Here is a 52,537-nt window from a genome sequence, read left to right on the forward strand (position 1 = left end):
TTGTGTGTAAATGCGACTTGTTGTCAAAGCGATAACTAAACTTGGCGAACTTGAGAAGCGAAGGCGGGGCGAGCGAAGCGAGCGGCCACCTGAGCCTTTTGGCGAATTGGCCGGTACCCCGCCGGAGCCCGAAAAGTGAGCCTTAGTTTAGTCGCTTTGCAACTCCGGAGCATTAACACAAAATGCCACTTAAATTTAATATAGGTTTTGTTAACAAACTGAATCCGCCAATTAGTGGCGGATATCCTGTCTCATGAAAAGTGTAAAAGAAATTGCAAAAAGGAAAACACTAAGGGCAACAAGCCCGACAATCTGAGGCCAGATTAAAAGGAGACTTTGGTCAAAAGAAAGAGGAGTAGGTATTGCTCCAACTACCTGAGCAACTGTGAGTGGTCCTAAAGACCTTACATTTGGCGATAAGAGAGTAGTAACAACTTCTTGATACAGAGTAGTTGGCGAAATTCTTAAAAGGTATTGGTGAATCTGCATCTGACGGAACACCATCTGAGCCGGTCCTTCCGTATCTATCGGGACCAGAATATTTACTATCATGTCATAAAATAGCGCAAAGAAGAGCCACACAGCTATGCTGGCAAGAAGTGAAGTTGCCGGCTGTCTAAAGTATATAGAAAACAAAATACCTAAACTCAGCCATACTCCCACGTACAGGGCTGTAGCCAGCAAAAACACGATTATTCGCATTACTTCTTCAAACGTAGGAGGTATGCCAAAAAATAGTATGGCAAGCCCCATCACAAAAAAACCAAGGGCTAAAAAGAAAACTGTTATTATGAGAAGTGCTGCAATCCATTTCGACAAAATCACGTCATCTCTGTAAATAGGCTGAGCTATAAGCCTCATCAAGGTCCTTCGATTTATCTCCCCGTTTATAGCATCAAAAGCCATACCTATTCCCAAGAGAGGAGCTAAAAATCCTACGAACGTTATAAAAGAAGGCAATCTCCCATCAGACACAGTAAATACCTTTAAAAAAAGATACAAATCTCCCAGCGGAGTATCAGCTTTTGATACCGCATCTCTTATGGCCATTCCAGCAGTGTAGATAGAAGCAAGTGCTGTTAAAAATATTAAAGTCAAAAGTATATTAAATCTCCAGCTGTGAATGTGATCGGCAATTTCTTTTTTAATGAGAACTCTAAGTGAGTGGCGCATTTCATTGCACCCCCTCAAAATAGCGATGGTAAATATCGTCTAACCCATAGCTTTTAGGCACAAGCTTTCCAAGATTATAACCTTCTTTTACCACAACTTTAGCAATTTCACCAGAGACATTCTTTTCAGCATGGATAATTAAAGATTTCCCCTCTTTCTCTACTTTTTTCACGCCTTCTACCTCCATAAGTTTGGAAATAAGCTTATCCTCTATAGGATCAACAGCAACTTCAAAGGCATAAAGTTCTGCAGAAAACAACTCTTTCGCCAGTTCTGATACAGTGCCCTTTGCTATTAGCCTTCCTTTTACAAATATCCCTACTCTATCGCATATCTCCTGAACCTGATGGAGGTGGTGAGAAGACAAAAGGACAGTCATTCCACCTTCTTTGCTTAAATTCTTTATGAGCTCCAAAAATTCCTTCATTCCCTCCGGGTCAAGTCCTAAAGTCGGCTCATCCAAAATCACTATTTGTGGCCTTTTTATAAGAGCATCTGCAAGCCCCAGTCTCTGCCTCATCCCCCTTGAATATGCTCCCACTTTCTTGTCTTTAGCTTCAATAAGCCCCACCTTTTCAAGCAGTTCTTCTGCAGCTTTTATTGCTTCCTTTTCTCCCATACCGTTTAAAGCAGCAGTAAGCTTCAGATTCTCAAGTCCTGTCATGTCTTCATAAAACCCGACATCCTCGGGCAAATAGCCAACCCATTTTTTTACTTTAAGGGGCTCGCGCGTTGAATTGATTCCCAAAACTTTTACCTCTCCCTCGGTGGGCTCAACAAGACCCAGTATCATTAAAATAGTAGTGGTTTTGCCTGCGCCATTAGGCCCCAAAAGTCCAAACACTTCCCCCCTTTTTATCTCTAAATCCAGATGGTCGACGGCTGGCTGAGTACCATAGATTTTAGTAAGTCCTTTTAGCTCTATCACAGTTTCAGCCAATTTTACCGCCTCCCGTATTTCTCAATCAAATAATACAGAACACCTAAGGTTGCAGCAATAACAAGTACTGCTACAATTCCCCAACCCCAACTGGTTTTTACAGTAACTCTAAAAACGGCTTCATCGCTAGCTTCTGGAGTACTTGCCCTTATTGTAACCACGTAATCACCTGCTATAGCCTTCTTATCAGCGTGTATGGTAGCAGTAACCTCTTTTGTCTCGCCAGGTGCAAGTGTATCTATAGTATCAGGTTCAAAAGTTACCTGCCAATCCACAGGAGTATCAGCATAAAACTTTATCCTTGCTAGCTGTGCTGAACCTGTATTTTTCACCTGTAAAGTCACTTTTTTATCTCCACCCGCAACTATATCAGTTGAAAGGACTCCCGTAGGAGTAGTAAGCTTCAACCCATACGTTCCTCTTATAACAACTTCTAATGTAATAGAAGCGCTTGTATTTTTTGTTTCGGCTTTAATCGGTATCTTGTAAGTACCAGCTTTAACCTGAGATGGAGGTGTTATAGAAACGCGAATTAACTTTTGACTATTTGGCTCCACTGACACAGACGTTACTTCTTTACCTTCTACAGTAAACTGCACATTCCAACCGGGCTGCACATCAGCAATAAGAGCATAATTTTGTGTGTCCGGAGTCCGGTTTTTTAATTTAAGCTCATAACTAAAAGTAGACTTATTTGTTCCCTCCATATTGGGCTGATCTGTAGTCAACTCTGTCTGATAAGTACCCTGTTCCGTCACATTCACCGTAAGAGTTAAGACAGGGACTCCAGAACCTAAAAGTACTACTTTATAGCTTCCTTTATCAACTTTTAAAGGTACTTCCACAGTAAGGGTTATTGTTTGACTGTCGTTAGGCTTTACAGAAATCTCTTCAATTTTCCATCCACCAGCTGTCAAAGTAGTCTGCCATCCCTCAGGGGCTTTTACACTCAAAGGAATATTTTTAATTTGACCAGATTTATTTTGAATGTCTATACTATAGGAAATAGTTTCTCCAGGTGTAACAGCTATGTTTACATAAGGTGTAAAGAAGGTAACTCCGGAGACATCAGCATAAGCAATATTATTCCAACTAGCAAATACCATAAGAAAGGTTAAAAGCAATGTCAATACTTTAACAACTTTCATTTCTTTAACCCCTCCTGTATCAAATTTTAATAATGGCCGTAAACGTTTTATAAAAGTAAATACTCCCTGTCCTTTATTATAAATACATTTAAAAAAACCTGTCAACTTTTATAAAAAAAAGAAAAAGCGCTTCTCCTGCACTTTTTCACTCTCCAAAACAATCTATACATACTTTTTTACCATCTTTTAATCTTATTCTATGCTCTCCCGCATACTCTCCACATATTTCGCATTTAATAGATGGATATATCCGCGCTTTTGAAGGTATTTCATAAGGGGGCACTTTAAAATCAAAAATTTCCTCTAATGGAGCATTAAGTAAGTATTCCATCCACTTCTTTCTGTCATTAGTGTGATTGAAAGCCTTTAATACTATCCTAACACCTTCTCCAGTATCTCTTCTAAAAAATGTAAATGCCTGCTTGCCTTTATCTTTAAAAATCAGATTCCCTTTCCCAAAAGTACACCCTGTTATATACTGAATAGCATCTACACCACAAGCATTGTTCTCTGTAATACAAACAATTTCTTCGTCTTTAGAAAAAGAAAGATTTAATAGTTTAACTGCCGCTTCACTGGCTCTAAAACCTATTGCAAGTCCTGGGCATTCGTGTCCGTGAAAGGAAACACACTCCTCCCAAAGCTTTTTGTCCATAAAACTCCTCCTCTGCTTTTACAAACTATCTTCTGGGGTTACACTGTCTAATTCATACACGTAAGGTTTTATATCCAAAATAGGACTATTATCAAGGGCATCAACTCCTTTGACGTACAGCTTATTACCCTCCACCTTTACAAGGTCTGCCACACAAAAGGCTATAGGATTGGGTCTATTAGGCGAACGCGTAGCAAAAACTCCCTTTATCTCCGGTCCCCACGGAGTAGCTGTTTTTATCACATCTCTTCTCCCTAAATGGCACCAGTAAAGAACTATTATGTGCTTCTTCTCTTCTATATTTTGAATTCCTTCCTGAAACTCAGGATATATTTCCAGTATAGCTTCCTCATTCCTAACCCTTCCTTGATGAGGAGCTTCCCCTTTCCTTTTATAAGGACTATGTATAATACCTATAGGCACTAGCTCCACAGCAATTCTCCCTTCCTTCCCTCTAAACTATAATAAAAATTCAGACGGGAGGGACGGTTCCTCCTGTCTGAAACTCAGACGGAAGGAACCGTCCCCCTTGTCTTAAGCTGTTAAAGTGGAATGACAACGGGTATTCCTCGGCAGGTTTCTACTGCAACAGGGATCCCATATACAGCCTCTATGTTTTCTTCAGTCATAACTTCCATTCCACCATAGGCAAAAATGGTATTGTCTTTTAAAAGCAAAAATTTATCTGAAAACCTCAAAGCCAAATTCAAATCGTGAATTATTACAATTGCGGCGATATTCTGCTCTTTTACAGTATCTTTTATAATTTTTAAAACCTCAATCTGATTTTTTAAATCCAAATTATTCGTAGGCTCATCTAATAGCATGACAACTGGTTGCTGCGCCAAAGCCCGCGCTATAACCACTTTTTGCAATTCTCCACCGCTTAATTCATTTAGGTATCTTAAAGCAAGTTTTTCTAAGTCAAACTTTTTTAAAACCTCATTTACAATTTTTATGTCCTTTTCAGCAACATCCCACTTTATATAGGGCTTTCTCCCCAAAAGAACAGCATCAAATACTGTAAACCGGCCATTTTCATTTCTTTGAGCGACATACCCAATTTTCTTTGCAATTTCCACCCTTCTGAGCTTTGAAATTTCGTGTTTTTCAATGTATATAGTACCTTTGTGAGGCTTCAGAATCCTGTTTATACACTTTAAAAGAGTAGACTTCCCGGCTCCATTGTTCCCTAAAATGGACAGAACTTCTCCTTTTTCGAGATGAAATTTCACATTTCTTAACACAGGAACGCTGGTGTAACTGAATTCTATACCATCTATGTTTAAAATCACCTTCTATACCCCCTAGAAAGCACATATAGGAAAACCGGGGCACCTAGAAAGGAAGTGATAGCTCCAACAGGCAAAACCACCGGAGAAATTATCGTCCTGCCCAGAGTATCTGAAGCAAGAAGTATCAGTGCACCTATTGCCGAAGACGCGGGAATTAGAAACCTGTGGTCTCCTCCAATCAATCTTCTCATAATGTGTGGCCCTACAAGCCCTACAAACCCTATTATACCTACAAAAGAAGTAATTACTGCAGCCACAAGAGAAGACATAAACATCCCGTAAAGCCTTGTTTTCTCGACTTCTACCCCTAATCCTTTTGCCGTCTCCTCTCCGCTATCTAAAGCATTGTAATTCCAGCGATTTAACATAAAATATACAAGTGAAATCCCTACTACAACAGACATTATGGTCAAATCTCTCCAAGAAGCTCTCCCTAAGTCTCCAAATGTCCAAAAAACTATTGAGGCTACTTTTACATCATCCGCAAAGTACTGTAAAATCATTGTTATAGCAGAAAATAAGGAACCTAATGCTACTCCTGCAAGCACCATCGCTTCAGGGGTTACCCTGAAATTTTTTGCCAGAATAAGCACAACTAGAGTAGAACCCATAGACCCCAAAAAAGCAAAGATGACCACAAGATAGGGATTGTTTATTATTACAGAATCAGGATTTGTGGTGCTCCCTGCCCCAAATAAGATAATGGCAACTGCCGCTCCAAAAGCTGCACCCTGTGATATCCCTAAAGTAAAAGGGGACGCCAAAGGATTTCTCAATATGCTTTGTGTGACACACCCAGCTACAGAAAGTCCTACTCCTGCCACCATAGCTGATAAAATTCTCGGCATCCTTATATTCCACACAATTACCCTAAACCTTTCTTCTCCCTGTCCTATTAAAGTTTTCATTACATCCTTCACACTAAGTCCTGCAGAACCAGCATTTATAGCGTATGCAGCAAGAAAAAAAGTTGCCAACACAGTAAAAACTATTATCCATATTTTTCTTCTTATATAATAATTGTAACTTTTCGGTAGTGCTTCTGATATTAACTGTCTCAAGACTTCATCCCCTCATCTTTATAATTCCCCCACAAAAGTGGGGGAATTATCTTTCATTATACCTTAAAATTTAATTTTTTCAAATCCGCCATATACTTCCTTCATCTTATCATATAGAATTTTTCCTTTATCTCCGAAAAACTTGCTATATATTTCTGTAGCTTTATTCACAGGATCTATATCGCTAAATTTCTCCGGGTATAATACCTTACCAACCCAATAAGCATCAACCAAAGCAGTATCTATGTTTGTATTGTATTGATTGTAAGGAAGAATTCCATATATGTTGTCGTTTTTAAAAGCCTTTAAGTTTTTGTAAAAATCAGGATTTTTCTGATAATCTTGCTTGACCAACTCAAGATTCCCCTCATCAATGAAGATTATATCTGGATTCCAAGCCAGTAACTTCTCTTTTTCTACCATTATACTACCCTTTTGTCCTAAAGTATCAGCTACATTTTTAGCATTAACCGCCATAAAAGGAGGATAATTTCCTTGGGTGCTTTCTATGCCATGAGCTCCCTTAAACCCTAACGCTCCTACATAAACCGTTGGTTTTTTATCATCAGGAACATCTTTCGTCCTGTCCTGCAAATCCTTTTGTACTCCCTTTATATAATTAACTAGCTCTCTTGCTCTATCCTCTTTTCCTAAAACTTTGCCTATGATCTCTAGGGATGCATATACATCTTCTTCAAAAGTTCCTAATTTACCATAACTTAAAACAATCACCGGAATGCCTGTTTTTGCTTGCAAGTCATCGGCTTTCGATTTATCTAACAAAGATATAACAAAAATAACATCCGGATTTACCTGTACTAATTTTTCAGCATCTGGTGTGGAATCAGGACCTCCCTGCCCAATGGTGGGAAGCTTCGCAAACTCTTCCTGGAAAAGCATATTGTAGGTTCTGCCGTTAGCTAATTTTTTGTCTATGTTTTCAACCCCTGCAATTCTGTCAATACCATCAACATAAGTCACAAGCCTTAAAGCCCCTGGACCAATAGCAACCACCTTATGTACTGGCTCTTTTACTTCTACCTGTCTTCCTACCAAATCTGTAACCGTTATAGTTTGAACTGTCTCTTTAGAAGTCTCAGAAGTCTGTGTTTGATTCTGTGAAGACTTACTGCAAGCCGTTAAAGACATAACAATTATTAGCAGTATAGCTAGCACAACGTTTAACCTGTCAAATCTCCTTAACATTTCTGCACCTCCACTAAAATTTTCTAATTACATTTGTACACTGTATACTTTAGTTTTAATTTAGTGCTACTTTTATAAAAATTATAACACGTTCAATATAAAAAAACAATAAGGTGCTAAAAATTTTTCATCCTAATATAGAGTAAAATCCCTTTACTAAAACACCATTTTCTTCTAAAAGCTTTCGTATTACCTCCTCATCCTTTTTATCATACATTATCGATATCCCGCAACTTAAATCTATAGACCTTGGCGTTGGCACCACTCTATACCATAAATTTTCTCTCTTTAAAATCTCCTCTGCCATCATGACATAATTCACACTTGGAAAAGCTATATAATTGCCTTTCATTTTTTCCCTCCTAAAATTTTTGTTGAAAAGCTTTAAAAAATGTTATAAAATAAACAAGTGGGAGTAGATAGGCGCTGGTGTGCCTCCTAGACTTCAAATCTACGGTCTCGCTATTTAAGCGAGAGGTGGGTTCGATTCCCACATACTCCCGCCATCTATTGATAATAAGCCCATGGTGGGCCCATGGGCTTAATTCTTTGTTTCTCTTGCCAGAACTCTTACATCTCCTATTCTTTTAGTCAGTTTAATAGAATCAAAGTGTTCCAAAATCGCCATAGCATATTTTCTGCTGGTATCTAACAGATCCCTATAAACTGCCAAAGTGATTTCCTTATTTTCCTTAAGATAATTTATCAGCACATTTTGAGCTTCTTCATAATTATCTTTTGAAAGTAAAATTTCTTCATCAAGTTTAATTAGTTCCCCTATACTAACCAAATATTCTACCATAGGAATTATTTCAGGATACCCTTCTAACTCGGAAAGTTTCGGAGGTTCAAATCTTGAGTCTTTATAAATTTTTATTATTTTTTCTTTCAACTTTTTCTGTTCTTCATTAAGTTCAATTTTAAAGTCTTTTAAAGCTATTAATTGATTTTTTATCTTTATTGTCCCTTTATTTTCCATTAATTCAAAGATCCAGTCGCAGAGCTTAGATTTAATATCTCCAAACAGCTTGTTTTTTAGCTCTTCTTTTGAAATACCTTCTTTTAAAGGGTTTTTTCTGTGAAAATCCTCGAGTATTTCTTTTGTTTTCAAACACATCTCTTCATACTTTTCCCGATGATAAAAATAATCTTTTTCTTCTAACTTTAGTTTAATCAAATTTTTAAGAGAAAATTTACCTATATCAACCACATTTGCCTTTCTCTTAATTTCTTCTTCTGACAATGGCAACAGTGACTCATACACTAATTTCTCTATCACAAATTCATCACCAAGTTTTTCAATGTTAGTAAGCGTTTCAATGACCTTTACATCAAATCTTTTGTGTTTTTCCGGACTCGGATCTAATATGATACCTCCTCCTATTGTAAGCATGGGGGAATAAGTTCTAATGACAAACTTATCTTTTCTCAATACAGATATATAATCCTCCAAGTAAATCTGCGCATAACAGCTTTCTCCACCATGTAGCTCATCCCTATCAAGCAACACTGCTCTTCCTATTACTTCTGAAGCACCTGTATAAAATCTTATTCTTTCTCTATTTTTAAGAGTTTTTGCTTCTTTTAAAAGAGAGAGCTTTACATCTATCATAGTAGAAGGGATAATGGTCTCAGGAGGAGCTATTACATCTCCTCTTTCTATCTCTTCTACCTTGACATTTGCTAAATTTATTGCAGTTCTCTGCCCTGCAAAAGCACACTCAACATTTCTTTCATGTACCTGAAGGTTTCTCACTCTTGACTCGATCATCTTGGGATAGATCATCACTTTATCTCCGACTTTTATTTTTCCAGATATCAAAGTACCGGTAACTACAGTCCCAAAGCCGGCAATAGAGAAAACTCTGTCTACAGGCAGGCGAAATATCCCCTCTGAACTTCTTTCCTTAACTTTTTGCGCCAATTCATCCAGTGTATTTACCAAAATATCCAATCCTTCTCCTGTAACAGACGATACATAAACTATTGGTGCGTTCTCTAAGAAAGTGCCTTTTAAATTTTCTCTCACATCTTCCTCCACTACTAAAAGCCAATCTTTTTCTACCAAATCACATTTTGTCAGCACAATTACTCCGGCTTTTATATCGAGAAAAGAGAGTATATCCAAGTGTTCTTTAGTCTGTGGCATTACTCCCTCATCAGCAGCAATAACAAGCATGACTATATCTATACCATGAGCTCCTGCCAGCATGTTTTTAATAAATTTTTCATGGCCTGGCACATCAATTATTCCTGCTCTTATTCCAGAAGGTAAATCAAAATAAGCAAATCCCAGATCAGTGGTAATCCCCCTTAATTTTTCTTCCTTGAGTCTATCTGTATCCCTTCCTGTAAGAGCTTTTATCAAGGTCGTTTTACCGTGATCAATATGTCCCGCTGTGCCAATTATAATATTTTTCACTGGCACACCTCCGCTATTTCTTTTAAAGCACGAAGAATTACCTCTTCATCCCCCTCTAATAAAGTCCTCACATCTATTGTGACAACGCCATCAACTATACGGGTTATTATAGGAATATCTCGTATTCTTAGCCTTTTTTCTAAATCTTCAGCATCAAACCCTTCCATCTCCAAAGTAACACCATAAGAAGGCAAACTCTCCTCTGGCAGTGATCCTCCCCCCGACAGGGATGCAATTTCTACAACCCTTGATTTAACCTTAGGAATTGTTAAAACAAGCTTATTTAAGATAGCTGCCTTTTTATATAATTGGGAAGCTTTTGCAGTCAACATCTTTAGAGTGGGGATGGCTTCTACTGGATCATAATCCCTATAGATTCTTAATACACTTTCTAAAGAAACCAGACAAAGTTTATCTACTCTCAATGCCCTTGTAAGAGGATTCTTTTTCATAAGGTCAATGTATTTTTTCTTTCCCACGATTATCCCTGCCTGTGGTCCTCCCAAAAGCTTATCTCCACTGAAAGTGACAATGTCCACACCTGCTTTTATAACTTCCTGAACGGTTGGTTCATGAGGTAAACCGTATTCTCTTAAATCTACCATAACTCCGCTGCCCAAATCCTCCATTGTGGGAATATCGTACTTTCTCCCAATCTGAACCAATTCCTCAGTTGCTATGTCATGGGTGAAACCTACAATCCTGTAGTTGCTGGTATGAACTTTTAAGAGAAGAGCGGTATTCTCAGTAATAGCATTTATATAATCAAAATCGTAGGTCTTGTTTGTGGTTCCCACTTCTTTTAAAATGGCTCCACTTTGAAGCATTACATCGGGAATTCGAAAAGATCCTCCTATTTCAATAAGCTGTCCCCTTGAAACTATAACTTCCTTTCCCTTAGCAAGGGTGTTAAGAGCAAGGAGCACAGCAGCTGCATTATTATTTACGACCAAAGCCGCTTCCACATCCAAAAGTTCACACAAAAGATTTTCCACATGGGAATACCTGGATCCCCTCTCTCCCTTTTCCACATCATACTCTAAAGTGGAATATCGAAAGGCTATATCTAACAGATGTTCTTTCACTTGAGGAGGGAATAGAGCTCTTCCAAGATTTGTGTGTAGAATAATTCCTGTTCCATTCACTACCCTCCTCAAGCTCATTTTCTTTTTCTCTTCAATATGGTTTACCACATCTTCTAAAATTTTTTCTATGTCAATCTTTTTCACTTCTCCCCTTCTAATTTTTTCTCTGTACCTTTCGAGGACTTCCCTTATACAGTTTTTGACTACTTCCCTTTTATTGAATTTTAAAAACTCACTTATTTTCCCTTCTCTGAGTATCTCATCTACTGAGGGTAGTTCTTTGTACAAGTCTTCCATAGCGCAACTCCTCTCTTCGGAGTTATCTGACATAAATATCGTATTCTTGCTTTTCTTTCACCCTTCCTACAATAAAAGCTCCAAATTTTAACTTTTTATTAAGCCTTTGGTAAAGCTCCTCTGCTTTCTCTTCTGACACTGATATTAACAATCCTCCTGAAGTTTGAGGGTCAAACATAAGGTCAATGACCTCGTCTTCTTCCACCTCTATGCAAACTTTCCCTTTCAAATATTTTTTGTTCCTATAACATCCCCCAGGGATTAACCCCATTTGAGCCAATTCTCTCGCCCCTTCAATCAAAGGAATAGAATCTTTATCAAATTCAATAGTAACACCGCTGGAAAAAGCCATCTCATAGGCATGCCCTAAAAGTCCAAAACCTGTTATGTCGGTGCATGCGTTAACTCCAACCTCTTTCATTATTTCAGAAGCCTCTTTATTTAAATATTTCATAACTTCCACTGCCAATAAATATGTTTCAGATGGGCACATTTCTCCTTTTATGGCAGTATTTATAACACCAATTCCCAGGGGCTTTGTGAGAATCAGCACATCTCCCGGTTTAGCAGTAGAATTTTTTATCACCTTCTCAGGATGCACAATTCCTGTGACGCTCAATCCGTATTTAGGTTCTTCGTCCTCAATAGTATGGCCTCCTGCTATTAAAGCTCCAGCTTCTTTCACTTTGTCATTTCCACCTCTTAACACTTCTTTCAGCACGTCAATGTAAGCAGCGGGAAAACACACCACGTTTAGCGCAAGCAAAGGAACTGCACCCATGGCATATACATCACTTAAGGCATTTGCCGCCGCAATCTGCCCGAAGTCATAAGGGTCATCCACCACAGGAGTAAAATAGTCAACTGTATGGACTACCGCAATGTCTTCCTTTAATTTGTACACAGCAGCATCATCATTGGTATTCAAGCCAACTAGCAAATTTTCATTCCAAGAGACTTCTAACTGGCACAGAACCTGTGCCAAGGCCTCAGGGCCAATCTTAGCTGCTCAACCAGCGCTTTTTGACAATTGTGTAAGCTTTATTCTCTCTATCATAGCTAATACCTCCTTTCTATTTTGTAAATTGGCCCAGGGCCTTGTCACTATGAAAATTACCGCCTGTTGAGAATTTCTAATGCTTTTTCATAATCCTCTTTGCTTACAAGTATAACAGGCCCTGTACAGCCCATACCACTCTCTGCATAAATTCCTTTTTCCCATAAGAGTTTCACCATATCTTCAAGCTCCAGAACATCAATCCCAGAGATCTCTTCTGTAACTGGTTTTTTCTTAGGTATTTTAATAGAAATTTGCTTCTCTGATATTTCTCTACTCTTCAACCCTTTTATTACATCCCCAAATCCTGCTCTTTTAACTAATTCAAACTCTTTTGATGCAATTTCAAAGATGTTCCCTTTTACTAAATCCGCCGCAAACCTTATGGCATTAGCAGCTACAGGAGCTCCAGAAGCTCGAGATAAAATCAGTATAAGCCTTTCATAGTTTTCACCTATCCCCGGTCCATAACCATATCCCAACGCTTCATAGTCTCCTCCCGTAGTATAAGCAGAGAGAATCTTTACAATGATATTTCCTGTAAGTGTGTCCGTCACCATAACATCACAGGAAGCGGACAAAAGGTCGTTCCCCCTCATTATCAAGCCGCCATCCTGCCTTATAGAAGTTGCAAAGTCTATGTCATAACCTCTTTCCCGAAGCTCAAGCAAAATCCGCTCAACCTGTCTTGCACCATCTACATTTAAGATTCCTATTCTAGGCTTTTTAATCCCCAACGCTTTTGCCACAATATTGCCGTACACAGCATTTCTCACCATAGCTTCTATTCTATCAAAAGCAGCTGTACCTGTTGTGGTAGCTATCAAAATTTCCTTACCTTTCGCAGGTGTCACCACTCTTCCTACTGTAGCAACACCAAGAGGGAAATTGTAATGCATTGTGACACAGGCATCCAGTTCTTTTCTATCTAATAAATCCTCCATTATTTTGTGGCATTCTTCAAGTGTCTTTGCTTCATAACATTTTAAGTCACTATCTCCCTTATCCCCGATGAGTACAACTTCGACATCACTAAACCTCTCTTGCGCCATCATAGCTCCCAGGATTATTTCAGAACTTCCATGTTCACTGCCTAAGGTAGTTATTCCTACTCTTATTTTTCTGCTGTATTCCCCCCTCTCAACAAAATCCGCCATTTGATTAAAAATCTCTGCAATTACTTTCTTGTTCATTTTTTACACCTCACTACCTATGAGATGCTCTGCAAGGTCCCTCAGAGCTTTAGCTATCATCTTCCTTATCTCTTTTTCTTCAACTCCCTTTTCTTCTTTTTGCCCCGCATTTGCTTCTATAATCATTGAAATCCCGTCAAACAGATTTGTCATGCGCCCTAAAAAGAGACTTCCTTTTCCTATTATCATAGCTCTTTTAATTTCTCCCTTTAGTATTTTTTCTCTTATATGTCCTAATGCAGGAACACCTGAAGGAATGTGCCCCTGAGTAGGAGCAAAACCAGGCATTCCGTGTTTTAGTATAAATTCATCTATTTGACTCTTTTCTATATCTCCACGCTTCACACCTAGTGCTGCAATCATCTTGTAGTTAGCTTTAGGGACATCTCCTGCACCTGCTGGTTCTGTTATCTCTGGGTTTTGCATCTCAACTGAATATTTGTCAACCTCCGTTATCTTAAGCCCCAGCTTTTCAAGAGGTTCTATCACCAGGGCATGCATAACAGCCTGAGGTGAAGCACCTGCCCCTATTGTATGCTTTCCAATGCTATCTAATCTAATAATCGGGCTTACGCCATCATCTTGAGAAATCAGCACAGCAAATCCGCCCAACACATCCTCAAGAACAGGCAACCCTTTTTTAACATGGTCCCTTCCATTCATTCCCAGTTTAGCAGCAGCCCCACCTGCCACTACAACTATATTTCTAAAAACACCTGCTTTTACTAATGCCGCAGCACTCAAAAGGGCATGGGCAGGTCCGGCGCAAAATCCCCTTACATCTGCACCTGTTGCATTACTGCAACCTACAATTTCGCCGATGGCTTTTGCAAAGTTCCCGCCACCTCTCTGATTCATGTCTCCACACGCTTCTTCTGAACATTCTAGTATGTAGTCTATTTCTTCCGGACTCATCCCTGTATTTTTTAACAAATGCTTAAAGGCCAGTACTGCAGAAGCCTTTGTGGCCAGATTTTCCAACATTACATGGGAGGAAAGAGTTATATCTTTGTCATGGGCTTTCTTCACACATCCAACTATTTTGCCGTTAAATCTAAGAGGTACCGCCTTATTTTCTATCTGCCTCTCTATCTCCTCTAAAGAAACTCCTCCTTTTAATCTTGACAAATCTTTCTCACCGATCAATGGATGTCCTTCTAATTTTCTTCTAACTTCTTCTACAAAGTCTTTTTCCAAAAGCACTAAATCAAAAACGTCAGCTATCTGCATCAAAGCGTAAAACTCATCCTCAGGCATTATCTCTCCAAATGGCCCAAATCTATTGGGAGGTAATGAATTTTGGTACCATGGCCGTGGAATATCATTCAGTTTATCAGGATATATATTCCCTATATAAGATTGATTCGGTGGGTAAGAAATACAGTCTTCATAAGACCTTATATAATCATTTATTTTTAAAAGATAATCAGAATTCTTGTTTTCTCTTTCTAATATCTGAGTTGTACCTGCTTCCAGCATCACGTTAGGCACATGAACCAAAATATGACTGCATCCTTTTATCACTGGATTCATCAGCGCCACTCCTTTCACATGAAATTGCAGCTCTTTTAAAAAGAGCTGCATAAAATTTTATTCAAAAACAGTTTGCCCTTCTATATCCGTTTCTAAAGCTTTTAGAGCCTTTTCTACTATTTTTTTTCTTAAAGCATATTCTTCTTTAGCCCCAAGAGAAGGATTGCCTAATGGATGTGGTATAGCTACTGCTGGTACAATTCTATTCGCACCTACTGTCTTAGAAATCGGAATTATAGTGCAAACGTGAACTGTTGGTATACCTGCCCTTTCCAACTCTTTTACCATCGTTGCACCGCAACGAGTACAGGTTCCTCAGGTAGAGGTTAGAATAACAGCCTGCACTTTGGCTTCAAGCAATTCCTTGGCAATATTTTGAGCAAATCTTTTCGCATTAGCTACTGAAGTGCCATTTCCCACAGTAGCATAGTAGTAGTTATAAAGCTTGCCAATCTTGCCCTCCCTCTCTAATTCCCTTAAAGCGTCAACCGGAAGCACCCTGTCAGGATCTTCATTGGCGTATACAGGGTCATACCCTCCATGAGCCGTTTCATGGGTTTCACTTGTTAAATTATCTATTCCTTCTATGCTATATTTGCCGTACTTAGAAGCACTGGAAGATTCTATGTGGTCTGGATTGCCCTTAGGAACTATTCCGCCTGAAGTGACAAGTGCGATCAGCGCCTCTTTGACATTCACGGCTTTAGCAGGAGGAACTCTGTCAAATTCAGGCATAGGATATTCCGTGGTAAAAGGCTCTCCTTTTAACTTTTTGATGAGCATCTCAACAGCTCTTTTTGAGGCTCTTTCTTCAGCAAATACATTTTTTCTCATTCCTCTTGGAATGTATCCTTCTTCGTCAGGCGTACCTATGGGTTCTTTAAGACCTAATTTCAAGGCTAACCTTGCCATTTTAGAAACCGCATCTTTCATCCCTGCTGCCGAATCAGTAGTTTTTATAATATACACGTACTTCCTATACAGGTCAACTCCTGGGTTTTCAGGATACATTCCAGTAACCGCAGGGATGCCAAACCTATCTTGGACGGCTTTACAAACGGTGCCACAAGCTGTTCCATACCTTCCCGCATTAAAAGCAGGACCAGCTATGAAAAGATCAGGCTTATATTTTTCAATCATCTGCAGAATTTCTTGTGTAGCCTTTTCAATGTTTTCGTTAAAATAGCTGTCCCCACAGATTATTGTTGCTACAATCTCTGCTTTATCGCCAAAAGAACTTTTAAAAGCCATTCCCGGGCCTACGGGTCCTTCTTTCACCATGGGTGGAATTGAAGCTTTGTCTTCTCCTCCAATCTGACCAAAAAATTGATTTAAATAATGGACAACCCTTAACAAATTATCTCCTCCTTTCGAGGAAAACTTAATATTTTGAATACTGTTCTCTTATAGACCTGACTTCTTTAGAAATTGCCTCAACATCCAGCACCATCTCCATCATGCCGACCTGTTCATCATACACATTGGGGTCTATCTCCTTCTTTATTTCCTCTTCTAATATGTGGTAAACTCTGAGTCCCAACGGGACCCCTGCCAGCGGACCTGCATAGGTAGGATCTCCATTTGTAACCGTTTCTGCAGCCAAACTTGCAGCTTCTGCTTCATTGCTTCCCAAAATTACTACTACATTTTCCGGACCGTATTTTTCGGCTAACTCTTTAATCCTACCCTGGATCTCCAGGTCCATTGCTCCTGCAGCAGTTCAGACAAAGCATTCAGTTGCAGTAAACACCACTTCAGCCCCGGTTGTCTTTATACATTCTTCAATGGCAGGACCTGGTATTCCATCCCTATCGCCTACTATTATCACTTTCTTACCTTCTAACATTCTTTCTACCTCCCTTTAATATTCTCTTGCAGTCAGTGTATTAAATCCCACTTCAGAAGTAGAACCAGTAATAGCCTGTAATTCTACCTCTATGCTGCCATCTTCTTTAACGCTTCCCTCAAAACCACCAGCTATTACATTTGCTGCTTCTATATGCCCTATAATCTTTTTCATTTTTGGGAGCCTTATTATCTCATTTGCATTTCCTGTACTTACAACAGCATTTGCTCTCGGGTCTGCATCTGCTAAAGACTGAGACAAACCGTCTCTTCCTGCAAATTCATCTGTAACAAGGACCGTTTTTATTCCTTTCTCTTCCAGCTTACGACAATTCATTATCAAGTCTGTGTCTGGATTCCCGAAACCTTCTTCTGAAATAATGACTCCCTCAAGCCCAAGGTATTCTGCCAATTTGGCTGTATAATCAGAAGACCTTTCTTTGTCCGCTAGCGTGACATTTTCATTTGTTATGATTATTCCCACAAAATTTATCTCTTTGCCATGCTTTTCATATAAATCTTCTATGATGGGATTATTCATGTGAACATAGGTGGTATTTTTATCGCAGGCTGAAACGCAATTGCCGCTGACTATAGCCCCGTCCATCACTTCTGTAGGATAAATGAAAGTTGGAACAATTTTCTTAGCATCAACTCCATACACATAAGTATCGTGAAGCAACCCCTGGCTCTGTAACATGTAAATATACCCTATTCTAGGCAAATCGGGATACTTTTTCACACTTTCCAAAAGTGGCAAAGTTTCATATTCCTTTATCTCATCAGGTTCTACATCTCTTCCAGCTTCCCCTATCAAAGCTGCTGCTTTTAAACCAGCTATTCTTACAACTTCCTCATGTTCATGTTTTGGAAGCCCTTCTACGGGTTCACACACCACTACGATATTTATAAGCTTGGAAAAAGGAGTATATTTTGCACCTTCCCCTGACATGTCAATTATGCCTTCCTGGAATCCTACAATCCTTCCAGTCGTCACCACAGCTGTCCCCTTTAAGGCATGGGTCCTACCCTCTCCTACTGTCTCTACCTTGCTTATAAACCCTGGAAATATTCCTCCTTTCCCTCTAACTTTGACACGCGGTTCAATTACGTCCTTTACCGGTATTATTCTCACTTCTTCTCCCGGCTTTGCAATTTCTATATCTACTCTTTCTAATCTGCTGTCTTGCTTTAAAGCTTTAATTATTTCTTCTTTATTTAAGTAAAGCACTCCATCTTTTACTTTTGTTGTATCAGAAAACACAACATCCTTTATATAAATATTTCCTATCTCCAGTTTCATAAAATCACCTCCTTTAAATATGCTTTTTTATCATCTCCTCAATCTTCTCTACTGTCACATCTTTTGATATTTCATCTACTTTTTCTCCATTTTTGTAAAGCTGAAAAGTTGGAAGTCCTAATACCTTCAAAGAAATGCACAATCTCCTGTTTTGTGAAGCGTCTAATTTGCAAAATTTAACTTTATCAGCATATTTTTGCTCTAACTTTTCTACTTCAGGCATTAAAGCAAGGCACTGTTCGCACTTTGGTCCCCAAAAGTCAATTAAAACCAATTTTTCTTCCTTTTTTACTACTTCATCAAAATTATCTTTATTAACTTCGATCACCCATTCTCACCTCCTATCAACATTCCAATTCTTCAATATATCTCTCAGCAGCTACTGCTGCTATAGCCCCATCTGCCGCTGCTGTCACAATTTGCCTTAATAATTTCACTCTACAATCTCCTGCAGCAAAAACCCCTGCAACATTTGTCCTCATATTTTCATCGGTTAAAATATATCCTCTTTCATCCATTTCAATTAACCCCCTAAAGATCTCCGTACAAGGCTTCATCCCGATGAAAATAAACACCCCATCCGTTTTTACTTCCTTCAACTCTCCTGTTTTGACGTTTCTCACTATAACTTTCTCTACTATCCCATCCCCTTCTATCCTTTCCACTACGCTGTCCCACAGAAATTTTATTTTGGGATTTTTAAAAGCCTTATCTTGTAAACATTTGTTTGCTCTTAACTTATCTCTTCTATGGATAATTGTAACGTTTTTAGCAAATTTAGTGAGGTATAACGCCTCCTGAACAGCAGAGTCCCCTCCCCCTACCACTACCACATCCAAATCAGTAAAGAAATCTGCATCACAGGTTGCGCAATAAGAAACTCCTTTGCCTATAAATTCTTCTTCTCCTGGCACATTTAATTTCATATGTTCCGCTCCTGTAGCAATTATAATAGTCTTTCCTTCATAACAGCCTTTTGTAGTTATAACCTTTTTTATCTTTTCGCTCAATTCTATTTTTTTGACTTCTTCCATGACAAAACGAGTTCCAAAAGATTCCGCCTGTTCTCTCATCCTCTTTACAATTTTAGGTCCTGTCGCCTCTTCCACAGAACCGGGATAATTTTCTATGTCATCCGTTATAGCAGCTTGGCCTCCAATCTTACTTCTTTCAAAAACTACGGTATTCATCTTCCCTCTTGAAGCGTAAATCGCTGCAGATAGTCCAGCAGGTCCTCCACCAATTATGAGGCAATCATATAAAGTAGACACAATTTCACCTCGCTATTCTCTAAAAGTTTCTATAACTTCTTTTATCAATTCTTTATCAAGGTAGGCAAGGTCATTTAAAACCTTTTCATTCTCTATATAATTTATTCCTTCCTTCTCTATTATCTCTTTTACTTTAAGAAGGCATCCTTCAATTATCACCACACTATTAAAATCAACGGTACCTTTACTTTCCTTGAGCAAAACGGATTTAAAGGGAGAACAATCTGGTTTTACATTTCCTGCAAGAGGATGGGACATTAAGACATACCCTTTATGGATGAGGTCTCTACACCTTGTCAATACATTAACAATTGTTCCTTCAATAAACTCACAATCTTGAGGATATACATCTCTCACTAGAGGGTTATTTGTGACAATAACGTATTTCATAATATCACCAAAAAGGGGAATAAAAGGACTTTGCGCCTTTTATTCCCCGTCTGTTTACCTGAGAGATTCTTCTTACTGGAAGAATTGCTCCTTCGGTGCCTCTCTAGAGGCTCTCCGGGATACAGTCCGAATGCGGTCCTTTTGCCTGAGAGTTTCACGAGTATACAGGCCATATACCCGCTTGCTCCTTCGGCTCCCAATTAGGGGCTCTCCCGCATTCTTCATCCCATTAATATTAAATTGTTTGTTAAATATCTTTCGACTTATATTATAATCCACTTATTTACCAATGTCAATAGAAACATTACGCTTTTACCACCCTTAAAGTCGTCATTTTTTCTACTATTGAATACATGTTAGAAACAGTACCTACGAGAAGTTTTTCTTTTAACCCATAAAAGTCCAAGCACGTACCACAAGATATGATTTCTATCCCCTCTTTCTCTAAATTTTTTAATTCTTCAATGACTTCAGAGCCTTCTGTAGTAAGTCTTACACCATTATTTATAAAGATCACACTCTTGGGCCTTTTAATTTGTTCTTTCAATGAAATAATAAAACTCTTCATGAGCATCTTCCCTAGTCTTTCATCGCCTTCGCCAAATTTGTCCGAGGTTATAACCACTACATACTCATCCTGTATTTCTTCTTTCATAATCCTTTTTTTATATATATTTATATAGAATCCATTGTCCCTTTCTTCAACGGCTACCTCGCAACCAATACCTCTGGCAAATTTAGAAACGTTTTCTTTTGCTGTTTCGTTATCTACGATCACTAGAATTTTACCTTCCTCCATTTCTTCAAGAGCTTTTTTAGTCATAATAACAGGGATGGGGCAATTTTTACCCCTTGCATCAACAGTTCGTTCCATAAACAATTCCTCCTCTCCAAATTTACTATAAAAGGCAGGTTTTAAAACCTGCCTTTTATAACTCTTTATTCTTATTATATCACTTAACTTCTCCTTTGACAAAAAGCTGCCAAAGCATCCAAAGCAGCTGAGCTTATAGGATATGAGACTGGAGATGGAGTTAAAAGGGGATGTGTTGCTACCTGGAAAGTAGCCAATTCTGAAGCAGTTGTACCTTTTTGAATTGCTACACTTAAAATATTTATCATCTCGCCTACATTATCTCCTCCAGCTAGCTGGGCTCCAAGCATAACACCAGAACATCTTGAAAAAATCAGTTTTATTTTTACGTTCATAGTGTTTGGCAAGGTTCCAGGATGTTTATCCATTGTATTGAATTCTCCCACAATTATATCAAATCCTTCTGCTCTAGCCTGAGTCTCTGTCAAACCTGCTGCCCCAAAAGCTGTATTGTATATTTTTGTAGAGAAAGCACTTATAGTTCCTTTGTTTTCTCTTACCAATCTCAACTCAAATGCATTAACTCCAGCAATTTTAGCCTCATTAGCTGCAATAGAAGCTAAAAGTATTGGAACATTCTTTCTCGTAAAGAAACATTTCTTTTCTGCACAGTCACCTACTGCAAAAATATCTGGGTCATTTGTCCTCATGTACTCATCGACAGTTATTGCACCCTTTTCATTAACTTTAATGCCAGCCTCTTCGGCTAATTTTGTATTAGGCTTTACACCCATAGCAACAATTACGACATCTGCCTTTATTTTTTCACCAGAGTCAATCTCTACTTCCTTTACCTTTTTATCTCCTATGAATCGCGTGACTTTAGTGCCTGTAAGAACTTTTATTCCATGCTCTTTCAGCTTGGCTTCTGCCATATCACTAAACTCTGGATCAAAAGCCTGCCAGAGAAGTTTATCTGCCACTTCTATTATAGTTACATTTTTACCTAATAATTGTATCTGCTCTGCCATTTCAACTCCAATGAAGCCTCCACCCACTACTACAACATCTTCTGCCTCGTTAATCTTTTGTTGAACATACTTCAAGTATTCTTCTTCTTTTTTAATCGTGAAAATGTTCTCTAAATCATAACCGGGAATAAACGTAGGAACTACCGGTAGGGACCCTGTAGCTAAGATTAATTTTTTATAAAAAATATCCCCGCTCTTTTTTGTTAAAACCTTTTTATTTTCTCTATCAATAGAAACAACTTCATCTATAACCAATTCAACTCCTGCATTTGTTAGCATAGAATCAGGTATTACATTTTTTGAAGTATCTTTTAAAGTACCAAAAATATAAGGAATTCCACAAGGAACCATGACTCTTTCAGCCATTCTTATAACTGTAACTTTTTTGTCTCTGTACGCTTTTTTAGCAGACAAAGCTGCTAAAATTCCACCCGCACTTCCCCCAATTACTAAAACATCTGTTTGCATACCTCAAATTACCTCCTAATGACATTTTCTTATCCCCACCCTGAGGGGACCTCCTCTTCAATTATAGGCCTCTAATGAAATTATGTCAATAAAATATCAAAAAATTTGTTAAAAAAATAGTTTAACAATCGGATTGATTTTTCTTTAACAAATGTTTTATACTTATTATAAGAAGAAAGCGAGCGTGATATGCCGTGATGAAAGAATTAACATCAGAAAAAAATATCTCTAGTTTAATTGAAAAGTTAGAAAAAGAGCATTTTCTTGACAAAGAAGGCCTTGTAATGCTTCTCTCTATGGAAAATCCCTCTGAACTTTATAAAGTTGCAGACAGAATAAGGAAAAAATATGTAGGAAATGAAGTGCATTTAAGAGGTCTTATAGAATTTAGCAATTACTGTCACAATACCTGCTTTTACTGTGGATTAAGAGGCCCAAATAAAGCAATCAAGCGCTACAGAATGGAACCCGAAGAAATAATAGAATGCGCCAAAAGAGGAGTAGAAATGGGGCTTAAAACAATAGTGCTCCAAAGCGGAGAGGACAGATATTATAAAATAACTACTTTATGTAACATAGTAGAAAAAATAAAGGAGATGGATGTAGCTGTCACACTAAGCATTGGTGAACTTTCTAAAAAAGAATATGCTGAATTAAAAAAAGCGGGTGCCGACAGATATCTTCTTCGCATTGAAACTACTAATAGGGAGCTTTATCGGAAGCTACATCCTGGCATGAGTTATGAAAACCGCTTAAGGTGTCTCATGGATTTAAGAGAACTGGGATATGAGGTAGGCACGGGAAGTCTGATTGGACTTCCTGGTCAGACATTAGAAATGTTAGCAGAAGATTTGCTGTTTTTTAAAAAAATCGACGCTGACATGCTGGGAATTGGTCCTTTTATACCCTGTGAAAACACTCCTTTAGAAAAAGAAAAAGGTGGAGATGTTAATTTAGTGCTCAAGATGATAGCTCTTTCAAGGCTTCTTCTCCCTGATATAAATATACCTGCTACTACCGCTTTAGCAGTCAAAGACAAGGATGGTTACGCAAAAGGGCTTCAATGCGGAGCCAATGTGATAATGCCTAATATAGGAATGGAAGAGTATAAAAGACTTTACAAGCTCTATCCGGGCAAAGTGCCGGATGACCCCAATGAAGCTGTAAACAATATAGAAAATATTAAAAAAATAATACTATCCCTCAACAGAATTATTGGCAAAGATAAAGGCTATCGCAAAAAGGTCTTTCACTGATGCGATAGCCTTTTATCTAAGATATAGCTCCTACCGGACATATATCAATACATCTTCCACAATCCCTGCACTTATTTGGATCTATGTGAGCAATGCCATCTCTCAATTCAATTGCATTAAAAGGACAGAATCTTATGCACTCGCCGCATCCAACACATTTTGTCTCATCAACCTTTGGTTTAGGCGGTTTGGTATATTTGTAACTCTCCTTTTTATCTTCTTCTTTAGCACTTGGACTAACAGGTGGAGGCGGTGCAAAGTAATTCCCCATAGCCATCGTATCTTTTCTTATCATAGGTCCTCCACACATTGGACATTTTAAGGTGTAACAGGGAACTCCTCTCTGATGGGGCATTTCATATCCACAATTTTGGCATACACAGGTCCCATCAGGTCCAAACCCTGCTCCTCTCCCATAGCCTCTTCCTCTTCCAAAACCGCCACCGCCATAGCCTCCGCCAAAACCGCCGCCTCTTCCCATTCCTCTTCCAAAACCAGGCATTAAAATCGTCCCCTTCTATAAAGATTTACTGCAATAAAGCTTTATAGCCTCTTCAACTGTATCAGCTTCTTTCAACACCACAGGTGTCTTATTCCATTCTTCTTTTATCCTTTTCTGGCTCTCTCTGCCCATTGACCTGCCTATAAAAACATCACAATCTTTTAAAACCTCCATTATTTCTTCTGTCTCTGCATGTTTGTGTTTCCCTTCTCCATATGGATTTTCTCTTTCTTCCACCTTCTTGAAATTATTCTCTTCATCTACCTCAAATATTATAAAAAATTTGCTCATTCCAAAATGTTTATCTGAAAGGTGTACTTTATCATTAGAACCAATAGCTACCTTCACTATGAATACCTCCTATATTTATCTAATTAAACTACAAAAGAAGAACTGGTGCTAAGATAAGAAATGCTATCTTTTAACACAGACTTTAATATACTATACTCGTCTATACCTGTACAATGTCCAGTGAGCACTCTTTTTACACCGTATTCCTCAATTTTTTCAGCAATATCCCTTATTTCCTCTTCTTTCATGCCTCTTAAGTGAAATCCACCTATCAAAGATTTTATATTTTTCCCTTTAAATCTATTTTTTGCTGTCTCTATTATGTTCAAAATCCCTGCATGAGAACAACCTGTCACCACGTTTATACTATCGTCTTCTTCTACTACCACAAAAACCTCATCTAGAAATTTATCAGGAACTTTTTGTCCATCTTTTTCTGTAAAGAAATTCTTTGTAGTAAACTCATTATTGTATTTGACCTCTGTATTTGTTATCACATGAAATCCTTCTTCTATTTCCGTATCTCTCTCTATCAACACGAAATTATCTCTATGCATTTGATAAAAAGAAGAATCAAAACCTATCTCCTCCAATTTCCCACTTTTCCTTAACGCATATTTTTTATCTAATATATTTTTATGAGCATATATCTTCACGTCTGGCCTTCTTTTTATAAGGCTCTCCAATCCTCCTATATGGTCATAATGGCCATGTGTAAGTACTACTTTTTTTATCCTATCTATATCTATTCCCATGAGGTTGCAGTTCTTTATAAAATTTCCGCTTTGACCCGTATCCACCACTATTTCTTTATCACCTTTTTTAAGAAGGAGAGAAAGACCATGCTCTGCTACAAGATTCTTTGTAAAAACCACATTTTCTATTAGTACCTGCACTTCCAATTACTTTCATCCCCCTTTCTTAGTGAAAATGTCCATGGGAGCCATGCTCCTCGCAAGGACCTTTTTCCTTTTTAAGCTCTCCTTCCACATATTTCTTAATGACCTCCAATACTTCTCCCTCTGCTCCTGTGATCACATCTATTCCGTAGCTTTCAAAAAGTTCAAGAGCACTCATCCCCATGCCGCCAGAAATCACACAGTCTACACCCCTTTCCTTTAAAAACTCTGGGAGAAAGCCCGGCCTATGCCCCGGATTGCGCAAAAAATAGGAGTTCTTTATTTTACTATCCTCTATTTCAAACACCCAAAATCCTTCACAATGACCGAAGTGCATTGAAACCTGATTTCCCTCAGAAGCAACGGCTATTTTCATTCTTTCACCACCTTTTCTTTTAAGATATTTTCTATATTCTTCCACATGTCTAAAATTTGATTGTAGACAGGACTTTCAGGATACTCCTTTAAGGTTTTAAAATCCCTTAAAGCCTTCACAACTGTTTCGTCAAAATTGATTTTCCCCACAACAGGGATCCCACTTTCTTTGCAATAGTTCTCTATTTCGTCAGAAACTTTTTTATTAAGGTCCCATTTATTTATACAAACAGCTATAGGTATCTTAAAACTTTCCACCGTTGAAATAACCCTTTTCATATCTGAAAACCCGGAAAGCGTAGGTTCTGTAACAATCAAGATTAAATCTGTGCCGGTTGCCGAAGCTAACACAGGGCATCCAATTCCAGGTGTACCATCGATTATCAGGTATTCTTCTCCCTCCGCTACTTCTTTTGCCTTTTTTCTAACTTCTGTTACTAATTTACCGGAGCCATCCGCTCCAGGAAACAGCTCTGCATATACGATTTTTTCTCCATCTTTCGTCTTAGCATACAAGATGTGGCCTGTTTTTTCCTCTACCATTTTAATAGCTCCGACAGGACATTTGTACATGCACAAGCCACAACCTTCACAGTAGTACGGATTTACCTCAAAGTTAGAAATTGCATTAAATCGGCAAAGTTCTTCACAAAGACCACACTCTATACACTTGTCTCTCTCAATCACTGCAACTTCTTTGCCATAGAAGTCCTGCTTGTCTATTATTTCTCCCTTAAGCATTATATTTAAATTAGGAGCTTCAACATCGCAATCGGCCATGATCTTATTTTTGACAATCGTAGCCAATGTAGTAGCAACCGTGGTCTTGCCCGTTCCGCCCTTTCCACTCAAAATAGCTATCTGTTTCATTTCCTTATCAACTCCAATATATCTTTTGCTAAACGTTCAAATATACCCTTTATCTCTTCATCCACCTCAACTAAAAGTTTTCCTTTTGAATAAGACTCTGCAAGTTCTCTTTTGAAAGGAATCTTGGCCAAAACTTTTATTCCTTCTCCTGCTGCGTATTCCTCTATAAGTTCGTCTTTTTCTCCAGCTTTATTAATAACAATTCCCATAGGCAGTTTCATGTCTTTTACCAGCTTCACCGCTAAGTCAAGGTCATGCAGTCCATAAGGAGTCGGTTCTGTAACAAGAAGGCAGAAATCACTGTTCTCGATTGAATGGATTACAGGACAAGAAGTACCTGGAGGACTGTCCACGATAACAGGTTTGTCTAACTCTTCTATTCTTTTGTTTATTTCTCTTAAAATTGGTACTCCCGTCGCCTCTCCGTAATTTAGCTTCCCGTCTATAAAACCTATGCCCTGGCTATTGCCTTCTCTAATTTCTCCCACCTTTTTTGGTACTTCTCTTATGGCATCATAGGGGCATATTTCATAACACGCCCCACAAGAATGGCACAAATGGTCAAAAACCAAAATTTTTTTTAAGAGCTTGGTCAACGCTCCAAATCTACATGCCTTCACGCACTCCCCACACAAAGTACATTTTCCATAGTCTATCTCTGGTATTAACACATTAACATCCTTTTGAATCTCTATCTGTGGCTTTAAAAAAAGGTGACCGTTAGGTTCTTCTACATCGCAATCTACATAGTAAACCTCTTTTAAAGTTCTTGCCAAATTCACTGCTACTGTTGTTTTACCTGTTCCACCTTTCCCACTTAAGACAGAAATCTTGACTTTCTTCATTTTTGCTGCTCCTTTACCAGTGATGATGATGTCCTTGGTTTGTAGGTTCCGTTATTTTTTCTAATTCTCCCTTTTTAAAAGCCTCTATGTTTTTTTTGACATCCCCATCCATCGCCTTGTAGACAGGAATATCTGCCTCTTTAAAGACTTCCATAGCATTAGGCCCTACATTACTGGAAATCACTGCTTCCACTTGTTCATCCAAAAGAAGCTGTGCAGCCTTTGTTCCTGCACCACTGCTTTGACCCATAGCAGTATTGTCAATCACTTTATACTCCATTGAACTAGTATCCACAATCAAAAAATACTGTGCTCTCCCAAATCTTGTATCTACTTGGGATTCCAAATTCTTACCCTGAGAAGAAATAGCTACTTTCATGCTTCGTTCCCTCCAATCATTTTTGACATATGTTAATTTCCACTTTCTAATATATTATTATTTTTAGCTCATGTCAATAAATTATTAAACAAGTGTATGTTACAAATTAAAGTAAATCATAACTAAAAAAATGAGCAGCCACATTTATGTGACTGCACCTTCAAACCATTAATCCTCTTTTTTATCTTCTTTCCTCTCTAGTTGGTCCAATCTCTCTCTTATATATTTTAGCTGGTCCTCTAAATACTTCGCTTCTGCACTTAAAATGTCCTTCTCATTTACATTGTATGGATTATACGGTACATTTGCTGGAGGTACGTTACCATACCACCATCCTCTTCCCCATCCAGGAAGTCCTGTCAAGTAGTAAGCCCATCTCCAGCCAAATCCTCTACCTCTCCCCCATCCTGGACCTCTTCCCCACCAACCCCAATATCCTCCAATAGGGTTTAAGTAACCAGGCACATTGTATCCTGAACAATATCCTAACCCTCTTCCGGTTCTTGGACCTAATCCGAGAGGACCAGTTCTATCTCCTCTTGGCATATCAATCCCTCCTTTTATATTGGTCATATGACCATTATCTAGTTATATAATATCACCATTTTGAACTTATGTCAATAATATTTTGTGCAGAAAAATAATTTTTAAACACAAAATTCGAATGGAATAAATGTATAAATGTGATATAATGAAGTCAAGTAAAGAAGCTGACGCAAAATTAAAGTTGAAAGGATGAAAAAGATGCCCAAAATATCCCCCTTTGAAAAGCACTTTGACAGATATGAAGAGTGGTTTGTAGAAAATGAGTATGCTTACCAATCAGAACTCGACGCTGTGAAACTTTTGATGCCCAAATTTGAAAAGGGTTTAGAAGTGGGAATTGGGACAGGAAGATTTGCACTGCCTTTAGGGATAAAAAATGGGATAGAGCCTTCTTTGCAAATGAGAAAAATAGCAATAGAAAAAGGGCTTAATGTAATAGAAGGAGTAGCAGAAAATCTGCCCTTTGAAGACAGCTCTTTTGACCTTGTTTTAATGGTAACTACGATATGTTTTGTAGACGATCCATTGAGGGCATTAAAAGAATGCTACAGAGTACTAAAAAACAATGGAACAATATTGATAGGCTTTGTAGACAGAGATAGCACAATAGGGAGAATATATCAAGCAAATAAGGAGAAAAGCCTTTTTTACAAAGAAGCCACCTTTTTCACAACAGCTGAAATAGTAGAATCGCTGTATGAAGCAGGTTTTAAAAATTTCAATTTTTCTCAGACTATATTTAAAAAACTCGACGAAATAAAAGAAAAAGAGCCTGTAAAGTACGGCTTTGGAAAAGGGTCATTTGTGGTCATAAGTGCAAAAAAATAGAGATCTTCTAAATCTTTGAGAGTAGGCTTTTTAATGTATTTATAAATTTTTCTTCATCCTCTGTCAAACCATCCTTTGAAGAATCATCAGTTTTTAACGGCACTCTCAAAGTTCCTGATAAAACCACCTGCACATTTTGGTTTCTGTCCACAATTATAGAAATTGGCTCTAATGCACCGCTAAGTACAGCCAAAATGACCATTATCTGGGATGGCTTGAGTATTCCCTTTCTGTCACTGTTTCCTCCTGAAGAACCCTTTTCATCGTCCTTTTCTTCACTCTCTTCTTCATTAATCCCTTCGTTGCCTTTCTCTACTCTAAGTTTTAAAAGAAGCTCTTTAAGCTGTTCTACAAAATTATCGGGCTCAAACATTTCTATCCCCCTGACATATTATCTTATAGGCAACGGGAAAATTATTATAGCGGGCTCTTCAGGTCTCGCATATCCTAAAGCAAAATAGAGTATCAATGTAAAAATAACCACAAACAAATAGGCATCAAAACCCTCTTTTTGCTTTTCCATCAATATCACTCTTTCTCAAATTTATCTGCTCATTTCTATATATGCCTTTACTCCTGGCCTTGTGCTTGTTTATTTATTAAAAATAGGCTTCTGCATCAGCAGAAGCCTATTTCTTTTCTCCTTTATAGATTATAGCCTCTTCATCCACATAAATTTCAACAGGCTTATATACATTCTCAATCCCTTTTGAATCCTTCAAAGTTTCTATCCTGTACATTGAAGACCTGTACCAGTTAAGCTTCGGTTCCACCTGCACAAAGTCATAGGGCTTGCCCACAGTTGTCAAAAGATAGTCCCAATTCACATAATGGCTGAAGTCATAAATTATATCAGTAATAGCTACTTTAAATTTGCTCGTTAGAATTTGCTGAAAAATATTCCACTTCTCCAAAGAAGCCTCTATTAAAGTCACACCGAAATAACCCGCACAGCCTTCACCTTTTAGAGTAGAAATCCCTCTTCCTATTGTAAGCTCTAGAGCATCCACCGTCTCCGGCGGATCAGTTATAAAGGTGTCAAAGTAGCCTATATACTTCTCTGGAAGTTTATCTCTGAAGTCATATTTCATCGCTTCTATGGGAAGATTTAATTCTTTTGCCTTCCTATTGATATAATCAACCAACCTATCATCTATTTCCAGGACCACAATCTCTTTAGGCATTTGTGACAACCCTGCCGCAATGCTAACTAAGTCATCATCACCCAAAACAAATAGCTTTTTCCCCTCCAAGTCTCCTCTTTCAGCCATTAAAGCAATTCTGGCAATAGTGGTATTTGTCGTAACAAACCCTTGGTCATAATCGCTAATAGCCTTTGGCCTGTCCTCAGTTACTTCGTCAAATTTCTTTATGAGGTCTGAAAGCAGAGAGAGGTTTATTCCCCTTCCTTCACAATGGGGGCAAGTATAGGTCCTTTTTGGAAAGATGTTTTGCTCTTTTAAATACTCCATACCCTTCTCTGTAAATTTTATCTCCTTCTCTTCAGTTACAGCTACAAAACCTTCTTTCCTTAAAATCTCAACTGCTTCTGCAACTACCGGAAAAGGCTTTTGAGATAGCGTAATTATCTCCCAAAAGTGATTGGTAGATGCAGAAGCAGATAAGATTTTCTCTACATCCTTAGCAGAGGTTACAACACCTGTATTCCTGCTTATTTCCTCCGCTATCTCCTGTAGTTTTTTCATCACCTCACCCCCTGAAGTAATTAATTTTCATAATACCCTATAGGGGTATACCCCGTTCAGATCCCTTTTTAATGGACCGAATAAAATTATACATCCTGCCAAATGAAAAAGTCAAGGGGAGATTTTCAACACTAATACAGATGACAAGCTACAAAATGTCCCTTTTCAACTTCTTTTAGTTCTGGTTCTACCTCTTCGCATATTTTCCCCTTTTTTACAAAGCATCTGGTACTAAATCTACAGCCTTTTGGCGGATTCACAGGAGATGGTACAGTGCCTTCTAATATTATTCTTTCCCTTCTTTTTGATTTATCAACAGAGGGAATGGCAGAAAGCAAAGCTTTTGTATAGGGGTGAAGTGGGTTGAAGAAAATATCCTCAGTTTTTCCCATTTCTACAATTTTTCCTAGATACATCACCGCAACTCTATCGCTTACATGATATACAACACTCAAATCATGTGCTATAAAAAGATAAGTAAGGTTTAACTCTTCCTTCAATTCCTCTAGAAGGTTTATAATTTGCGCCTGTATTGACACATCAAGGGCTGAAACTGGCTCGTCAGCCACAATAAATTCAGGGCTCATTGCTAAAGCACGTGCTATGCCTATCCTCTGCCTCTGTCCACCTGAAAATTCATGGGGATAAGAATCCATCTGCCTGTAATTTAAACCAACTCTATTCAAAAGATACATAATTCTCTCTTCTCTCTCGTGAGGGTCTTTTACGCCAGAGGCAATCAAAGGTACTGACAAAATCTGCCTTACTGTCTTCCTGGGATTTAAAGAAGAATAAGGGTTTTGAAAAATTATCTGAGCTTTTTTTCTGTATTCTTTTAACTTTTCTCCTCTTGCCCTAGTCATGTCTTCCCCTTCAAATATTATCTTTCCCTCTGTAGGTTCATAAAGCCTTACAATCGTACGTCCTAGTGTAGTTTTCCCACAGCCACTTTCTCCAACCAGCCCCAGAGTCTCCCCCTTGTTTATGTCAAGGCTTATATCATCAACAGCTTTTACAACCCTTTTCTTTTTCTTAGCTACAAGCTTCATTAACAAGTCTGGCTCTTCTATGAAATATTTCTTGAGATTTTTTATTTGAATAAAAGTGCCATTTCCCATATCTAACACCCCATCTTTTAGAGGTACTTTATACACCTCACAAGTTCTCCATCTGAAACCTCAATTAAAGGAATGGTAACTTCTTTGCATTCTTCCACTGCTTCTTCACACCGCTCATAAAAAGGGCAGCCTTTAGGTGAAAGAGAAGCCAAATCCGGGACATTTCCCGGTATAGCGTAAAGTTTTTCTTTTTTCCGAGTTATTTTAGGTATAGACTTCAAAAGCCCTTTTGTATAAGGATGCTTTGGTTCTTCTATTACTTTGTCTACAGGTCCTTTTTCCACTATTTGCCCGGCGTACATGACAGCTATTTCATCGCAAAACTCCGCCGCCACTGCCAGATCATGAGTTACAAAAATTATGGAGGTGCCGTTTACCTCATTTATTTGTCTCAATAAATCCAAAATTTGTGCCTGAATTGTCACATCAAGTGCAGTTGTAGGTTCATCTGCCAGAAGTAGTTTAGGATTACATGAAAGAGCAATAGCAATTATAGCTCTTTGCTGCATACCTCCACTGAACTGATGGGGATAAGAAAAATATCTTTTTTCAGGATATGATATCCCGACTTTTTCCATAAGTTCTACTGCCTTTTCATATTCTTTTTTTCTTCTGTCCCTTTTCCTGAGAAAACCTAATATACCTTCTTTTTCAGGCTTTATTATATTGTGAACCCTCAAGGATTCCCTTATCTGCTCTCCTACAGGAAACACTGGATTTAATGTGGTCATTGGGTCTTGAAATATCATGGCTATGTCCTTTCCCCTTATTTCTCTCATCTCTTGAGCCGATTTTTTGAGAAGGTCCTCTCCTTCAAAGAGAATTTCCCCTTCTACAATTTTACCCGGGTAAGGGACAAGCCTTAAAATAGAAAGCAAAGTCATGCTTTTCCCTGAACCCGATTCTCCTACAAGGCCTAAAATTTTCCCTCTTTCAAGTATTAGGTCAATCCCATTTACCGCTTTTACTAATCCCCTATCTGTCTCAAAAGTCACTTTCAAATTTTTAATCTCAAGCATTTATTCACTTCCTTCCACTTTAAGCCTCGGGTCTAATATGTCTCTTAATCCTTCTCCAAAAAGGTTGATGCTAAGTACCAGTATCACTAAAGCTATGCCTGGAAGAGTAGATATCCAGTAGGCGTCAAATATGTGGTTCCTTCCTGAATTTATTAAAGAACCCCATGTAGGAATATCCGGCGGCACACCTAAACCTAAATAGCTCAAAGATGCCTCCATAATTATCATGTATCCCATTCTCAATGTGGCAAGGACAAATATTGACTGGAATATATTAGGCATAATTTCTGATACAATTATCGCACCATTGCTTCTACCCAAAGCCTGAGCAGCTTCTACATATTCTTTATTTTTCTCCTCCAAGACTTCACCTCTTACTAATCTAAAAAATTCCACCCAGCTTTTAAATGTCAGAGCTAAAATCAAATTCCAGAATCCGGGCCCCAAAACTGCCATTACTCCAACTGCAAATATTAAGAAAGGAAAAGAAAGCAAAAAATCAGCAAAGCGAGAAATCACAGTATCAATTGTTCCTCTGTAGTATCCTGCAATTGCTCCTAAGAAAGTCCCAATAGATGCTGAAATTAAAACAGTCAAAAAGCCGACCAGTATTGATATTCTAGAACCGTATATAATCTGTGTAAGCAAATCTCTTCCTACCTGATCAGTTCCCAGTGGATGTGCCCACGTTCCTCCACTCCACACAGGGGGCAATAGTCTTGCTGAAAGGTCTGAGTATTTAACGCTGTAAGGTGAAATAAAAGGTGCGAATACAGCCATTAAAATATAGGCTATAATTGTAAGCATTCCAATTAAAGCAGTTGGATGCTTTTTTATCTTCCCTAAAAGGCTTAAAAGGTTAGTTATTAAATTTGATTTTTTATAAGATACTTCGTAGTACTTTGCAGGCACTATCCCATTTTTTATAGTCATTTAAACACCCCCTACAGTTCAATCTTGGGGTCCAGATAAGTGTAGAGTATATCTACCAAAAGGTTTGCTATGACAAAAGTAAAGGCATAAAACATTACCACTCCCTGCACCAGTGGATAATCCCTGTCAAATATCGCAGTCACAACAAGCCTGCCTATTCCAGGCCATCCAAAGACATTCTCAACTATCATATTGCCTCCCAAAAGTGCACCCACTTCCATGCCTAATACCGTGACTGTCGGAATCAATGCATTTCTTACAGCATGCTTAAGTATTACTAATTTCTCAGGCACTCCCTTAGCCCTTGCGAAGACTACATAGTCATTTCTTAAGACCTCCAGCATACTGGACCTCATGACTCTTGCCAGAACAGCTGCTAAAGGAGCTGCTAAAGTTAGAGCAGGCAAAAAAAGATGCCTTATACTGCTTAAAAAGGCTTCCCAATCTCCAGCAAGAAGAGAATCAATAGTGTAAAAACCTGTTATTCTAGGTATATGAAGTAGAAAATTTATTCTGCCCTGACTCGGAAGTAAATTTAACTTAGCCGAGAAAATTAGAATGAGTATCAATCCCAGCCAGAAAGAAGGCATTGATATTCCTGTAAAGGATATTGCCATCATACTTCTGTCAATCCAGGAATTCTGCTTGACAGCAGATATAATCCCTATGGGAATACCTATTAAAATCCCGAGGGTTAATGCAGCCAGAGCAAGTTCAATTGTGGCGGGTAAAGTTTCTTTAATAAGTTTAATTACAGGAACTCCCTTTGTTATAGACTTTCCCAAATCTCCCTTTAAAAGATTTGCAAGGAAAATGTAAAGCTGTGTATATATCGGTTTGTCAAGATTAAACTCCTTCTTTAAAAGTTCTATATCCTGCTGTGACACCATGCTTTCTTTTCCCATCATTATGTCAACAGGGTCCCCTGGCGTAAATCTCATAAACACAAACACCGTTATAGCTATTGCTAGCATTATAGGAATTGTGTAAAATACCCTTTTTAAAACCTTAACTTCCCTCATAAAAATTCCCCCATCCACTTTAGAGCAAAAAGGGGTACCCCCTTTTTGCTCATTCAGAAAGCTTTACTCTGTGCATATTTTCTCTGCTGTCCATACTTGGCTTCCAGTTTTCTACATTTTTAGTCGCTGCTTCTACAGTCTTTAAAGAATATCCAAACACCCATGGAGCATCGTCATATATTATCTTCTGAGCCTTGTAGTAAAGCTCTTTTCTTTTAGCATTGTCCGTCTCTTTTGCCGCTTCATCTAAAAGCTTATCAACCTCTTTATTGCTGTAGAAAGAATAGTTTCCTCTTTCACCTGTCTTTAGCTTTGGATTTAAAAAATCAAATGGATCAAGATACGCATTTCCCCAGTCAGTAAGATATAGCTGCCTGGTGCCTTTCTGTATCTCTGACTGCAAAACTCCCCATTCCCAAGTCCTTACAGAAGCTTTTATGCCCATTTTTTCAAGCATGTTAGCTATAGCCAAGGCTTCCTCTTCTCTAAAAGGCTGCGTATCTATGACAACTTTCAAATCAGAAACTCCAGCCTCTTTTAAAAGCTCTTTTGCCTTGTCAGGATTGTACTCATAGGGCTTTAAATCAGTATTTGCAGCAAAAGCATATGGAAGCATTGGCCCTGCAAGTCTTACCCCATAACCTTTGTAAATCTCTTTTACAATAGAATCCATGTCTATTGCATAATTTAAAGCCTGTCTTACCTTTGGATTATCAAAAGGTGGCATTTTGTTATTTATCTCGAGTATATACACCCTTGTCCCCATGTTTTCTTTTACCTGTATGTTTGGATTTTTCTTTAGCCTTTCTATCATGTCAGGCGGGATATACTGAACTATATTTACCTCTCCTTTTTCCAAAGCCGCTATTGCAGTAGAGGGCTCAGGTATCATTCTGAATACAACTCTTTTTAGACTTGGAGGACCAACAGGGGGAATGTCTGGAGAACCACCGTAATATCCATCGTACCTTTCCAAAACTATCTGCTCATCCAATTTCCCAGATACATACTTAAAAGGTCCTGCTCCTATAGGATGCTTTAAAAATTCCTCGTACCCCACTTCTTCATAATATTTTTTTGGTATTATCTGCTGATGAACCAGTGCCTGAAGCAAAACCGGAAAAGGCTCTTTTAGTATAAATCTAACCGTATAGTCATCGATCTTTTTGACATCTTCCACAGGTCCCATCAAGCCTTTTCTTGGAGAAGTTTTCCCTTCAAGTCCCCCCTCTTTTATTATTCTATTAAATGTAAATACGACGTCATCGGCTGTAAGAGGGTCTCCATTTTGAAAAGTCACACCTTTTCTTATTTTAAACTCCCATTCTGTAGGCGATATAACTTCCCAAGACTCTGCTATTTCAGGGACTACTTTTCCATCGTATGTACGCGTCACAAGCCCATCAAATATGTTTCTTATTACTGTCTCAGTCTCTCTATCTCTGTAATCGGCCGGATCCAATGTCACAATGCTGCCCTTATTCAAAGCTATTACAATGGTTCCCCCATCTTTTTCCGAAGTTACTTTCTTAGAGGATGTACATCCCCCTAAAACGAGCAAAAGTGATAAAAGAAGTGCCAAAAGGATAGCAGTTTTTTTCATAATAAAATATACCCCCTTAAATGTAAATTTATGGTAAGGACGGGGGTATAAAAAGGCCGCTGAAATATCCAGCGGTCCTGGATATTTCTCCTTCCCACGCTTGCGAGGTTAGCTGACGGGCTCGGGTCGAAGGAGTAACCCTACTCTTCCCGTAAGAAGAGATTCGCCCCAAAAGTGTGGGTCCCCCGCCCCTTTTCGGGTTCAGCGATAACGATTAAGTTGTTTATTAAATTGTACCATACTTTTACCAGTTAGTCAAACACAGAATATCTCTTCTCTTCTTCAATTTCTATACTTCCAATAAGCCTTATGTCTCTCGAAGAAGAACCAATTCTTACTAGATATTTCCCTCCTTCTAAAAGCCAATCCTTCCCATCAAAACTTGCAAGACTCTTTAGAGGAATCTCTATTTTTATCTCTTGACTCTCTCCCGGATTTAAAAGATGGGTCTTTTCAAAACCTTTCAATTCCTGATAGGGCTTGTCAATTTTACCTTTAGGCGCTTTTATGTATACCTGTGCCACCTCTTTTCCCGGGCAATTGCCAACATTTTTAATTTCAAATTCCACTTGTAAAGCCTCATCTCTTTTCTCGATTCTTAAGCCTTTGTATTCAAATTCCGTGTAAGACAGGCCAAAACCAAACTCATAAGCAACCTCTTTCCCGAAAGTGTCATAATGCCTGTAGCCCACATATATATCTTCTTCATACACTACTCTTTCCGGGTTTTCTTTTGGCTCTCCTGGATAGGTCCATGAAGGCACGTCTTTGTAATCCATCGGAAAAGTAGTAGGCAACTTGCCAGAGGGATTAATTTCCCCAGAGCATATATCTGCAGCCACATACCCTGCTTCTTGACCCGGCTGCCACAAAAGAAGTATTCCGTCTACAAAATCTCTCCAACTTGCCACCTCTATAACTCCTCCTATATTAAGCATGACGCAGACTTTTTTCCCCTTCAAGTGAAAAGCCCTAGAGACTTTTATTATGAGATTCTTTTCATCTTGTGTAAGGTAGTAATAAGAATAAGGTATGACGCGGGATAAAGCTTCTTCATCTTTTACCCATTCAGAGGTAGGAATTGGATAACCTTCTCCCAGAGCCCTATCTATCCCCTCACTCGAACTTCTCGTTATCACTATAATTCCTACCTCATTCCTTTCGGCAATTCTCTCTAATTCTATTTCATCGAACCAGTCCTCTGGAAGCTTCGGAAGAAGCCAATTTCCAAAAGCCTTCGTAGGCTTATATTCATCCTGCCTCATCTTTTTTACCTTCTCTTCATATGTCGCCGCTAACTCCTCGTCTACGCTTAAGCCTCTTTTTCTAAAACCCTCCAATATGCTAACCACATATTTAGGATTGGTATTTCCACTCCCAAGTCCTCCCTTGAAAGTCTCAATCTGTCCTGTACCAAAAATCGCTAATTTTGCACCCTTGTATAAAGGTAGAACCTTATCATTTTTTAAAAGAACTACTCCTTCTGATGCCGCTTCATAAGAAATCTTTGCATTCTTTTCCAAATCCGGCTTATCAGAATAGGGGTGCTTTTTAAAAGAAATAGTATTTGTTAAAACTTTTAAAATTCTTCTAACCCTTTCATTTATAATCTCTTCCGTTATGAGTCCCTTCTCAAGAGCTTCCTTTATCTCCTCGATATCCCTTTTTCGTTCCGGATACCTTTGCTGGCTTTCCCCAGGCATGATAAGGTCATTTCCAGCTTTTATTTGACAAGAAGCACTGTCCCCCGCGTACCAATCGCTCATTACAAACCCTTCAAATTTCCACTCTTCTTTCAAAACCTCAGTCAAAAGCCACTCATTTTGCGAAGCGTGATAACCGTTTAGTTTGTTATAGGCGCTCATTACCGTCCAGGGTTTGGCTTTTTTAATTGCTATTTCAAACCCTTTTAAATATATTTCCCGCAAAGCTCTCTCAGATATTATCGTATCAATCGTGTACCTTTTCGTTTCCTGTTCGTTTCCTGCAAAATGCTTGAGACAAGCCCCAACCCCTTGACTCTGAACCCCCTCTACGAAACTAGCCGCCATTTCCCCAGTAAGAAAAGGGTCTTCTGAATAGTACTCAAAATTTCTGCCGCACAACGGATTTCGATGTATGTTCATTCCGGGAGCCAGCAGGAAATCCACTCCATACTCTTTTGCTTCTTCTCCCATGGCTTCTCCAACTTTCCGTGCCATTTCTCTATTCCAGGTAGAAGCTATCATAACAGCTACAGGAAAAGCAGTAGCATTTTTCTCGATCCTCAATCCTGCAGGGCCATCGGCATGAACCGTAGGCGGAATCCCAAGTCTTTTTATCTCCCTTGTCTCTCCAGCAGCCCCTCTCACTCTGGAAGGAGGGTTGCCAAACTCTCCAGGTGTACCTATCCCTACCAACAAACTAATTTTTTCATCGATAGTCATTTCTGAAATTATCCTATCAATATCCACTACTAATCCCCCTTTTGATAACGAATTCTTGCCTTACATAGATTTTACTATAGCCTAGATTTCAAGTCAAAAAATTTTTAACAGTCTTTTCGGCTGGGAATTGTGATATAATTATTTTGTGAAAACAAATAAAAAAAGGAGTAGAAAGTCGTGACAAAGAGCCTTAAACTTCGCACTTTTTTTCTTTTTGTATTTTTTCTAATCCTTTTTTCCATACTTATAGGAAGGCTTGTGTGGATACAGGTAATAAACGCTGAAAAGCTCTCCCTTGCCGTAGAAAGACAGACAACAGCGGACATAATAATAAGGCCGCAGAGAGGAAATATCTACGATGTAAACGGCAATATACTCGCCTGCAATATACCTGCTGCGGATGTATACGCTTCTCCAAAATACATAAAAGACCCCGAGAAGGCTTCAGAAGAACTGTCAAAATATTTATCTATCAGCAAAGAAGCCCTCTTCAAGGTTTTATCTAAAAAAGATTTGGAATGGACAGTGCTTGAAAGATTTGTTCCAATGGAAAAAGCTTTATCTATAAAAAAGCTTAACATTTCTGGAATATACGTAGAGAATACTTCTATGAGAAACTATCCAAATGGCACAATGTTATCTCAAGTCCTTGGTTTTACTGGGGTTGACGGATACGGCCTTTATGGACTAGAATACTCTCTTGACAAATATTTAAGCGGTGTCCCTGGAAGAGAAATATCCTTAGTAGACAGAGAAGGACATAAAATAGGAATACCATCAGAATATCACAAACCGAAAGAGGGGGAAGATGTAGTTTTAACCATCGATTCCGTCATTCAAGCTTATGCAGAGAGAGCCATTAAAAAAGCCTATGAAAAGTACAAACCAGAAGATGGAATAACTGCAATTGTCATGAATCCAAAGACAGGAGAAATCCTGGCAATGGCAAACCTTCCTGACTTTGACCCCAATGACCCACAGAAAGTTCCATCTCAGGAATACTGGGCAAATCCAGCTGTATCCAGCATTTACGAGCCTGGTTCTGTATTTAAAGTAATAACAGCGGCAGCGGCGCTGGACTCCGCCGTGGTAACCCCTGAAGAGCAATTCTTTGACCCAGGGTATTATGAAGTGTCTGGCAAAAAAATTAGAAGCTGGACGGTCCTTGGAAATATAACTTTTGCTCAAGCCATAGAAAAATCGAGTGATACAGTCTTTATGCAAATCGCCGAAAGATTGGGTTTGGATACTTTTTACAAATACATATATGCTTTTGGCTTCGGCAGCCCCACAGGAATTGAACTTCCTGGAGAAGCAGAAGGAATGATTTTACCTAAGGATAAAGTGTATCCTGTTGATTTTGCCACCATGTCCTTTGGACAGGGAATTGCAGTAACCCCCATTCAGATGATTACAGCCTTCTCAGCAGTTATAAACGGCGGAGACCTCATGTACCCGCACATTGTAAAATACATTAAAAATGAAGGCAAGATTATAAAGGAATTTAAGCCTCAAGCAGTAAGACAAGTAATATCTAAAAAGACTTCCGACATTCTAAGGGACATATTAGAAAAAACAGTGACAGAGGGAACCGGACAATTGGCTCAGGTCCCCGGTTACAGAGTTGGCGGCAAAACTGGCACTACAGAAAATTACCAGAAAGGGAAATACACTGCTTCTTTTGCAGGTTTTGCTCCTGTAGAAAATCCAAAAATAGCGGTCCTTGTCATAGTAAAAAATCCGACGCAAGGTGGACATATGGGAGGAGAGGTAGCTGCTCCAATAGCCCAGGAAATATTGAAAGACACGCTCTCTTATTATGAGGCAGTAAGAAAATAGTTTATTCTTTAACTTTTTTTTCTATTTCTGTGATGACATCATAAGCATTCTTTCCCTCCCTAATCCCCTCTCTCACCTCTTCAATAATAACATTATTTATTTTCTCCCACCCCTTAACAATAGGTGGTAATTCTGTATATTTCACTGCCTCCTCAATCTTTTTCATTTTTTCGTCCTCGATCTTAAATTCTTTTTGTGCAGGTATATAGCCTAATTTCAACACTTCTTCTCTATCTTGAACAATGAATTTTATGAATTTGTATTCCATCTCTAATTTTTTCGGGTCTTCCTCTCTTTTTATTCCATACCCATATACTTTTGGAGAAATTGTGAGAGGGACGCCACTTTCCCCCGTAGGATAAAAAGCCACATAAAACTCAAATAATTTGCCCTTTTTAAACAGATTGCTAAGCTCAGCAATCCTGAAACTTTCTTCCACTAATGCAGCTGTATTTTTTCGCAAAGTAAACTCATCCCACAGTTTTTTTCTATCTCCCTCAAGTGAAACTGGATTTATCACGCTGTATCTTCCAGCCATGTCAAGCACTTTTTGAAGTGAGGAAATCGCCTGTGGCCCAAAAAAAGCGTATTTGCCCTTGTCATAAGCTTTTCCCCCGTCTAGCATTAAAAAACCCCAGAGGCTGTAAGTTCCATTAAAAAGTGGTAGACCCAATCCAAATACAGGTTTTTTATCACTCTTTTTTGTGACCTTTATCATACTATTTAAAAATTCTTCATAATTCCAATATCCCTTTTCAGGCAGGCTTATCTCCTTATCTTCAAATATTTCTCTGTCTATAAAAATCACATTTGTGTACATACCCAAAGGCAGTCCGTATATGTCTTCTTTTAAAGACAGGGCTTTTAATGCCTCTTCATTGTATTCATTTTTCCCTTTTGATACAAAATTTGTAATAGGCTGTAAAAAATCTTTGTATAACCACACAAGTTCCAGATTAACTGGAAATATATCTGGAAGAACTCCTTTTGAAAAGGCCTCTTTTAACCTTTCTATTCCATCCTCCTCTGAAAGAGGCTCAAAATCTATCACAACTCCGGGATATTTATTCTGAAAAGCCTGTATCTTCTTCTTTATAAATTTAAATCCGAATAAATCTTCTTCTGATGGATGCGGAAAATCCCAAAAAGTTATTATCCCTCTAAAATTTTCCTCAATCTCTTTTTCTTCGAGCTCTCCTTTTTTGTAGGCATTCATGTGAAAAGGCCAATATATCAAAAATAAAAAAATCATAAAGTATAAAAGCCATAAAAGTGCTTTTTTCACGTTATACCACCTCATAATAATATATTCCTGAACATCTTATCAAATAACTAAAAAAAGCAGGGATATTCCTCCCTGCCTTTCATTTATATTTTCAATCCGGCTTTTCTCCAGTCTTCTTTGAACCTCTCAATCCCTATATCCGTCAATGGATGCTTCACCATTTGCATCAGTACTTTATAAGGAACCGTAGCAATATGTGCTCCCATTTTGGCCGCCTCGAGCACGTGAATAGGATGTCTTACACTGGCGGTTATTATTTCAGATTTTATATCGTAGTTTGTAAATATAGTGACTATATCTTCAATTATCTGCATTCCATCGGTATTTATATCATCAAGCCTTCCAACAAAGGGACTTACATAGGTAGCTCCGGCTAATGCCGCAAGAAGTGCCTGATTAGCAGAAAATATAAGGGTAACATTCGTCTTAATACCTTCTTTTGAAAGGATGTTGACTGCTTTTAACCCCTCTGCAGTCATAGGTATTTTTATTACTATGTTTTTATGTATTTTTGCAAGCTCCCTTGCTTCTTTCACCATTCCGTCATGGTCGTCGCTTATAACTTCTGCACTTATAGGCCCGTCCACGATTTCCGTTATTTCTTTTATGACATCCTTATACTCTCGCCCTTCCTTTGCTACCAGTGAAGGATTTGTAGTAACCCCGGAAATGACCCCAAGTGAGTAAGCCTCTCGTATCTCCTCTATATTAGCCGTATCAAGAAACAACTTCATAATTCATCCCTCCGAAAAATTATTTGACCTTATCTCTATTATATAACTAACTTTTGAAAATTAAAAGCTTAAAGTATTTTCAATCGAGCCTTTTCTTAAACCTTGCTATTGCAGCAAAAAGCAATAACAATGACATAGCAGTAATGATAATTATTTGATGAAAAAGCAAAGAAACATCAACACCCTTTATAACTATGCCTCTTAATATCACAAGAAAATAGGTAAGGGGAAATATATCTCCTATAGCCCTTACTATTTCTGGCATCTGCTCCCTCGGAAAGATAAACCCGGACAGGATAACGGTAGGCAGTAAGATAAAAAAAGCTCCCTGCATTGCCTGAGTCTGATTTTGAACCACTGTAGAGATCAATATACCTATAGCAAGAGCACATATTATAAAGTCCAGTCCGAGCAAAAGCAAAGCATAAATATTCCCTTTCACTGGAACTTTAAACCAGAAAGTGCTAAGTCCCAAAACCATTAAAAAATCTGCATAACCTATAAACACGTAAGGCAGTAACTTTCCAATCATAAGCTCTGCAGAAGTAATGGGCGTTACCACCAGTTGTTCTATAGTTCCTCTCTCTTTTTCCCTTACAAGAGCAAAAGCAGTGAGAATGATAGTTATATTCTGCATTACCAGTCCTAAAAGTCCTGGTATGGTAAATACTTGCGTATTAAGTTCTGGATTATATTCCACCACGCTGGCCAAGTCCACTCCGAAACTTGGTATCTTCATTCCTTTAGAACTCATCTCTTCTTTTAACAAAGAATTTGAAAAAGATTGGGATACCATTATCCCACTCGATAGAGCAGTCCTTGCAGTAGTAGGGTCTGATCCATCTATCTTTAAAAAGGGTTTCACAACCTTCTCTTTATAATGGGAAAAATCGGGTGGAATTATGAGCCCTGCTCTTACTTTTCCCTCATCTAAAAGCCTGTTTAACTCTCCCACATTTTCCACATACACATCGGGATTAAAGTAGAGAGAATTTTGAAAAGCTTGTATGTATTCGCGGCTTTCGTGTGAATTGCTCAAATCCAGAACCGCCATAGGTATGTGATCCACCTCTGTAGCAACGGCATAACCAAAGAGCAAGAGCATAGTAAGAGGCATTATAAAGGATATTACAAGACTCACCTTATCTCTTTTTATGTGTATTATCTCTTTCCTCATAACTGCAAAAAGCCTATTAAGCTTCATCTTCCATCATCCTCACATATTTAATAAAGACTTCTTCCAGAGAAGAAAGACCGTGCTGTTCTTTTATTTCCTTTGGACTCCCAAAGGCCATAAGTTTCCCATTCAACATAAAAGCTGTAAGGTCACAATTCTCTGCTTCTTCCATATAATGAGTAGTTACAAGGACGGACATCCCTTGACCTGACAAACCCTTTATCATATCCCAAAATATCTTTCTCGATAAAGGATCTACACCAGATGTCGGTTCATCTAATATAAGAAGCTTTGGACCATGTAAAATAGCAGAAGCAAGAGCCAGTTTTTGCTTGAGTCCTCCTGAAAGAGTACCAACGATCTGCTTTTCTCTCCCTTCAAGCCCTAGCATACTCAGAAGTTCTTCCATCCTTTTCTTTATATCCTTTTTACTCAATCCATACACACTTCCATAAAAGATAAGATTTTCAGCCACCGTTAAGTCTTCGTACAAGCTAAACCTCTGTGACATATAACCTATGGACCTTTTTATCTTTTCTGTTTCTTTTTCTATGTCGTAACCCAGCACAAATCCCTTTCCTTCTGTGGGTTTAAGTATTCCACATATCATCCTTATAGTAGTAGATTTTCCAGAGCCATTCGGACCTAAAAGTCCAAAAATCTTATTCGCAGGCACTTTAAGAGTTAAATTGTCTACAGCTACTATTTTGTCAAACCTTTTCGTAAGATTTTTAAGATCTATAGCGTACTCCATCTTTGCCACCTCAATCAATGTAAACATCTGCAAGCATTCCCGGTTTTAAAATTTCAACATCAGACAAAATCTTCACCTTTACTTCAAAAAGTACATCCTCCTTCGTAGACTTTGTAACAGTGTTCTTAGGAGTAAACTGTCCCTCCGAAGCAATGTACACTATTTTGCCTTTTATCGGTTTATCAACAAAATTCACTTTTATGCTCACTTCTTTCCCGATATTCAATTTATAAAGTTGCTTCTCCGGTATGTATATTTTCACAAATAGATTATGAAGGTCCGCTACCTGCCCTATAAGACCTCCTGCCAATACAACTTCGCCGGGTCTGACATAAACTGCTGTCACGGTACCATCTATAGGAGAAAGAATATTCCCCTTCTCCACGGCAATTCTGGCCAGTTGATAATTGGCTTCTGCCTGTTTTAGGGTCCATTCGGCTATCTCAGATTGAGTTTTAGGCCCGTTTTTAACTTGGTCATATTTTATCTTAGCAATCTCTAAATTAGCCTTTGCAATCTTTTCCTGTTCCAAGTATTGTGATACATCTAAAGAAGCTATCTTATCACCTTTCTTTACATTATCTCCTTCTTCTACGTATACCTCCTCTACTCTTCCAGACAGCTCTCCCTGCACAGAATAGTAAGATGCTTCTATTACCCCCGTAAAAAACTCCTTTTCTTCTTTTGAACTACAACCTGCTGTAATTAAAAGCAGTATAGAGACCGCCAAAACATAAAGAAACTTTTTCACATTCCCACCTCTCTTCTTTTTATACCTTTTATTATATTTTCAGCCAAAATAGCTGTCAATCTTTAAAAAAACTGTTCTAAGGAGTATAATATTGTTAACATAACTTTTGAGGAGGGGAAACGATGAAATACAATCTTTCAGCAGATCACCATATATTTGCTTTTTCTAAAGAAAATAGACCTGCCATTTACATCAAAAGTGGAGACCAAATAGAAGTTGAAACAATGGACTGCTTCTCCAATCAAATTCAATCTAATGAGGACAAACTTGATAAGATGGACTGGAACAGAGTAAATCCTGCTACAGGTCCAATTTTTGTAGAAGGCGCGAAAGAAGGAGATGTACTTAAAGTTAAAATCAAGAAAATTGAAGTAGCAGAAAAAGGCGTTCTGGCAACAGGGAAAGGTCTAGGCGTATTGGGGAATTTAATGGAAGACCTGTATTCCAAAGTAGTAAATATAAAAGAGGGCAAGGTAATATTTAATGAAAAACTATCTCTTCCGGTAAAGCCAATGATAGGAGTAATAGGAGTTGCTCCAAAGGAGGGAAGCATTAACTGCGGAACGCCAGGGTCCCACGGAGGAAATATGGACACCATCTTAATAACTGAGGGAGCGGAAGTTTACTTCCCAGTATTCGTGGAAGGTGCTTTGCTTGCATTGGGAGACCTACACGCTTTAATGGGGGATGGAGAAGTAGGCGTGTCAGGTGTAGAAGTTGCTGGAAAAGTACTTTTAGAAGTAGAAGTCATAAAGGAATTTAATCTTAAAAATCCCGTTGTAAAAACTGCTGAAGTAACAGCCACCATTGCCTCAGCCGAATCCTTAGACAGAGCAGTGGAAATAGCTGTACACGACATGGCAGAACTTTTTAAAAAGCACACAGACCTTTCTATCGAAGAAATAGCCACTCTCTTTAGCATAGCAGGAAATGCACAAATATCACAGGTAGTTGACCCTCTAAAAACAGCTCGTTTTAGCCTCCCCAACTGGATAATGGAATCCTATGGCATAAAATTATGAGGAGAGAAAGAAGATGATATTAGAAGAAATAGTAAAGCTAGAAAATGTTACTAAAAAACTCGGAAGAAGGCTAACACTGGATAATATAAATCTTACAGTAAAAGAGGGAGAAAAAGTCTGCATACTTGGACCCAAAAATTCTGGGAAAACGGCTCTTGTAGAAATAATTCTGGGAATATTAAAACCGGATGAAGGCTTCGTGTCTGTTTTAGGAACTGACCCTTACACTAATTCTTCTCCTCTTTTGGGTCAAGCAAGTGTTTATTATCAGAAAAACTCTTTTCCCCTTCATTGGAGAGTCAAGCAGATAATAAATTTTAAAAAACAGCTCTGGGGTGAGGAAAATTCTCAACACATATTTGCCGCACTGGATATTTCAAATATGAAAAATACCACTGCAGGAAAACTAAGTGAAGAAGAAAGAGCAAAACTTAATCTCTTTTTCGCTTTAACTCAAAAAGCTAAACTCATAGTACTAGATGACCCATGGGCAAATAGCTTAAATTTTGATTTAGAAAATATAATAAAAAACTTCCCTCACACCTCTTTTATAATTACTTCTAAATCTCCAGAACCTATATATGATATAGCCGATAAAATATACATACTTCATGAAGGGAAGATTAAAAAAGCTATTACAAAACATGGCTACTCATCGCTAGAAAAATTAAAAAGTCTGTACAGTCAATATGCACCTGAAGACTAAATATGAGGGAGTGTATGAGGTGAAAATAAGGACTGATGCATTAAAATTTGTCTTTTCAACCACCCTTTCTTCTGAAATTAGAAGATTCTCCTCTATCTTTCAGGTTTTTCTTCTGATGCTCATTGGCTTTTATGCAGGAGCAAAGGGTGAAAAAATATATCCTGATTTTGGAACTCTATGGAACATATTTTCTTCCATTATGGCTCTTTATCTGGCCACCCTTTTCTGGGAGGGAACAGCTTTAAGAGAAAGACAATCTGGCTGGATAAGGCTTATGCTATCTTTTGGCATATCTCCCCATGAGGTGTGGATAGGAAAAAGCTTTGCATCTTCATTCCTTGGAAGTATATCTTATATTGCAATACTAATAAGCTTTCTAATAGGATACAAGGTAAATCCTACATGGGGATTAGTTCCTCTACCTTGGGCACCACTGTTTTTAGGTTTTTTCATAATGATTTCTCTTTCTTTTTTCCTATGCGCCGTAGGACTTTCAGTAGCAGGCACATCAATGGCCCTCACAATAAGCTACACTCTCTTCTTTGGCCTTTTATTTGGCCTTTACATAAGCTTCAAAAGGTCAGAAAGCATTTTGCTGCTCTTCTTACTTTTCCTTCTGCTCTTTCTTTTCTCTTTTCTTGTAGCAAAAAAATTTGAAAAAGAAAAAATGGCATTTATATACTAAAAAGGGAAGCCCGCTTCCTCAGGCTTCCCTTTGCTTTTACTTTTGATTCTCTTTCCCAATATAGTATCCTGTACCTTCCTTCGAATGTTTGTACCCATAGCTAAAATAGATAATAAGGCCTATTATAAGCCATACGGTGAATCTTATAAACGTCACAACAGGAAGGCTTGCAATAAGTGCCAAAGAACCGATTATTCCAATAGGCCCAATAACCCATATAGCTGGAACCTTGAATATCCTCTTCCTCTCTGGATCTGTATACCTCATCACCATTACGCTTATGGTAACCAGTGTAAAGGCAGTGAGGCCTCCTATATTAGCAAGCTCTGCCAGTTCGCTTATTGAGAGGAAACCTGCAAATATTATGGCAGCTGTGTAAATCACATAAGCAGCATTTCTTGGGACTCTCCGGGTGGGATGCACAAAAGCAAACCATTCAGGGAGCAATCCATCGCGCCCCATAGCAAAAAGTATTCGGCTCGCACTCAAAGAGTTCCCCAGCATAGTAGCGATGAGCCCAAACAACACGCTTATTGATATAAGCGCTCCACCCCAAGGAATTCCCACCTGCATCAACACAAATGCAGCAGGGTTTGGAACATCAAGCTTTGTCCAGTGAACCATTCCAGTGATAACCGCAGACATTGCCACATAGAAGAGAGCGCACAGGCTTATCCCGCCTATCAAAGCTACAGGTATATCCCTTTCAGGCCTTTTCACTTCCTCTAAAAGAGAAGTTATTCCGTCAAATCCTGTATATGCAAAGAAGGTAAGGGCTGCTCCAGTCATAATACCTGCAATGCCGTAAGGAGCAAACGGTGTTGTCCAGTTTTCTAACTTTATATGGAATACTCCAACTGTAAGCACAAACAGGATGGCAAACACCTTTGCCGTAGTAAATAAAGCATTTGCTATACCAGAAGCCCTAATCCCCGTGAGAGCAATCCATGCAACGATCAAAAGCCCTAAAATAGCTGGTAGATTAACTATTCCACCGTGAGTTATGTCGTGTGAAATCGCTGTAGGCAAAGTAATCCCAAAAATCGTCTCCAAGAAAGAATTAAAATATCCTCCCCATCCTACTGCAACCGTAGACGCAATCATAGTAAACTCAAATATCAGGTCCCATCCAACAATCCAAGCAAGAATCTCTCCCAAAGCTACATAAGAATAAGTATAGGCACTTCCAGCGACAGGCACCATTGAAGCAAACTCTGTATAGGCAAGAGCTACTGCGATAGTAACTACACCGCCTAAAGCGTAAGAGATCATTACTGCAGGACCCGCAAATTTAGCAGCAGCTACTCCTGGAAGTACAAAAATTCCCGCCCCAATTGTCGCACCTAAAACGAAGAGCATAAGTTCAAACCAACCAAGCTCCCTCTTGAGGCGGTATTTTTCCTCCTGCGCAAGTTCCATTGCATGTTCAGGAATCTTTTTTCTTAATACACCCTTTGCACCTGAACTTTCTACCATAAGGTTCCCCCCATTTTTATTTTTTTAAAACAAATTTCAATCCCTATAAAAAATTTTTCTAAAACCCCTCCCTTTTTAAAATTTTAAACTTTAAAGTAATATCCTTTTAAATATATTATTTCGCCGAAAAACTAAAAACTCCTCCTTGCTATTTTAACATTTTTTCTCGATATTTTTGCTCAAAATTGTATATAATTTAACAGAATGTGATACACTTTTGTCAAAAAATCTATATCAATAATACTTTAGGCATGAGTCGCATGACTAAAAAATTTTAATAATTCAAAGTTTTAAACTTGAAAATTGCCCTCTGAGATATTATACTCTCCTTTAACTAACTAATTAAGCACAAAATAGACATAAAAGCACGAGGGAGGGAAAATAAAGTGGTCGAAGAAAAAAATAAACAAGAATTAAAACGAGTCCTGGGGACATGGGATTTAGTGGCCTTTGCAATCATGACCATGGTGCCCATTGCGCCCATGGGGATCTACGGCGTAATAGCAGTTGTCAGTCACGGACATGTGCCATTGGCATATACACTTGCTGCTGTCGCCATGTATTTTACTGCCTGGGGATACGCTCAATTTGCCTTAAGATACCCGGAGGCAGGTTCTGTTTATGCATATGTACGCGAATCTGTCGGATTCCACGCAGGTTTTCTAGCAGGATGGTCAATTCTCCTGGATTACATCCTGGTTCCAGCACTTGTCATAATGGTTTCAGCCCTTTGGTTAGAAGCTCTGACTTCTATTTCCATGATATGGTGGGCTTTGCTCTTCATAGTGCTAGCTACTTTTATGAACGTTTTGGGCATTCAACTTACTTCCAGGGCAGCGTGGATACTTTTTGTTTTTGAGCTTTTTGTCCTTATAGCATTCATTATAGTAGCGATATATAAAATCACCACTACTCCTGGTTTAAGCTTTACTCTATCACCGTTTTATAATCCAAATGACTTTAGCCTTCACGCAGTCTTAGCGGGAACTTCTATTGCTGTTTTAAGTTTCTTAGGGTTTGATATCATGACCACCCTCGCAGAAGAAACAATAGAAGCCAGAAAAAACGTATCTCGAGCTGTTCGAATAGTAATTCCTCTAGTCGCATTGATGTTTGTGTTGCAGACCTATTTAGGTGCAGTAGTACATCCAGGATATGAATTTGCAGATCCAGACGTGGCTTTCTTTGAAATCACAAAAGAGGTAGGCGGAAACTGGCTTCAGATGCTTGCCGTATTGGGTACCGTGCTAGCCTGGGGAATAGGAGATACTATGGCTGCTCAAGCAGGTATATCAAGAGTTCTTTTCTCTATGGGGCGTCAAGGCCATCTTCCCAAAATTTTTGCGCGCATTCACCCCCAGTATAAAACTCCATATGTAGCTACAATATTTGTCGCCCTTATTACCGGACCTTTAATCTATCTCTTGACTTTAAAAGACATCACTTCATTAGTAAACTTTGGTGCTCTTACTTCTTTCATCGCAATGCATCTCTCTTTAGGCTACATCTTCTTAACAAAAGAAAGAAAACCATTAGCTGTAATTATGCCAGCTATTGGCTTTATTGTTACTGCTGCCGTGTGGTGGGGCTTAGACAAGCTTGCTAAAGAATTAGGATTTATATGGCTTATATTAGGTTTCATTTATTTAGCCATTATTACCCGAGGTTTTCGCGTCAAGACCACTCTGCCCATTGATTGAAAAAGAGGGAACAGATTCTACAAGAGCTGTTCCCTCTTCTTTTAAATAATCGTATTTCTCCCTTCAGGGAAAGTAATAAGTATCAAATTTTTAACTTCCCTGCTAAAACTCAAGAATCTTTCTGTAAATCCTGATTTACTAAATATAATGTAATATTCCTTAGTTTTATTTTTTGCATTTACTTTATTTGCCTTTTGTTTTAGAGAGTAAAATAAATCAATATCCACTTTAGAATTTGTATATTTGCATTCTCCATAGAGAAGAGAGCCAGTTGTTGTATCTATTCCTACAATATCAATTTCATTATTTTTATCCCACCATTTTCCAATTTTGCTTATCTTCAAAGGTAGCTTCCCCTTCTGTGACAATTCCCAAACATATTCCCTGCAGATATCTTCATACACATAGCTTATATGTTCAGTTATAATTCTTTTCTTTATGTTTTCTAAAACAAATTCTACATTATCAAGTTCTAGTTGTTCTTTAAAGGGATAAACAAATTTAAACCAAAAATTCAAAAAATTATCATTAATGAAATATAATCCTTTTTTGCTTTTTTCAGGATATTCTTCTGTTACAGGAGTATCTCTGCGCAGTATATCCAAGTCTATCAGTGTATTTATATATTTTGTTAGTCTTGTCTGAGGAACGGAAAGGGTTTGAGCTATTTGTTGAAGTTTATGATTGCCAAAAGAAATACTTTTAATTAGAGAAAAATAAGTACCAATGTCTTGAATTTCCCTTTCAAGCAAAAACAAAGGCTCTTCATATAAAAAACTCTGCTTATTTAGTACATTCTCTTTTATAGCTTCAAAAATATCTCCTTTGTAATTAAATACCTCCAGATACTTTGGAACTCCACCCAATATAGCGTAAAGCCAAATAAGCTCATTCTCTGTCGACTGCGGAAAAAATTCTTTCAAAGATTTAAATTTTAGTGGTTTTAATTTTATTTGCCCAGTTCTCCTCCCATATAATGGACTTGAATAATTTAAAACATGCTGTTCCATCATATTTACTAATGAGCCACAAACAATAAAAAAGATATTCTTTCCTTTTAACTTTTCATCCCATATCTTCTGCAAAATTGATGGAAAAGATGGATTTACTTTGCAAAGATATTGAAATTCATCAATAACTATGACTAGCTTTTCATTTGTCGTATTATTAGCTATAAATTCAAAAATTTCATCCCACATAATGTTTTGTGCTTTTTCTAGTAAGCTATTATTAAAAAACCTTGCCACCAAAGTCTTGAAATTATTAATATTTTGACTTTCTATTTCTTCAGTTGCTAAAAAATATATGGCTTTTTTGTCTTTTATAAACTCCTTAATGAGTGCAGTTTTGCCTACTCTTCGCCTTCCATAAATAACAACAAAAGATGACCCCTCTCTAGAGAATTGAGTTTCTAGAAATTGAATTTCAGCTTCTCTATTAACAAATTTTTTCATGATTTTTCACCTCAATATTATTATACCACAAATTATTATACTTAAAAGTATAATAATTGCAGACTGTTGACAAAATATCGGGAACCCGTTATTGTATAATGATACCAGAAAACTAGACAGACAAAAAGTCAAAAATAAGTTAGAATATA

54 protein-coding genes, 1 tRNA gene and 2 riboswitches are annotated in these 52,537 nt (G+C 38.2%); of the genes, 8 read left to right on the forward strand and 47 right to left on the reverse strand.

What is annotated here, in order from left to right:
• Window positions 1–231: 231 nt before the first annotated feature.
• The 9 genes from ACPLVE_RS05220 to ACPLVE_RS05260 all read right to left on the reverse strand — a co-directional run bounded on the left by ACPLVE_RS05220 (window position 232) and on the right by ACPLVE_RS05260 (window position 7,830).
• The gene (locus ACPLVE_RS05220; RefSeq protein ID WP_424610453.1) at window positions 232–1,173 is read right to left on the reverse strand and encodes an ABC transporter permease; all 942 of its coding nucleotides are present in this window, start codon (window positions 1,171–1,173) and stop codon (window positions 232–234) included.
• A gap of 1 nt (window position 1,174) precedes the next feature.
• Window positions 1,175–2,113: an ABC transporter ATP-binding protein gene (locus ACPLVE_RS05225; protein WP_424610454.1), complete on the reverse strand. Its 939-nt coding sequence runs from the start codon at window positions 2,111–2,113 to the stop codon at window positions 1,175–1,177.
• Between the two features lie 2 nt (window positions 2,114–2,115).
• Window positions 2,116–3,261: an NEW3 domain-containing protein gene (locus tag ACPLVE_RS05230; protein WP_424610456.1), complete on the reverse strand. Its 1,146-nt coding sequence runs from the start codon at window positions 3,259–3,261 to the stop codon at window positions 2,116–2,118.
• Window positions 3,262–3,406: 145 nt separating this feature from the next.
• Window positions 3,407–3,916, reverse strand: a complete 510-nt coding sequence (locus tag ACPLVE_RS05235) for an FmdE family protein (protein ID WP_424610458.1) — start codon at window positions 3,914–3,916, stop codon at window positions 3,407–3,409.
• An 18-nt stretch (window positions 3,917–3,934) separates the two neighbouring features.
• Window positions 3,935–4,348: a tRNA (N6-threonylcarbamoyladenosine(37)-N6)-methyltransferase TrmO gene (tsaA, locus tag ACPLVE_RS05240; protein ID WP_424610460.1), complete on the reverse strand. Its 414-nt coding sequence runs from the start codon at window positions 4,346–4,348 to the stop codon at window positions 3,935–3,937.
• A 110-nt stretch (window positions 4,349–4,458) separates the two neighbouring features.
• Entirely contained in the window at window positions 4,459–5,211 is a 753-nt protein-coding gene (locus ACPLVE_RS05245; RefSeq protein ID WP_424610462.1) for an ABC transporter ATP-binding protein, read from the reverse strand.
• Complete coding sequence (locus tag ACPLVE_RS05250; protein ID WP_424610464.1) at window positions 5,208–6,272, reverse strand: FecCD family ABC transporter permease; 1,065 nt, start codon at window positions 6,270–6,272, stop codon at window positions 5,208–5,210. Before ACPLVE_RS05250 ends, ACPLVE_RS05245 begins: the two co-directional genes overlap by 4 nt.
• Before the next feature lie 63 nt (window positions 6,273–6,335).
• Entirely contained in the window at window positions 6,336–7,478 is a 1,143-nt protein-coding gene (locus ACPLVE_RS05255) for an iron ABC transporter substrate-binding protein (RefSeq protein ID WP_424610466.1), read from the reverse strand.
• 127 nt (window positions 7,479–7,605) lie between these two features.
• The gene (locus tag ACPLVE_RS05260; protein WP_424610467.1) at window positions 7,606–7,830 is read right to left on the reverse strand and encodes a DUF3343 domain-containing protein; all 225 of its coding nucleotides are present in this window, start codon (window positions 7,828–7,830) and stop codon (window positions 7,606–7,608) included.
• A 59-nt stretch (window positions 7,831–7,889) separates the two neighbouring features.
• On the opposite strand from ACPLVE_RS05260, the gene ACPLVE_RS05265 reads away from it, so the two are divergent.
• A tRNA-Sec gene (locus ACPLVE_RS05265) sits at window positions 7,890–7,984 on the forward strand.
• 35 nt (window positions 7,985–8,019) lie between these two features.
• Here the strand turns inward: ACPLVE_RS05265 and selB are convergent.
• The 13 genes from selB to ACPLVE_RS05330 all read right to left on the reverse strand — a co-directional run bounded on the left by selB (window position 8,020) and on the right by ACPLVE_RS05330 (window position 22,187).
• Window positions 8,020–9,900 (reverse strand): selenocysteine-specific translation elongation factor, encoded by a 1,881-nt coding sequence (selB, locus tag ACPLVE_RS05270; RefSeq protein ID WP_424610469.1) that lies wholly within the window; start codon window positions 9,898–9,900, stop codon window positions 8,020–8,022.
• Window positions 9,897–11,282 carry an L-seryl-tRNA(Sec) selenium transferase gene (gene selA / locus ACPLVE_RS05275; RefSeq protein WP_424610471.1) on the reverse strand — a complete coding sequence of 462 codons (1,386 nt, stop codon included), beginning with the start codon at window positions 11,280–11,282 and terminating at the stop codon, window positions 9,897–9,899. The genes selB and selA overlap by 4 nt, the downstream gene beginning before the upstream one ends.
• 22 nt (window positions 11,283–11,304) lie before the next feature.
• The gene (gene selD / locus ACPLVE_RS05280; RefSeq protein WP_424610533.1) at window positions 11,305–12,312 is read right to left on the reverse strand and encodes a selenide, water dikinase SelD; all 1,008 of its coding nucleotides are present in this window, start codon (window positions 12,310–12,312) and stop codon (window positions 11,305–11,307) included.
• Between the two features lie 83 nt (window positions 12,313–12,395).
• Window positions 12,396–13,532: a glycine/sarcosine/betaine reductase complex component C subunit alpha gene (gene grdD, locus ACPLVE_RS05285; protein WP_424610473.1), complete on the reverse strand. Its 1,137-nt coding sequence runs from the start codon at window positions 13,530–13,532 to the stop codon at window positions 12,396–12,398.
• A 3-nt stretch (window positions 13,533–13,535) separates the two neighbouring features.
• Window positions 13,536–15,065, reverse strand: a complete 1,530-nt coding sequence (gene grdC / locus ACPLVE_RS05290) for a glycine/sarcosine/betaine reductase complex component C subunit beta (protein ID WP_424610475.1) — start codon at window positions 15,063–15,065, stop codon at window positions 13,536–13,538.
• A gap of 57 nt (window positions 15,066–15,122) precedes the next feature.
• Complete coding sequence (gene grdB / locus ACPLVE_RS05295; RefSeq protein WP_424610476.1) at window positions 15,123–16,421, reverse strand: glycine reductase complex selenoprotein B; 1,299 nt, start codon at window positions 16,419–16,421, stop codon at window positions 15,123–15,125.
• A 25-nt stretch (window positions 16,422–16,446) separates the two neighbouring features.
• On the reverse strand, window positions 16,447–16,911 hold the full coding sequence (gene grdA / locus ACPLVE_RS05300; RefSeq protein WP_170270738.1) for a glycine/sarcosine/betaine reductase complex selenoprotein A: 465 nt from the start codon (window positions 16,909–16,911) through the stop codon (window positions 16,447–16,449).
• Between the two features lie 15 nt (window positions 16,912–16,926).
• Window positions 16,927–18,213, reverse strand: a complete 1,287-nt coding sequence (locus ACPLVE_RS05305; protein WP_424610478.1) for a glycine/sarcosine/betaine reductase component B subunit — start codon at window positions 18,211–18,213, stop codon at window positions 16,927–16,929.
• Between the two features lie 13 nt (window positions 18,214–18,226).
• Window positions 18,227–18,541: a thioredoxin TrxA gene (gene trxA / locus ACPLVE_RS05310; RefSeq protein WP_022587022.1), complete on the reverse strand. Its 315-nt coding sequence runs from the start codon at window positions 18,539–18,541 to the stop codon at window positions 18,227–18,229.
• A 16-nt stretch (window positions 18,542–18,557) separates the two neighbouring features.
• Window positions 18,558–19,484 (reverse strand): thioredoxin-disulfide reductase, encoded by a 927-nt coding sequence (trxB, locus tag ACPLVE_RS05315; RefSeq protein WP_424610481.1) that lies wholly within the window; start codon window positions 19,482–19,484, stop codon window positions 18,558–18,560.
• 12 nt (window positions 19,485–19,496) lie between these two features.
• The gene (locus tag ACPLVE_RS05320; RefSeq protein ID WP_424610483.1) at window positions 19,497–19,874 is read right to left on the reverse strand and encodes a GrdX family protein; all 378 of its coding nucleotides are present in this window, start codon (window positions 19,872–19,874) and stop codon (window positions 19,497–19,499) included.
• 123 nt (window positions 19,875–19,997) lie between these two features.
• Window positions 19,998–20,099: riboswitch (glycine riboswitch) on the reverse strand.
• A gap of 79 nt (window positions 20,100–20,178) precedes the next feature.
• A complete protein-coding gene (yedF, locus tag ACPLVE_RS05325; RefSeq protein WP_424610485.1) occupies window positions 20,179–20,748 on the reverse strand; it encodes a sulfurtransferase-like selenium metabolism protein YedF in 570 nt (189 codons plus the stop codon).
• Window positions 20,749–20,831: 83 nt separating this feature from the next.
• The gene (locus ACPLVE_RS05330) at window positions 20,832–22,187 is read right to left on the reverse strand and encodes an FAD-dependent oxidoreductase (protein ID WP_424610486.1); all 1,356 of its coding nucleotides are present in this window, start codon (window positions 22,185–22,187) and stop codon (window positions 20,832–20,834) included.
• A gap of 197 nt (window positions 22,188–22,384) precedes the next feature.
• Between ACPLVE_RS05330 and hydE the strand changes: the two genes are divergently transcribed.
• On the forward strand, window positions 22,385–23,443 hold the full coding sequence (gene hydE / locus ACPLVE_RS05335; protein ID WP_424610488.1) for a [FeFe] hydrogenase H-cluster radical SAM maturase HydE: 1,059 nt from the start codon (window positions 22,385–22,387) through the stop codon (window positions 23,441–23,443).
• Window positions 23,444–23,459: 16 nt separating this feature from the next.
• Here hydE and ACPLVE_RS05340 read toward each other — a convergent pair whose 3' ends face one another.
• The 9 genes from ACPLVE_RS05340 to ACPLVE_RS05380 all read right to left on the reverse strand — a co-directional run bounded on the left by ACPLVE_RS05340 (window position 23,460) and on the right by ACPLVE_RS05380 (window position 28,150).
• Complete coding sequence (locus ACPLVE_RS05340; protein ID WP_424610490.1) at window positions 23,460–23,738, reverse strand: DUF362 domain-containing protein; 279 nt, start codon at window positions 23,736–23,738, stop codon at window positions 23,460–23,462.
• Window positions 23,739–23,761: 23 nt separating this feature from the next.
• A complete protein-coding gene (locus tag ACPLVE_RS05345) occupies window positions 23,762–23,935 on the reverse strand; it encodes a hypothetical protein (RefSeq protein WP_424610491.1) in 174 nt (57 codons plus the stop codon).
• Between the two features lie 25 nt (window positions 23,936–23,960).
• On the reverse strand, window positions 23,961–24,293 hold the full coding sequence (locus ACPLVE_RS05350; protein ID WP_424610493.1) for a NifB/NifX family molybdenum-iron cluster-binding protein: 333 nt from the start codon (window positions 24,291–24,293) through the stop codon (window positions 23,961–23,963).
• Between the two features lie 26 nt (window positions 24,294–24,319).
• Window positions 24,320–25,138 carry an MBL fold metallo-hydrolase gene (locus ACPLVE_RS05355; RefSeq protein ID WP_424610495.1) on the reverse strand — a complete coding sequence of 273 codons (819 nt, stop codon included), beginning with the start codon at window positions 25,136–25,138 and terminating at the stop codon, window positions 24,320–24,322.
• Between the two features lie 19 nt (window positions 25,139–25,157).
• On the reverse strand, window positions 25,158–25,511 hold the full coding sequence (locus ACPLVE_RS05360; RefSeq protein WP_424610496.1) for a NifB/NifX family molybdenum-iron cluster-binding protein: 354 nt from the start codon (window positions 25,509–25,511) through the stop codon (window positions 25,158–25,160).
• Window positions 25,508–26,380 (reverse strand): ATP-binding protein, encoded by an 873-nt coding sequence (locus ACPLVE_RS05365; RefSeq protein WP_424610498.1) that lies wholly within the window; start codon window positions 26,378–26,380, stop codon window positions 25,508–25,510. Before ACPLVE_RS05365 ends, ACPLVE_RS05360 begins: the two co-directional genes overlap by 4 nt.
• Window positions 26,377–27,225, reverse strand: a complete 849-nt coding sequence (locus tag ACPLVE_RS05370) for a P-loop NTPase (RefSeq protein WP_424610499.1) — start codon at window positions 27,223–27,225, stop codon at window positions 26,377–26,379. The genes ACPLVE_RS05365 and ACPLVE_RS05370 overlap by 4 nt, the downstream gene beginning before the upstream one ends.
• A 13-nt stretch (window positions 27,226–27,238) precedes the next feature.
• Complete coding sequence (locus ACPLVE_RS05375; RefSeq protein ID WP_424610501.1) at window positions 27,239–27,604, reverse strand: NifB/NifX family molybdenum-iron cluster-binding protein; 366 nt, start codon at window positions 27,602–27,604, stop codon at window positions 27,239–27,241.
• A 168-nt stretch (window positions 27,605–27,772) separates the two neighbouring features.
• Window positions 27,773–28,150: a DUF5320 domain-containing protein gene (locus ACPLVE_RS05380; protein WP_424610503.1), complete on the reverse strand. Its 378-nt coding sequence runs from the start codon at window positions 28,148–28,150 to the stop codon at window positions 27,773–27,775.
• Window positions 28,151–28,348: 198 nt separating this feature from the next.
• Between ACPLVE_RS05380 and ACPLVE_RS05385 the strand changes: the two genes are divergently transcribed.
• Window positions 28,349–28,978, forward strand: a complete 630-nt coding sequence (locus ACPLVE_RS05385; RefSeq protein WP_424610504.1) for a methyltransferase domain-containing protein — start codon at window positions 28,349–28,351, stop codon at window positions 28,976–28,978.
• 7 nt (window positions 28,979–28,985) lie between these two features.
• On the opposite strand, the gene ACPLVE_RS05390 is transcribed toward ACPLVE_RS05385, so the two are convergent.
• The 9 genes from ACPLVE_RS05390 to ACPLVE_RS05430 form a co-directional block, all read right to left on the reverse strand.
• Window positions 28,986–29,351: a hypothetical protein gene (locus tag ACPLVE_RS05390; RefSeq protein WP_424610505.1), complete on the reverse strand. Its 366-nt coding sequence runs from the start codon at window positions 29,349–29,351 to the stop codon at window positions 28,986–28,988.
• Window positions 29,352–29,369: 18 nt separating this feature from the next.
• A complete protein-coding gene (locus tag ACPLVE_RS05395; protein ID WP_022587203.1) occupies window positions 29,370–29,501 on the reverse strand; it encodes a hypothetical protein in 132 nt (43 codons plus the stop codon).
• A 106-nt stretch (window positions 29,502–29,607) separates the two neighbouring features.
• On the reverse strand, window positions 29,608–30,684 hold the full coding sequence (locus ACPLVE_RS05400; RefSeq protein WP_011026055.1) for a bis-aminopropyl spermidine synthase family protein: 1,077 nt from the start codon (window positions 30,682–30,684) through the stop codon (window positions 29,608–29,610).
• A gap of 131 nt (window positions 30,685–30,815) precedes the next feature.
• Window positions 30,816–31,802 (reverse strand): ABC transporter ATP-binding protein, encoded by a 987-nt coding sequence (locus ACPLVE_RS05405; RefSeq protein WP_424610535.1) that lies wholly within the window; start codon window positions 31,800–31,802, stop codon window positions 30,816–30,818.
• 17 nt (window positions 31,803–31,819) lie between these two features.
• A complete protein-coding gene (locus tag ACPLVE_RS05410) occupies window positions 31,820–32,821 on the reverse strand; it encodes an ABC transporter ATP-binding protein (RefSeq protein ID WP_424610507.1) in 1,002 nt (333 codons plus the stop codon).
• Window positions 32,822–33,754 (reverse strand): ABC transporter permease, encoded by a 933-nt coding sequence (locus ACPLVE_RS05415; RefSeq protein ID WP_424610509.1) that lies wholly within the window; start codon window positions 33,752–33,754, stop codon window positions 32,822–32,824. It lies immediately after the preceding gene.
• Between the two features lie 11 nt (window positions 33,755–33,765).
• Window positions 33,766–34,776 carry an ABC transporter permease gene (locus ACPLVE_RS05420; RefSeq protein ID WP_424610510.1) on the reverse strand — a complete coding sequence of 337 codons (1,011 nt, stop codon included), beginning with the start codon at window positions 34,774–34,776 and terminating at the stop codon, window positions 33,766–33,768.
• 49 nt (window positions 34,777–34,825) lie between these two features.
• Window positions 34,826–36,379: an ABC transporter substrate-binding protein gene (locus tag ACPLVE_RS05425; protein WP_424610512.1), complete on the reverse strand. Its 1,554-nt coding sequence runs from the start codon at window positions 36,377–36,379 to the stop codon at window positions 34,826–34,828.
• Between the two features lie 82 nt (window positions 36,380–36,461).
• Window positions 36,462–36,596, reverse strand: a riboswitch (cyclic di-AMP (ydaO/yuaA leader).
• A 34-nt stretch (window positions 36,597–36,630) separates the two neighbouring features.
• Window positions 36,631–38,805, reverse strand: coding sequence for a beta-glucosidase family protein (locus ACPLVE_RS05430; protein ID WP_424610536.1), 2,175 nt, complete (start codon window positions 38,803–38,805; stop codon window positions 36,631–36,633).
• A 177-nt stretch (window positions 38,806–38,982) separates the two neighbouring features.
• Between ACPLVE_RS05430 and ACPLVE_RS05435 the strand changes: the two genes are divergently transcribed.
• Window positions 38,983–40,644 carry a peptidoglycan D,D-transpeptidase FtsI family protein gene (locus ACPLVE_RS05435; RefSeq protein ID WP_424610514.1) on the forward strand — a complete coding sequence of 554 codons (1,662 nt, stop codon included), beginning with the start codon at window positions 38,983–38,985 and terminating at the stop codon, window positions 40,642–40,644.
• A gap of 1 nt (window position 40,645) precedes the next feature.
• On the opposite strand, the gene ACPLVE_RS05440 is transcribed toward ACPLVE_RS05435, so the two are convergent.
• The 5 genes from ACPLVE_RS05440 to ACPLVE_RS05460 form a co-directional block, all read right to left on the reverse strand.
• A complete protein-coding gene (locus tag ACPLVE_RS05440; RefSeq protein WP_424610516.1) occupies window positions 40,646–41,929 on the reverse strand; it encodes an ABC transporter substrate-binding protein in 1,284 nt (427 codons plus the stop codon).
• Between the two features lie 83 nt (window positions 41,930–42,012).
• A complete protein-coding gene (fsa, locus tag ACPLVE_RS05445; RefSeq protein ID WP_424610518.1) occupies window positions 42,013–42,663 on the reverse strand; it encodes a fructose-6-phosphate aldolase in 651 nt (216 codons plus the stop codon).
• 79 nt (window positions 42,664–42,742) lie between these two features.
• Window positions 42,743–43,867: an ABC transporter permease gene (locus ACPLVE_RS05450; RefSeq protein ID WP_424610520.1), complete on the reverse strand. Its 1,125-nt coding sequence runs from the start codon at window positions 43,865–43,867 to the stop codon at window positions 42,743–42,745.
• The gene (locus ACPLVE_RS05455; protein WP_424610538.1) at window positions 43,857–44,594 is read right to left on the reverse strand and encodes an ABC transporter ATP-binding protein; all 738 of its coding nucleotides are present in this window, start codon (window positions 44,592–44,594) and stop codon (window positions 43,857–43,859) included. Before ACPLVE_RS05455 ends, ACPLVE_RS05450 begins: the two co-directional genes overlap by 11 nt.
• 10 nt (window positions 44,595–44,604) lie before the next feature.
• Window positions 44,605–45,345, reverse strand: a complete 741-nt coding sequence (locus ACPLVE_RS05460; RefSeq protein WP_424610522.1) for an efflux RND transporter periplasmic adaptor subunit — start codon at window positions 45,343–45,345, stop codon at window positions 44,605–44,607.
• Window positions 45,346–45,467: 122 nt separating this feature from the next.
• Between ACPLVE_RS05460 and ACPLVE_RS05465 the strand changes: the two genes are divergently transcribed.
• Genes ACPLVE_RS05465 through ACPLVE_RS05475 form a run of 3 tightly spaced genes read left to right on the forward strand, consistent with a single transcriptional unit; the run spans window position 45,468 to window position 47,758 of the window.
• Complete coding sequence (locus tag ACPLVE_RS05465) at window positions 45,468–46,367, forward strand: acetamidase/formamidase family protein (RefSeq protein WP_424610523.1); 900 nt, start codon at window positions 45,468–45,470, stop codon at window positions 46,365–46,367.
• Window positions 46,368–46,380: 13 nt separating this feature from the next.
• Window positions 46,381–47,073 carry an ATP-binding cassette domain-containing protein gene (locus tag ACPLVE_RS05470; RefSeq protein WP_424610525.1) on the forward strand — a complete coding sequence of 231 codons (693 nt, stop codon included), beginning with the start codon at window positions 46,381–46,383 and terminating at the stop codon, window positions 47,071–47,073.
• A gap of 19 nt (window positions 47,074–47,092) precedes the next feature.
• Window positions 47,093–47,758: a hypothetical protein gene (locus tag ACPLVE_RS05475; protein WP_424610527.1), complete on the forward strand. Its 666-nt coding sequence runs from the start codon at window positions 47,093–47,095 to the stop codon at window positions 47,756–47,758.
• 36 nt (window positions 47,759–47,794) lie between these two features.
• Here ACPLVE_RS05475 and ACPLVE_RS05480 read toward each other — a convergent pair whose 3' ends face one another.
• Entirely contained in the window at window positions 47,795–49,234 is a 1,440-nt protein-coding gene (locus tag ACPLVE_RS05480) for an amino acid permease (protein ID WP_424610528.1), read from the reverse strand.
• 386 nt (window positions 49,235–49,620) lie between these two features.
• Here ACPLVE_RS05480 and ACPLVE_RS05485 point away from each other — a divergent pair, with 386 nt between their 5' ends.
• Window positions 49,621–50,934: an APC family permease gene (locus tag ACPLVE_RS05485; protein ID WP_424610530.1), complete on the forward strand. Its 1,314-nt coding sequence runs from the start codon at window positions 49,621–49,623 to the stop codon at window positions 50,932–50,934.
• Between the two features lie 41 nt (window positions 50,935–50,975).
• Here ACPLVE_RS05485 and ACPLVE_RS05490 read toward each other — a convergent pair whose 3' ends face one another.
• Entirely contained in the window at window positions 50,976–52,388 is a 1,413-nt protein-coding gene (locus ACPLVE_RS05490; RefSeq protein ID WP_424610531.1) for an ATP-binding protein, read from the reverse strand.
• Window positions 52,389–52,537 lie beyond the last annotated feature (149 nt).

This window comes from Caldanaerobacter sp., assembly GCF_049701115.1.
In the GTDB taxonomy this organism is placed as follows: domain Bacteria; phylum Bacillota; class Thermoanaerobacteria; order Thermoanaerobacterales; family Thermoanaerobacteraceae; genus Thermoanaerobacter.

Coding starts and splice junctions, on each gene's coding strand:
- fsa (WP_424610518.1), bottom strand. CDS start 42,663: ATGAAGTTGTTTCTTGATACGGCTAATATAGAGGAGATACGAGAGGCT.
- grdD (WP_424610473.1), bottom strand. CDS start 13,532: ATGAACAAGAAAGTAATTGCAGAGATTTTTAATCAAATGGCGGATTTT.
- ACPLVE_RS05230 (WP_424610456.1), bottom strand. CDS start 3,261: ATGAAAGTTGTTAAAGTATTGACATTGCTTTTAACCTTTCTTATGGTA.
- ACPLVE_RS05480 (WP_424610528.1), bottom strand. CDS start 49,234: ATGGTAGAAAGTTCAGGTGCAAAGGGTGTATTAAGAAAAAAGATTCCT.
- ACPLVE_RS05330 (WP_424610486.1), bottom strand. CDS start 22,187: ATGCAAACAGATGTTTTAGTAATTGGGGGAAGTGCGGGTGGAATTTTA.
- ACPLVE_RS05455 (WP_424610538.1), bottom strand. CDS start 44,594: ATGGAGTACGCTATAGATCTTAAAAATCTTACGAAAAGGTTTGACAAA.
- ACPLVE_RS05235 (WP_424610458.1), bottom strand. CDS start 3,916: ATGGACAAAAAGCTTTGGGAGGAGTGTGTTTCCTTTCACGGACACGAA.
- ACPLVE_RS05260 (WP_424610467.1), bottom strand. CDS start 7,830: ATGAAAGGCAATTATATAGCTTTTCCAAGTGTGAATTATGTCATGATG.
- ACPLVE_RS05340 (WP_424610490.1), bottom strand. CDS start 23,738: ATGATAAGAAAAGATACGATGGCTATGGGGAATTACTTTGCACCGCCT.
- ACPLVE_RS05470 (WP_424610525.1), top strand. CDS start 46,381: ATGATATTAGAAGAAATAGTAAAGCTAGAAAATGTTACTAAAAAACTC.
- ACPLVE_RS05370 (WP_424610499.1), bottom strand. CDS start 27,225: ATGAAGAAAGTCAAGATTTCTGTCTTAAGTGGGAAAGGTGGAACAGGT.
- ACPLVE_RS05410 (WP_424610507.1), bottom strand. CDS start 32,821: ATGCTTGAGATTAAAAATTTGAAAGTGACTTTTGAGACAGATAGGGGA.
- hydE (WP_424610488.1), top strand. CDS start 22,385: ATGAAAGAATTAACATCAGAAAAAAATATCTCTAGTTTAATTGAAAAG.
- ACPLVE_RS05420 (WP_424610510.1), bottom strand. CDS start 34,776: ATGAGGGAAGTTAAGGTTTTAAAAAGGGTATTTTACACAATTCCTATA.
- selA (WP_424610471.1), bottom strand. CDS start 11,282: ATGGAAGACTTGTACAAAGAACTACCCTCAGTAGATGAGATACTCAGA.
- ACPLVE_RS05220 (WP_424610453.1), bottom strand. CDS start 1,173: ATGCGCCACTCACTTAGAGTTCTCATTAAAAAAGAAATTGCCGATCAC.
- ACPLVE_RS05400 (WP_011026055.1), bottom strand. CDS start 30,684: ATGAAAAAACTACAGGAGATAGCGGAGGAAATAAGCAGGAATACAGGT.
- ACPLVE_RS05450 (WP_424610520.1), bottom strand. CDS start 43,867: ATGAAGCTTAATAGGCTTTTTGCAGTTATGAGGAAAGAGATAATACAC.
- ACPLVE_RS05305 (WP_424610478.1), bottom strand. CDS start 18,213: ATGAAACTGGAGATAGGAAATATTTATATAAAGGATGTTGTGTTTTCT.
- ACPLVE_RS05425 (WP_424610512.1), bottom strand. CDS start 36,379: ATGAAAAAAACTGCTATCCTTTTGGCACTTCTTTTATCACTTTTGCTC.
- ACPLVE_RS05415 (WP_424610509.1), bottom strand. CDS start 33,754: ATGACTATAAAAAATGGGATAGTGCCTGCAAAGTACTACGAAGTATCT.
- ACPLVE_RS05390 (WP_424610505.1), bottom strand. CDS start 29,351: ATGTTTGAGCCCGATAATTTTGTAGAACAGCTTAAAGAGCTTCTTTTA.
- ACPLVE_RS05320 (WP_424610483.1), bottom strand. CDS start 19,874: ATGAAATACGTTATTGTCACAAATAACCCTCTAGTGAGAGATGTATAT.
- ACPLVE_RS05405 (WP_424610535.1), bottom strand. CDS start 31,802: ATGGGAAATGGCACTTTTATTCAAATAAAAAATCTCAAGAAATATTTC.
- ACPLVE_RS05395 (WP_022587203.1), bottom strand. CDS start 29,501: ATGGAAAAGCAAAAAGAGGGTTTTGATGCCTATTTGTTTGTGGTTATT.
- ACPLVE_RS05465 (WP_424610523.1), top strand. CDS start 45,468: ATGAAATACAATCTTTCAGCAGATCACCATATATTTGCTTTTTCTAAA.
- ACPLVE_RS05430 (WP_424610536.1), bottom strand. CDS start 38,805: ATGACTATCGATGAAAAAATTAGTTTGTTGGTAGGGATAGGTACACCT.
- ACPLVE_RS05360 (WP_424610496.1), bottom strand. CDS start 25,511: ATGAAAATAGCCGTTGCTTCTGAGGGAAATCAGGTTTCAATGCACTTC.
- ACPLVE_RS05385 (WP_424610504.1), top strand. CDS start 28,349: ATGCCCAAAATATCCCCCTTTGAAAAGCACTTTGACAGATATGAAGAG.
- ACPLVE_RS05365 (WP_424610498.1), bottom strand. CDS start 26,380: ATGAAACAGATAGCTATTTTGAGTGGAAAGGGCGGAACGGGCAAGACC.
- ACPLVE_RS05380 (WP_424610503.1), bottom strand. CDS start 28,150: ATGCCAAGAGGAGATAGAACTGGTCCTCTCGGATTAGGTCCAAGAACC.
- ACPLVE_RS05255 (WP_424610466.1), bottom strand. CDS start 7,478: ATGTTAAGGAGATTTGACAGGTTAAACGTTGTGCTAGCTATACTGCTA.
- yedF (WP_424610485.1), bottom strand. CDS start 20,748: ATGGAACGAACTGTTGATGCAAGGGGTAAAAATTGCCCCATCCCTGTT.
- ACPLVE_RS05375 (WP_424610501.1), bottom strand. CDS start 27,604: ATGAAAGTAGCTATTTCTTCTCAGGGTAAGAATTTGGAATCCCAAGTA.
- ACPLVE_RS05490 (WP_424610531.1), bottom strand. CDS start 52,388: ATGAAAAAATTTGTTAATAGAGAAGCTGAAATTCAATTTCTAGAAACT.
- grdC (WP_424610475.1), bottom strand. CDS start 15,065: ATGAATCCAGTGATAAAAGGATGCAGTCATATTTTGGTTCATGTGCCT.